46 protein-coding genes and 4 pseudogenes (1 of these 50 running past the window's edge) are annotated in these 57,131 nt (G+C 71.2%); 23 read left to right on the forward strand and 27 right to left on the reverse strand.

The features are described 5' to 3' along the window. Positions 1-121: 121 nt before the first annotated feature. The 3 genes from AB0N63_RS16075 to araD are packed head-to-tail and all read left to right on the forward strand — an operon-like array spanning position 122 to position 3,425. Positions 122-790, forward strand: coding sequence for a GntR family transcriptional regulator (locus AB0N63_RS16075; protein WP_365529439.1), 669 nt, complete (start codon positions 122-124; stop codon positions 788-790). Continuing rightward, positions 787-1,698 carry a dihydrodipicolinate synthase family protein gene (locus tag AB0N63_RS16080; protein WP_365529441.1) on the forward strand — a complete coding sequence of 304 codons (912 nt, stop codon included), beginning with the start codon at positions 787-789 and terminating at the stop codon, positions 1,696-1,698. Before AB0N63_RS16075 ends, AB0N63_RS16080 begins: the two co-directional genes overlap by 4 nt. Next, positions 1,695-3,425, forward strand: a complete 1,731-nt coding sequence (gene araD, locus AB0N63_RS16085) for an L-arabinonate dehydratase (RefSeq protein WP_365529443.1) — start codon at positions 1,695-1,697, stop codon at positions 3,423-3,425. The genes AB0N63_RS16080 and araD overlap by 4 nt, the downstream gene beginning before the upstream one ends. Before the next feature lie 212 nt (positions 3,426-3,637). On the opposite strand, the gene AB0N63_RS16090 is transcribed toward araD, so the two are convergent. Then, complete coding sequence (locus AB0N63_RS16090; protein ID WP_365529445.1) at positions 3,638-4,204, reverse strand: dihydrofolate reductase family protein; 567 nt, start codon at positions 4,202-4,204, stop codon at positions 3,638-3,640. A 709-nt stretch (positions 4,205-4,913) separates the two neighbouring features. On the opposite strand from AB0N63_RS16090, the gene AB0N63_RS16095 reads away from it, so the two are divergent. Further along, positions 4,914-5,681, forward strand: coding sequence for a YhjD/YihY/BrkB family envelope integrity protein (locus AB0N63_RS16095; protein ID WP_365529447.1), 768 nt, complete (start codon positions 4,914-4,916; stop codon positions 5,679-5,681). Positions 5,682-5,984: 303 nt separating this feature from the next. Beyond that, positions 5,985-6,563 carry a hypothetical protein gene (locus tag AB0N63_RS16100; RefSeq protein WP_365529449.1) on the forward strand — a complete coding sequence of 193 codons (579 nt, stop codon included), beginning with the start codon at positions 5,985-5,987 and terminating at the stop codon, positions 6,561-6,563. A 32-nt stretch (positions 6,564-6,595) separates the two neighbouring features. On the opposite strand, the gene AB0N63_RS16105 is transcribed toward AB0N63_RS16100, so the two are convergent. The 4 genes from AB0N63_RS16105 to AB0N63_RS16120 form a co-directional block, all read right to left on the reverse strand. Continuing rightward, the gene (locus tag AB0N63_RS16105; protein ID WP_365529451.1) at positions 6,596-7,543 is read right to left on the reverse strand and encodes a CorA family divalent cation transporter; all 948 of its coding nucleotides are present in this window, start codon (positions 7,541-7,543) and stop codon (positions 6,596-6,598) included. Between the two features lie 246 nt (positions 7,544-7,789). Then, on the reverse strand, positions 7,790-9,229 hold the full coding sequence (locus AB0N63_RS16110; protein WP_365529453.1) for an endo-1,4-beta-xylanase: 1,440 nt from the start codon (positions 9,227-9,229) through the stop codon (positions 7,790-7,792). 537 nt (positions 9,230-9,766) lie between these two features. Then, on the reverse strand, positions 9,767-10,204 hold the full coding sequence (locus tag AB0N63_RS16115) for a hypothetical protein (protein ID WP_365529455.1): 438 nt from the start codon (positions 10,202-10,204) through the stop codon (positions 9,767-9,769). A 53-nt stretch (positions 10,205-10,257) separates the two neighbouring features. After that, entirely contained in the window at positions 10,258-10,683 is a 426-nt protein-coding gene (locus tag AB0N63_RS16120) for a PaaI family thioesterase (RefSeq protein WP_365529457.1), read from the reverse strand. A gap of 298 nt (positions 10,684-10,981) precedes the next feature. Between AB0N63_RS16120 and AB0N63_RS16125 the strand changes: the two genes are divergently transcribed. Together AB0N63_RS16125 and AB0N63_RS16130 are read left to right on the forward strand one after the other, a co-directional pair. Further along, a complete protein-coding gene (locus AB0N63_RS16125; RefSeq protein WP_365529459.1) occupies positions 10,982-12,565 on the forward strand; it encodes an FMN-binding glutamate synthase family protein in 1,584 nt (527 codons plus the stop codon). Between the two features lie 23 nt (positions 12,566-12,588). Further along, the gene (locus AB0N63_RS16130; RefSeq protein WP_365529461.1) at positions 12,589-14,352 is read left to right on the forward strand and encodes a thiamine pyrophosphate-dependent enzyme; all 1,764 of its coding nucleotides are present in this window, start codon (positions 12,589-12,591) and stop codon (positions 14,350-14,352) included. A 611-nt stretch (positions 14,353-14,963) separates the two neighbouring features. Here AB0N63_RS16130 and AB0N63_RS16135 read toward each other — a convergent pair. Further along, positions 14,964-15,656 (reverse strand): response regulator transcription factor, encoded by a 693-nt coding sequence (locus tag AB0N63_RS16135; protein ID WP_365529463.1) that lies wholly within the window; start codon positions 15,654-15,656, stop codon positions 14,964-14,966. Further along, positions 15,653-16,861 carry a histidine kinase gene (locus AB0N63_RS16140; protein WP_365529464.1) on the reverse strand — a complete coding sequence of 403 codons (1,209 nt, stop codon included), beginning with the start codon at positions 16,859-16,861 and terminating at the stop codon, positions 15,653-15,655. Before AB0N63_RS16140 ends, AB0N63_RS16135 begins: the two co-directional genes overlap by 4 nt. Positions 16,862-16,992: 131 nt before the next feature. Between AB0N63_RS16140 and AB0N63_RS16145 the strand changes: the two genes are divergently transcribed. From AB0N63_RS16145 to AB0N63_RS16160, 4 genes are all read left to right on the forward strand, one after another. Next, entirely contained in the window at positions 16,993-17,322 is a 330-nt protein-coding gene (locus tag AB0N63_RS16145; RefSeq protein WP_365529466.1) for a hypothetical protein, read from the forward strand. Continuing rightward, positions 17,319-18,056 (forward strand): hypothetical protein, encoded by a 738-nt coding sequence (locus AB0N63_RS16150; protein WP_365529468.1) that lies wholly within the window; start codon positions 17,319-17,321, stop codon positions 18,054-18,056. Before AB0N63_RS16145 ends, AB0N63_RS16150 begins: the two co-directional genes overlap by 4 nt. A 448-nt stretch (positions 18,057-18,504) precedes the next feature. Then, entirely contained in the window at positions 18,505-19,203 is a 699-nt protein-coding gene (locus AB0N63_RS16155) for an aspartate/glutamate racemase family protein (protein WP_365529470.1), read from the forward strand. A gap of 359 nt (positions 19,204-19,562) precedes the next feature. Then, the gene (locus AB0N63_RS16160) at positions 19,563-20,099 is read left to right on the forward strand and encodes a hypothetical protein (protein WP_365529472.1); all 537 of its coding nucleotides are present in this window, start codon (positions 19,563-19,565) and stop codon (positions 20,097-20,099) included. Positions 20,100-20,394: 295 nt separating this feature from the next. Here the strand turns inward: AB0N63_RS16160 and AB0N63_RS16165 are convergent, their stop codons facing one another. Continuing rightward, positions 20,395-21,309 (reverse strand): YceI family protein, encoded by a 915-nt coding sequence (locus AB0N63_RS16165; RefSeq protein WP_365529474.1) that lies wholly within the window; start codon positions 21,307-21,309, stop codon positions 20,395-20,397. 314 nt (positions 21,310-21,623) lie between these two features. Further along, positions 21,624-22,259, reverse strand: a complete 636-nt coding sequence (locus AB0N63_RS16170) for a TetR/AcrR family transcriptional regulator (protein ID WP_365529476.1) — start codon at positions 22,257-22,259, stop codon at positions 21,624-21,626. 57 nt (positions 22,260-22,316) lie between these two features. Between AB0N63_RS16170 and AB0N63_RS16175 the strand changes: the two genes are divergently transcribed. The 4 genes from AB0N63_RS16175 (at position 22,317) to AB0N63_RS16190 (ending at position 26,906) form a co-directional block, all read left to right on the forward strand. Continuing rightward, complete coding sequence (locus AB0N63_RS16175) at positions 22,317-23,216, forward strand: alpha/beta hydrolase (RefSeq protein WP_365529478.1); 900 nt, start codon at positions 22,317-22,319, stop codon at positions 23,214-23,216. A 492-nt stretch (positions 23,217-23,708) separates the two neighbouring features. Then, positions 23,709-24,467 carry a MerR family transcriptional regulator gene (locus AB0N63_RS16180; protein ID WP_365529480.1) on the forward strand — a complete coding sequence of 253 codons (759 nt, stop codon included), beginning with the start codon at positions 23,709-23,711 and terminating at the stop codon, positions 24,465-24,467. 328 nt (positions 24,468-24,795) lie between these two features. Next, a complete protein-coding gene (locus AB0N63_RS16185; protein WP_365529482.1) occupies positions 24,796-25,734 on the forward strand; it encodes an SRPBCC family protein in 939 nt (312 codons plus the stop codon). Then, entirely contained in the window at positions 25,731-26,906 is a 1,176-nt protein-coding gene (locus AB0N63_RS16190; protein ID WP_365529484.1) for a zinc-dependent alcohol dehydrogenase, read from the forward strand. The genes AB0N63_RS16185 and AB0N63_RS16190 overlap by 4 nt, the downstream gene beginning before the upstream one ends. 464 nt (positions 26,907-27,370) lie before the next feature. On the opposite strand, the gene AB0N63_RS16195 is transcribed toward AB0N63_RS16190, so the two are convergent. From AB0N63_RS16195 to AB0N63_RS16210, 4 genes are all read right to left on the reverse strand, one after another. After that, positions 27,371-28,402, reverse strand: coding sequence for a cytochrome d ubiquinol oxidase subunit II (locus AB0N63_RS16195; RefSeq protein ID WP_365529486.1), 1,032 nt, complete (start codon positions 28,400-28,402; stop codon positions 27,371-27,373). 93 nt (positions 28,403-28,495) lie between these two features. Further along, positions 28,496-29,914 carry a cytochrome ubiquinol oxidase subunit I gene (locus AB0N63_RS16200; RefSeq protein ID WP_365529488.1) on the reverse strand — a complete coding sequence of 473 codons (1,419 nt, stop codon included), beginning with the start codon at positions 29,912-29,914 and terminating at the stop codon, positions 28,496-28,498. Positions 29,915-30,852: 938 nt separating this feature from the next. After that, complete coding sequence (locus AB0N63_RS16205) at positions 30,853-31,773, reverse strand: PhzF family phenazine biosynthesis isomerase (RefSeq protein ID WP_365529490.1); 921 nt, start codon at positions 31,771-31,773, stop codon at positions 30,853-30,855. Between the two features lie 68 nt (positions 31,774-31,841). Then, positions 31,842-33,326, reverse strand: a complete 1,485-nt coding sequence (locus tag AB0N63_RS16210; protein ID WP_365529492.1) for an MFS transporter — start codon at positions 33,324-33,326, stop codon at positions 31,842-31,844. 46 nt (positions 33,327-33,372) lie between these two features. Here AB0N63_RS16210 and AB0N63_RS16215 point away from each other — a divergent pair, with 46 nt between their 5' ends. Next, on the forward strand, positions 33,373-34,143 hold the full coding sequence (locus AB0N63_RS16215) for a winged helix-turn-helix domain-containing protein (RefSeq protein ID WP_365529494.1): 771 nt from the start codon (positions 33,373-33,375) through the stop codon (positions 34,141-34,143). A gap of 225 nt (positions 34,144-34,368) precedes the next feature. On the opposite strand, the pseudogene AB0N63_RS16220 reads toward AB0N63_RS16215, so the two are convergent. The 9 genes and pseudogenes from AB0N63_RS16220 to AB0N63_RS16260 form a co-directional block, all read right to left on the reverse strand. Next, positions 34,369-34,518, reverse strand: a pseudogene (locus AB0N63_RS16220) (site-specific integrase); the annotation flags it as partial. 416 nt (positions 34,519-34,934) lie between these two features. Further along, positions 34,935-37,079: a bifunctional serine/threonine-protein kinase/ABC transporter substrate-binding protein gene (locus tag AB0N63_RS16225; protein WP_365529496.1), complete on the reverse strand. Its 2,145-nt coding sequence runs from the start codon at positions 37,077-37,079 to the stop codon at positions 34,935-34,937. Position 37,080: 1 nt separating this feature from the next. Continuing rightward, positions 37,081-39,207, reverse strand: coding sequence for a bifunctional serine/threonine-protein kinase/ABC transporter substrate-binding protein (locus AB0N63_RS16230; protein ID WP_365529498.1), 2,127 nt, complete (start codon positions 39,205-39,207; stop codon positions 37,081-37,083). Further along, positions 39,204-39,896: a hypothetical protein gene (locus tag AB0N63_RS16235; RefSeq protein ID WP_365529500.1), complete on the reverse strand. Its 693-nt coding sequence runs from the start codon at positions 39,894-39,896 to the stop codon at positions 39,204-39,206. Before AB0N63_RS16235 ends, AB0N63_RS16230 begins: the two co-directional genes overlap by 4 nt. Positions 39,897-40,266: 370 nt before the next feature. Beyond that, positions 40,267-41,136, reverse strand: coding sequence for a TIGR04222 domain-containing membrane protein (locus tag AB0N63_RS16240; protein WP_365529770.1), 870 nt, complete (start codon positions 41,134-41,136; stop codon positions 40,267-40,269). A gap of 294 nt (positions 41,137-41,430) precedes the next feature. After that, positions 41,431-41,643: pseudogene (locus tag AB0N63_RS16245) on the reverse strand (hypothetical protein); the annotation flags it as partial. A gap of 91 nt (positions 41,644-41,734) precedes the next feature. Continuing rightward, positions 41,735-42,031 carry a hypothetical protein gene (locus tag AB0N63_RS16250; RefSeq protein ID WP_365529502.1) on the reverse strand — a complete coding sequence of 99 codons (297 nt, stop codon included), beginning with the start codon at positions 42,029-42,031 and terminating at the stop codon, positions 41,735-41,737. A gap of 407 nt (positions 42,032-42,438) precedes the next feature. Continuing rightward, positions 42,439-42,639, reverse strand: coding sequence for a hypothetical protein (locus AB0N63_RS16255; protein WP_365529504.1), 201 nt, complete (start codon positions 42,637-42,639; stop codon positions 42,439-42,441). 516 nt (positions 42,640-43,155) lie between these two features. Then, the gene (locus AB0N63_RS16260; protein WP_365529506.1) at positions 43,156-43,572 is read right to left on the reverse strand and encodes an RICIN domain-containing protein; all 417 of its coding nucleotides are present in this window, start codon (positions 43,570-43,572) and stop codon (positions 43,156-43,158) included. A 396-nt stretch (positions 43,573-43,968) separates the two neighbouring features. Between AB0N63_RS16260 and AB0N63_RS16265 the strand changes: the two are divergent. The 4 genes and pseudogenes from AB0N63_RS16265 to AB0N63_RS16280 form a co-directional block, all read left to right on the forward strand. Next, positions 43,969-44,085, forward strand: a pseudogene (locus tag AB0N63_RS16265) (IS630 family transposase); the annotation flags it as partial. A gap of 327 nt (positions 44,086-44,412) precedes the next feature. Further along, complete coding sequence (locus AB0N63_RS16270; protein WP_365529508.1) at positions 44,413-45,606, forward strand: alcohol dehydrogenase catalytic domain-containing protein; 1,194 nt, start codon at positions 44,413-44,415, stop codon at positions 45,604-45,606. A 458-nt stretch (positions 45,607-46,064) separates the two neighbouring features. Then, a complete protein-coding gene (locus AB0N63_RS16275; RefSeq protein WP_365529510.1) occupies positions 46,065-47,195 on the forward strand; it encodes a hypothetical protein in 1,131 nt (376 codons plus the stop codon). Positions 47,196-47,598: 403 nt separating this feature from the next. Continuing rightward, entirely contained in the window at positions 47,599-48,690 is a 1,092-nt protein-coding gene (locus tag AB0N63_RS16280; RefSeq protein WP_365529512.1) for an IS630 family transposase, read from the forward strand. Between the two features lie 202 nt (positions 48,691-48,892). Here AB0N63_RS16280 and AB0N63_RS16285 read toward each other — a convergent pair whose 3' ends face one another. Then, the gene (locus AB0N63_RS16285) at positions 48,893-49,483 is read right to left on the reverse strand and encodes a helix-turn-helix domain-containing protein (RefSeq protein ID WP_365529514.1); all 591 of its coding nucleotides are present in this window, start codon (positions 49,481-49,483) and stop codon (positions 48,893-48,895) included. 99 nt (positions 49,484-49,582) lie between these two features. Between AB0N63_RS16285 and AB0N63_RS16290 the strand changes: the two genes are divergently transcribed. Further along, complete coding sequence (locus AB0N63_RS16290) at positions 49,583-50,398, forward strand: SDR family NAD(P)-dependent oxidoreductase (RefSeq protein ID WP_365529516.1); 816 nt, start codon at positions 49,583-49,585, stop codon at positions 50,396-50,398. A gap of 1,058 nt (positions 50,399-51,456) precedes the next feature. On the opposite strand, the gene AB0N63_RS16295 is transcribed toward AB0N63_RS16290, so the two are convergent. Continuing rightward, on the reverse strand, positions 51,457-52,272 hold the full coding sequence (locus tag AB0N63_RS16295; RefSeq protein ID WP_365529518.1) for a helix-turn-helix transcriptional regulator: 816 nt from the start codon (positions 52,270-52,272) through the stop codon (positions 51,457-51,459). 70 nt (positions 52,273-52,342) lie between these two features. Here AB0N63_RS16295 and AB0N63_RS16300 point away from each other — a divergent pair, with 70 nt between their 5' ends. After that, a complete protein-coding gene (locus AB0N63_RS16300; protein ID WP_365529520.1) occupies positions 52,343-53,059 on the forward strand; it encodes an SDR family oxidoreductase in 717 nt (238 codons plus the stop codon). A gap of 138 nt (positions 53,060-53,197) precedes the next feature. Here AB0N63_RS16300 and AB0N63_RS16305 read toward each other — a convergent pair. Both AB0N63_RS16305 and AB0N63_RS16310 read right to left on the reverse strand, forming a co-directional pair. Further along, a pseudogene (locus AB0N63_RS16305) lies at positions 53,198-53,459 on the reverse strand (IS5/IS1182 family transposase); the annotation flags it as partial. A 325-nt stretch (positions 53,460-53,784) separates the two neighbouring features. Next, entirely contained in the window at positions 53,785-54,327 is a 543-nt protein-coding gene (locus AB0N63_RS16310; RefSeq protein WP_365529522.1) for an MOSC domain-containing protein, read from the reverse strand. A gap of 421 nt (positions 54,328-54,748) precedes the next feature. Between AB0N63_RS16310 and AB0N63_RS16315 the strand changes: the two genes are divergently transcribed. Continuing rightward, on the forward strand, positions 54,749-56,701 hold the full coding sequence (locus AB0N63_RS16315; protein ID WP_365529524.1) for an APC family permease: 1,953 nt from the start codon (positions 54,749-54,751) through the stop codon (positions 56,699-56,701). A 398-nt stretch (positions 56,702-57,099) separates the two neighbouring features. On the opposite strand, the gene AB0N63_RS16320 is transcribed toward AB0N63_RS16315, so the two are convergent. Then, positions 57,100-57,131 carry the 3' portion of a CsbD family protein gene (locus tag AB0N63_RS16320; RefSeq protein WP_365529526.1) on the reverse strand. The gene runs 142 nt beyond the window's last position, so only the last 32 of its 174 coding nucleotides appear in the window; the start codon falls outside the window, past its right edge — the gene reads right to left on this strand; its stop codon occupies positions 57,100-57,102.

The raw sequence follows: 57,131 nt of genomic DNA on the forward strand, positions 1-57,131 counted from the left end.
GTCATATATGAGACGCCCTGCGCGAGATCGGCGCATGAGACCCGACGCGCGACCGCGGCGCGCCCCGACGGCGTGCGCACCGCGATCCCGCGTGGTGGTCCACGAGATCCGAGAGGTGCGCATGACCTCTGTGCCCATCCCGATCCCCTCACGCACGCAGTTCGTGCTGGAGGAGATCAGACGCCGCATCCTGACGGGCGGCTTGACGCCCGGTCAGGCGCTGGTGGAGACGGAACTCGCCGCCCAGTTCGGGGTGTCCAAGACCCCGGTGCGCGAGGCGCTCAAGACCCTGTCCGGCACCGGCCTCGTCGTGACGAACCAGTACAAGGGCGTCACGGTGCGCCTGGTGGACGCGGACATGGCGCGCGAGGTCTACGACATGCGGCTGCTGCTGGAGCCCGAGGCGCTGAAGCGCTCGGTGCGGCGCGGCGCGCCCCTCGGCGCGGCCCAGGACGCCCTGCGCCGCGCCGACGAGGCAACGGACACCGCCGAACGCTCCCTCGCCAACCGTGAGTTCCACCGCGCCCTGTACCTGCCGTGCGGCAACCCGCTGCTGGGGCGGATGCTGGACGAGGTCCGCGACCAGGCGGCCCTGGTCTCCGCCGTCGCCTGGTCCGCCGACCCCTCCTGGGAGCGGGAGGCCGCCGAGCACCGGGAGATCCTGCGGCTCGCCCTGGCCGGCGACGCCGACGGCGCGGCCCGCGCCCTGCACGCCCACATCGCGTCGTTCGTGCACCGGGCCTTCCCCGAGGTCCTCGCCGACGTCCTCCAAGAGGAAGGCCGACAATGAGCAGGGTGACGTTCGAGTCGCAGCGGGCGGCGCTGGCCGATGTGGTGGCGATCCCGGTCACCCCGTTCACCGCGGACGACGCGGTCGACACCGCTTCCCTCCGCGTCCTGCTGCGCCGCCTGATCGACGGCGGGATCACCACCCTCACGCCGTGCGGCAACACCGGCGAGTTCTACGCCCTCACCCCCGAGGAACGGCGGCTGGTCACCGAGCTGACCGTCGAGGAGGCCGACGGGCGGGCGAGCGTCCTCGTCGGCGTCGGCCACGACGTGCCCACCGCCGTCGCCTCCGCCCGGCACGCCCGCGAGCGGGGCGCCCAGATGGTCATGGTCCACCAGCCCGTCCACCCCTACGTCTCGCCGGGCGGCTGGGTCGACTACCACCGGGCCATCGCCGAAGCCGTGCCCGACCTGGGTGTCGTGCCCTACCTGCGCGACGCGCGGCTGCCCGGCGCCCGGCTCGCCGAACTCGCCGACGCCTGCCCCAATGTCATCGGCGTCAAGTACGCCGTCCCGGACGCGGCCCGGTTCGCCGCCTTCGCCCGCGACGCGGGCCTCGGCCGCTTCGTGTGGGTGGCCGGACTCGCCGAGCCGTACGCCCCCTCCTACTTCTCGGCCGGAGCCACCGGCTTCACCTCCGGCCTGGTCAACGTCGCCCCCGCCGTCTCCCGGGACATGATCGAGGCGCTGCGGGCCGGCGACCACCCGGCCGCGATGAAGGTGTGGGAGCGGATCCGCCGCTTCGAGGAGCTGCGCGCGGCGGACGGCTCCGCCGACAACGTGACCGTCGTCAAGGAGGCCCTCGCCTCGCTCGGCCTGTGCCGCCGCGACGTACGCCCGCCGGGCCGGACGCTCCACGCCGGTGCGCGCGCCGAGGTCGCCGCCATCGTCGCGGGGTGGCCCGCATGACCGCCCGCAAGCGGCCCGAGGAACTGCGCAGCCACCAGTGGTACGGCACCGAGGGCCTGCGGTCCTTCAGCCACCGCGCCCGCACCCGCCAGCTCGGCTACCTGCCCGAGGAACACCTCGGCAAGCCGGTCGTCGCGATTCTCAACACCTGGTCCGACATCAACCCCTGCCACGTCCATCTGCGCGAGCGCGCCCAGGCGGTCAAGCGCGGGGTGTGGCAGGCGGGCGGCTTCCCGCTGGAGTTCCCGGTCGCCACCCTCAGCGAGACCTTCCAGAAGCCCACCCCGATGCTCTACCGCAACCTGCTCGCCATGGAGACCGAGGAGCTGCTGCGCTCCTACCCGGTCGACGGAGCGGTGCTGATGGGCGGCTGCGACAAGTCCACACCCGCGCTGCTCATGGGCGCCGCCTCCGTCGACCTGCCCACCGTGTTCGTGCCCGCCGGGCCGATGCTCCCGGGCCACTGGCGCGGCGAGGTACTGGGATCGGGCACCGACATGTGGAAGTACTGGGACGACCGGCGGGCCGGGCTCATCGGCGACTGCGAACTGGCCGAGCTGGAGAGCGGACTGGCCCGCTCGCCCGGCCACTGCATGACCATGGGCACCGCCTCCACCCTGACCGCCGCCGCGGAGGCCCTGGGGGTGACCGTGCCCGGCGCCTCCAGCATCCCGGCCGTGGACTCCGGACACGACCGGATGGCGGCCAGGGCGGGCATGACGGCCGTCGAACTGGTGCACACGGACCGCCGGCTGAGCCGGATCCTCACCCGTGAGGCGTTCGAGGACGCCGTCACCACCGTCCTCGGCCTGGGCGGCTCCACCAACGCCGTCATCCACCTGATCGCCATGGCCGGACGCGCCGGAGTGAAGCTCACCCTGGACGACTTCGACCGCATCGCCCGCACCGTCCCGGTCCTCGCCGACGTCCGCCCCGGCGGGCAGCGGTACCTGATGGAGGACTTCCACTTCGCCGGCGGCCTGCCCGGCTTCCTCTCCCGCATCCCCGACCTGCTCCACCTGGACCGCCCCACCGTCGCCCACGACACCCTGCGCGAACAGCTCACCGGGGCCCGCGTCCACGACGACGACGTGATCCGCCCCCGCGACAACCCGGTGGCGAACGAGGGCGGGGTGGCCGTGCTGCGCGGCAACCTCTGCCCGGACGGCGCCGTCATCAAGCACATCGCCGCCGCCCCGCACCTGCTGGAACACACCGGCCCCGCGGTCGTCTTCGACGACTACCGGACGATGCAGCGCACCATCGACGACCCGGCGCTGGACATCACTCCCGACAGCGTGCTGGTGCTGCGGGGCGCCGGCCCGAAGGGCGGCCCGGGCATGCCCGAGTACGGCATGCTGCCCATCCCGCGCCGCCTGCTCGAACAGGGCGTGCGCGACATGGTGCGCATCTCCGACGCCCGCATGAGCGGCACCAGTTACGGCGCCTGCGTGCTGCACGTGGCCCCCGAGTCGTACGTCGGCGGACCGCTCGCGCTGGTGCGCACCGGCGACCCGATCACCCTCGACGTCCCGGCCCGCACGCTGCGACTCGGCGTCGGCGACGAGGAGCTGGCGCGGCGCAGGGCCGAGTGGACGCCGCCGCCGGTGCGTCATGAGCGCGGCTACGGCGCGTTGTACGCCCAGCACATCACCCAGGCCGACACCGGCTGCGACTTCGAGTTCCTGGCCCGGCCCGGCCACGTGCCGGACCCGTACGCCGGCTGACCACCCGTCGCGCCGGATCGCTCGCGTCCCTCCCACCCACGTGGACCGACATGCCAGCAGGTGGGGAGCAAGGGCTTTCTGCACTCGCTCTCCCCGCCCCACTGCGAACGGACAACCGTCGTGGTCCGAGCCGCAGCCGTGGCGGAACCGCCCGCGCCGCCCAGGCGAAGCCGTCAGGCAGCTGCGGCGCGGCCGCCCGACCGGCATCGCCCTCAGCGCCTCGTCTCGTACCTGGTGAGGGCCACGCCGCCGGGAAACGTACGCGTCTCCACCAGGTCCAGGTTCACCCGACTGTCCAGCACGGTGAAGAACGGCGTGCCGCCGCCCACCAGGACCGGATGGGTCGCGATCACGTACTCGTCGACCAGCCCGGCGCGCATGGCCGCCCCGGCGAGCGTCGCGCCGCCGATGTTCATCGGGCCGCCGTCCTCGGCCTTCAGGCGGGTGATCTCGGCGATCGCGTCGCCGGTGACCAGGCGGGTGTTCCAGTCGACCTCGTCGATCGTCGACGAGAACACCACCTTCGGCGTGTCCCGCCAGTTCCGCGCGAACTCGATCTCCGCCGGGGTGGCGCCCGGCTGCTGGTCGCCGGTCGGCCAGTAGGAGCTCATCGTCTCCCACAGCTTGCGCCCGTACAGCGTCAGGCCACTGGCCTGCTCGTGGTCGAGCCACCACTGGAACAGCTCCCGGCTCGGTGGTCCGCTCCAGCCGATGTCGTCGCCCGCCGCGGCGATGTAGCCGTCCAGGGTCAGATTCATGCCGTAGATCAGTCTCCGCATGGCCCGGCCTTCCGTCCGTGGGTGTCCGGCGTAGGGAAGTGCTCATCGTCGCGGGCGTGCCGCTCGGCGTCCACCGTCGACGCGTCCTCGTCGCGGCGGTGCTCGGCGCGGACCTCGCGATGCTGCTCCGCCGTCTCGGCCTCGCGGTGTACCGCGAGGTGTACCTCGGCGCCCTGCCGGACACCGTCTCCCGACCGGCTGCCGGGGCGGTCTTCGAACGAGCTGGCCCGGTTCCCGCGCACGGCCGTCCGCGACGTCGTGGCGCTCGCCGTGGCGACCGCCCTGGCCGCATGGCCGCCGGGCTGACCGGCAGCGGCCGACGGGCGGCGTTCGCACGGGAGGCCTGGCGATCACCCCCGAAGGGGCCTCCGGGACGTTGTTGTGGTGAGCCAGCGGGGATCAGACACAGCAGTGGGGCGATCGAGAACAGCAGCCGCCAGCAGACGACCGTGACCGTCCACCTCGTGCAGGCGGGGAGCCCTCCGCGCAGGATCACGTCGACGGCCACCGGCACGCCGGGGCGAGCGGGGATCCGGACCCGGCCGGCCGTGGTCACGATCGGGCCAGTGTGACTCGCCCGCACCGGGCCGGACCCGTTGACTGGCCCTCGACGGCTTGTAGGGCAGGAGACACGACGACGAGGGGCAGGCACGGCGTGGAGGGGAGACTGAGGCGTCCGCGGCACACCGTCCGGCAGCGCTTCCCCGTCATGACGGACCTGGCTGACCGGGTGCTGGCCGCGAACGTCCTGGACGCCGGCACCCGACTGGCCGCCCAGGCGTTCCTGGTGTCGGTCCCCCTCCTGTTCGCCGTCGCCGCCTTCGCCCCGCAGAGCGTGCGGGAGGAGTTCCTGAGGTCGTTGAGCGCCATGTTCGGCCTCACCGGAACATCGCAGACGGAACTGCAGCAGGTTCTGAGCGACCCGGCCGGCAAGAGCCTGCACCAGACCACCGGTGTCCTCGGCCTGCTGCTGACCCTGCTCTCCGCGACCAGTTTCAGCCGCGCCATGGCCCGGGTCTGCGAGCGCGCGTGGCGACTGCCCAGAGCCGGCGCCCGGGTCGCGGCATGGCGCTGGGTGGTCTGGCTGCTGCTCCTGGTCGCTGTGACGCTCCTGCAGGCACCGGTCCGGGACGGATTCGGCGTCGGCCTCTGGCTGGGGACGCCTCTGCTCTTCCTCGTCGCGACGGGGCTGTGGCTGCTGACCCAGCACCTCCTGCTGGCCGGCCGGGTGCCCTGGCGGCGGCTCCTGCCCGGCGCACTGCTCACCGCGGCGGCCACGACCGCGCTGAACGTGACAGCCCGGCTCTACATACCCGGTGCGCTCGACCGCGCACTGGCCGAATACGGCTCGCTCGGCATGGTGCTGACCGTGCTTTCCTGGCTGATCGTGGTGTGTGTCGCGATCTCCCTCACGGTGACCGTCGGCGCGGTGCTGGTCACGAGCCCGCCCTTGCACCGGCTCTGGCGGAAAGGCTGACGCCGTCGGGCGTGCACCGCGCGGGGTGGCACGCGTGCCCGAGCGGCCTCTGCGCTCGCGGAGGCAGGCGACCCGGTCCGGAGCGGAACCCACCGCGGACGCGACGCCGTCGAGCAGCCCCGTGCCGGTGGAGGGCGTTCCACCCGTCTGCGCGGGCCGGCGTGCCGGCGGGCGGTTCGTCCCGCAAGCTGGCATCGGCGCACCGCGTCCCGCCGCACACGGTCACGGTGGGATCCACGCGATGACCGGACGGATGCGACGGTCCGCCATGCTGGTCCGTGCCGAGCGGTCGGAGTGGGAACGATGGGTGAGCACCACCGTCCGGGCCGGGAAGAGGGGCGCACTCGTTCCGGCATCAATCCTGCTCTGCGCGCCCTCGCGACCGCGTCGGCGGGAGGAACGCTCGTCATCTGGTGGCCCGCGTTCACCTTGGGCGCGTACGGCGCCATCTTCTTCGACGACGTCCTGGCGCTGTGGGCCGTGGCCACAGCGGTGCTCCTCTCCGGCGCGTTCCTGCGCAACAGAAGCGCGCTGCCCTGGGGTGGCTGGATCGCACTCGCGCTTCCCTCGCTCTGGATCGTCCTGGCGATCCTGGTGCCCCGACGCGACGGCTGGGCACTGCTGCACTACTTCGAGATGGTGCTCACCCTGGTGGGCGCTCCGGTGCTGACCTGGCTGCTGTCGAAGCTGCTGCTGACCGACTACGCCAAGCTTCCCCGGCTGCGACGGTTCACGGCGGTCGGCGTCACCGTCGCCGTGGGTGCGCTCGCCTTTCTGCTCGGCAAGTTCAACCACCTGTTCCTGACCTGCGCGGACTTCGACGTCAGCGGCAACAACGTCCCCTCCGGCTGTGCCCCAGGACCACCGTTCCACCTTCCCTGACGCGTCCGGCGGCCGTTGGCGTACGGCTGGTGTCAGTCCAGCACCCGGCGCCAGACGCGGGTGCGGTGCAGTACGTACAGGGAGCCCAGCAGGACGACGACCTGAAGCCCGATCGCGAGGAGCCAGAATTCGTCCTTGGTCTCCAACTCGTCACTCAGGAAGGTGAAGTTCATACCGAAGAAGCCGGTGAGGAACGACAGCGGCAGGAAGATCACCGACACGATCGCCAGCCGGTTGATCACTCCGTTCTGCTCGCCCGCGACGAGGGAGGAGTAGCTGGCGAAGGCCCGGCGGGTGGCGTCCTGGAAGGACTCGATGTCGGCGAGCACCAGCCGCCCGGCGGTCTGGAACTCCCGGGCGTACCGTTGTCGTTCCTCGGGGAAGGACGGGTTCATCATCCGCCGGGTGAGGACGGCGTCGGTCACCTGGAGGTAGGGCAGCAGGGCGTGGTGCAGCTGGGCTGAGCCCCTGCGCAGCTGCGCCAGCAGGTGGATCTGCCGCGGATTGCGGCCTTCGAACATGTCGTCCTCGAGGTCCTCCGTCCGCAGCAGGCCGTGCACGGCGGCGTGACGGAAGGTGCCCAAGGCTTCCTGGAGCAGGAGGAAGAGCACGTTCACGGCGTCGGACGGCCGTTCGTTCCGCAGCGCCGTGACGACCTTCTGCGCGAGACCCGCCTGACCGTGGTGCGCGGTGACCAGGAACCGTTCGGTCACCACCGCGTGCACGTGGGCGATCTCGTCGCCGTGTACCACCGGGACCACGAAACCGGCCCAGTCCCCGTGGAAGTCGGCCCGCGCGGGCTCGTCCTCGTCGCCGAACCAGTGCAGTTCCTCAGCGGCGAGTCCCAGCTGCCCGGCCAGCGGTGCGCCCTGCTCCGGTGCGTGCCGGGACAGCTCGACGTCGACGAACAGGAGGCGGTCCACGCCCATCCGCTCCCGGGCCCCCGCGACGTCCGTGTGGACGACGGTTGCCTCCGGCATCGACACCACCGTTACGATCATCACCCTCGCCGTCCGTCCCGCAGCCCATGGCTCAGAGCATCGCCGCACGGCGGTGCTCACGCATGCCTGGCCACTCGCGTGCACCGCCGGATGACCGCCGAACGGATGACGGGGAGCTCCGGCGGCCTGTCGGTCGCCGGAGCACGTGCGGGGACCAAGGCCCCGGAACCGGGAACGAGTGCCGTAGGCCGTCAGCACTCCGCCCCCATGACCGCGGTCGCTTTGTCAGGTACGCGTCCAGCGCTGGTTGCTGCCGTTGGAGCAGGAGTACAGCTGGAGCTGGGTGCCGTTGGCGGTGCCGTTCCCGACGGCGTCGAGGCAGAGGCCGGACTGGACGCCGACGATGGACCCGTCGGAGTTGAGGCGCCACTTCTGGTTGTCGCCGCCCCAGCAGCTGTAGATCTGGACCTTGGCACCGTTGCCGGTGCCGGCCGCGTCGAGGCACTTGTCGCCGTAGACCCTCAGCTCGCCGGCGTCGGTCTGCTCCCACTGCTGGTTGGTGCCGCCGTGGCAGTCCCACAGCTGGACCTGAGTGCCGTCCGAGGTGCTGGAGTTGGGAACGTCGAGGCAGCGGCCCGAACCGACGCCCTTGATCGTCCCCCCGTCCCCGGTGGGCGGCGGTGTGGTGGTGGAGCCGCCGTTGAGGGCGTTGAGGACGGCGGTGTAGGCCGACTTCTTGTTGCCGTTGTTGTCGAACAGCAGCGGCGACTGGTCCGAACGCCAGGAGTCGCTGTCACGCACACCCCAGACGGTGATGCCGAGGCAGCGCGCGACGGCCAGGCAGTCGTTCACCACGCTCGCATAGGTGGAGGCCGGGGCGCCCTGGATGTCGAGTTCGGTGATGGCCACGTCGACGCCGAGGGCGGCGAAGTTCTGCAGCGTGGTGCGGAAGTTGCTGTCGTAGGGGCTGCCACTGTTGAAGTGGGACTGGAAGCCGACGCAGTCGATCGGCACGCCGCGCGACTTGAAGTCCCGGACCATGTTGTACACGCCCTGGGTCTTGGCCCAGTTCCAGTTCTCGATGTTGTAGTCGTTGTAGCAGAGCTTGGCGGACGGGTCGGCGGCGCGCGCGGTGCGGAAGGCGACCTCGATCCAGTCGTTGCCGGTGCGCTGCAGGTTGGAGTCGCGGCGGCCTCCCGAACTGCCGTCGGCGAAGGCCTCGTTCACGACGTCCCACTGCGCGATTTTGCCCTTGTAGTGGGCCATCACGCCGTTGATGTGGTCGATCATCGCCTGACGCAGCGAACTGCCGCTCAGGCTCTGCATCCAGCCGGGCTGCTGGGAGTGCCAGGCCAGGGTGTGGCCCCGCACCTGCTTGCCGTTCTGCACGGCCCAGTTGTAGACGCGGTCCGCGGCGCTGAAGTTGAACTGGCCCCGCTGCGGTTCGGTGGCGTCGATCTTCATCTCGTTCTCGGCCGTCACCATGGTGAACTCACGGGACGCGATCGAGGTGTACGTCGAGTCGCCGAGCCTCCCCGAGGCGATGGCGGTGCCGAAGTAGCGGCCGCTCTGCTTCGCCGCGGCGCCGAGCGTGGCCTCGGCGGCGTGGGCGTTCGGCGGCGCGGCCAGCGCGGCCACGACACCGAGGACGCCGACGACCAGCGCCCACAGCAGCCCGCGGATCTTGCGGCGGACACCGGGTCCCGGAAGGGCGTACAAGCCCATGTCTGTTCCTCTCGAGTAGGGATCACGGAAGGACTGAAGCGCAAGGGTTCGCGTGGTTCGCTCCCACGCGGCAGACGGACGGACGGGACGGAACGGAGCCCGGGCAGCGCTGACGCATCGGGCACCGCGGTCATGGGGCGGGGCGAACTCCGAGGCAGGCACGAGGCCTTTCGCCGCCGCTCGTCCGGGGCACCACCGCGCGGTGTCGCGCTCTCCATCGCGTGAAGAGCCAGGAACGCGCTGGTGCCGGCCTGTCGGAGCGAACGGGAGTGCAGGAGCTCTGGAGTGCGGATTCAGTTGTGTGTGCGGTACCGACCAGCAGAGGTCGTTCTGATCGGGAGGAGCAGGCCGACGTCGGCCCCAGACACGCATGATTGAGGTGTTGATGACACATCGTCAACAGGTCGGTTCCAGAAAGTTTCTATTTTTTTTCGAAACTTTCGATCCTCTGCGTGGGCTCGATTGGCTGCGAGGAAAGCCGTCGACGTCGTTGCGGCTGGATAACCATGGAGACGGAGAACGCCTCGTCCCGGCCATTCACGTCCGTGGCCGTGACGATGTGCGTACCGGGCTGCGAAAGTTTTCGGAGCGTGCGGCGGTACGGGAGGGGGGTGTCGACGCCGTCATCCGGCTCCCTGCCGTGTCGGCCGGCAGCGCGGGCACTCCGCCCACGGCCGGAGGCGGCAGGTCGGGGTCGCCCGGGTCGGGCAGTGCGTCCAGGAACGCCGTCAGGCGTGCGACCGACGTGCACAACGACTGGGCGAAGCCGGGCGTGACGATCCGCCACGCGAAGAACAGGACCCGCTCGTGGACGGCCACCGGCGCCGCCGCGGTCGGCACCGAGGCGGGCGCCGTCTTCGCCGAGGCGCCGGCGTCGTTCAGCGTCTCCGTCGGCGAGACCTCGTCGACATCGGACACCTGGACGCACGCGGCCACGGTCAGGAAGAAACAGGGCGAGAGCCGGGGCCGCCTCATGATGTACCACGGCACCAAGGGCAGGCGCGCCGCTCGACGCGCCCCTCTGCGGCTCAGTCCTCCTGGTTGGCCGCCCGCACGATCGTCCCCTGCGCCACGGCGACCAGGTGCTCCTCGCCCTGCTCCGAGACGACGTGGACCGAGCACTGGCACACGGCCTGCCGCCGGGTCGTGGCGATCGCCTCGGCGCGGGCGACGACGAGATCGCCTACGGCCGGCCGAACGTAGTTGATCTTGTACTCGGCGGTGAGCGCGTCACCGCCGAGCGCGAGCCCTCCGGCGAAGGTGAGCGCGTTGTCGGCCAGGTAGCTGAGGACTCCGCCGTGCACGAAGCCGTGCTGCTGCTGGATCTCGGGCCGGTTGACGACGCGGATCTCGGCCGAGCCCGGTCCTACGGAGGTGAGTTCGGCGCCCAGGAACATGCTGAACGGCTGGGCCTGGAAAATGCTGTGCGCGAAACGTGTGAGGTCCGTGGTCAAGGTGCCGTCCTGTCGTTCGGGGAAGGGCGGAGCGGTCGCGTCCGGGTAAGTGAGCCGCTGTCGAGGGTCTGCCGCGACCTTGCGACGGTACGGGGCGTGGCATCGGCCTACGGTAGCGGTGGCGATCTGCCGGCGGCCGAGGGCCCCGTGAGCGCGTGGCGTCGCCCGTAGGTCCTCGCGTTCCCGCCGCTCCGTTCCGGCGCCCGGCGCCGGGCGCCCGTCGGCCGCGTGCGCCACCCTTACGGGTTTCTTGACGAACCACAGGACTGGAAGGCCGACCGAGGGCAATGCGCCAAGGGTGACCCGCATTGCACTCGTCGTCCTGACCCTGACACTCGGCCTCCTCGCAGCCGTCGCCGCGGTGCCGGCATCGCCATGGTGGTGCTTCGGCGCCGTGCCCCTCCTCGCGCTGGGCCTGCTGGGCGCCTGGGACCTCCTCCAGCGCCGGCACTCGGTGTTGCGCAACTATCCCGTGCTGGGCCACGCCCGCTTCCTCCTGGAGCGGATCCGCCCCGAGCTCCAGCAGTACTTCATCGAGCGGAACTTCGACGGCCGCCCCTTCGACAGGGACGTCCGCACCATCGTCTACGAGCGGGCCAAGGGCACGGACGCCGAACAGCCGTACGGCACCGAACGCGACGTCTACCTGGCCGGATACGAGTACCTGGTGCCCTCCATGGCCCCGCGCCAGGCGCCGGGCACGCCGCCTCGGGTCCGGATCGGCGGCCCCGACTGCCGCCACCCCTACGACATGGCGCTGCTGAACGTGTCGGCGATGAGCTTCGGCTCGCTGTCGGCCAACGCGATCCTCGCCCTCAACGGCGGCGCGGCGGCGGGCGGCTTCGCCCACGACACCGGCGAAGGCGGCCTGTCGGAGTACCACCTGCGGCCGGGCGGGGACCTGGTCTGGGAGATCGGAACCGGCTACTTCGGCTGCCGCACCCGGGACGGGGACTTCGACCCCGCCGAGTTCGCCGACAAGGCCGCGCACGGCAACGTCAAGTGCGTCTCCCTGAAGCTGTCGCAGGGCGCCAAGCCCGGCATCGGCGGCGTCCTGCCGGGAAGCAAGGTCAACGCGGAGATAGCGAAGGTGCGCGACGTGCCCCAGGGGCAGACGGTGATCTCACCGCCGTACCACAGGCTGTTCTCCACCCCGCGCGAACTCGTCCGCGCCGTCGCCCGGCTCCGGGAGCTGTCCGGGGGCAAGCCGACCGGGTTCAAGCTGTGCGTGGGCTCGCGGCAGCAGTTCCTCGCCGTGTGCAAGGCCATGCTGGAGGAGGGCACCGCGCCCGACTTCATCATCGTGGACGGCGGAGAGGGCGGCACCGGGGCCGCGCCCATGGAGTTCGCCGACCACGTGGGCGCCCCGCTGACCGAGGGCCTGCTCACCGTGCACAACGCCCTGGTCGGCGCGGGACTGCGCGACCGCGTCCGGATCGGGGCGAGCGGCAAGATCGCCACCGGCACCGACCTGGTCAAACGCCTCGTCCAAGGCGCCGACTACGGCAACGCCGCGCGGGCGATGATGTTCGCCGTCGGCTGCATCCAGGCCCAGCGGTGCCACACCAACACCTGCCCCAGCGGCGTGGCCACCCAGGACCCCCGGCGCGCCCGCGCGCTCGACGTGCGGGACAAGGCCCCGCGCGTGCGGCGCTTCCAGGAGGCGACCGTGGCCAGCGCCCTGGAGATCATGGCGTCCATGGGCGTCACCGACCCCGCCGACCTGCGCCCGCACATGCTCCGCCGGCGTATCGACCCCCGCACCGAACGCTCCTACGAGGAACTGTACGAGTGGCTGGAGCCCGGGCAGTTGCTCGCCGAGCCGCCCGAGGCCTGGGCGGCCGACTGGAAGACCGCCGACCCCGACCGTTTCACCGTCTGAACCGTCTGACCTGGAGGACCGAAGTGACCCGTACTGTCGCCCGTGTCATCGTGGACGCCCTGAGCGAACTCGGCGTGCGCCAGGTGTTCGGCGTCGTGGGAGACGCGCTGAACCCCTTGACGGACGCCTTGCGCACCACGGACGGCGTGGAGTGGGTGGGATGCCGGCACGAGGAGGCGGCGGCGTTCGCCGCGAGCGCCCAGTCGCAGCTCAGTGGCACCCTGGGCGTGTGCATGGGCACAGTCGGACCGGGCTCCGTGCATCTGCTCAACGGCCTGTACGACGCGGCCAAGAGCCACGCGCCGGTGCTGGCCATCGCCGGTCAGGTGCCGCTCGGTGAACTGGGCAGCGACTACTTCCAGGAGGTCGACAACGACGCCCTCTTCAGCGACGTGGCCGTCTTCCGCGCGACCGTCACCTCGCCCGACCAGCTGCCGCAGCTGCTGGAGCTGGCCGTGCGCAACGCGTTCGGCCGCAAGGGCGTGGCCGTCCTGACGGTGCCGGGCGACCTCGGCGACCGCGAGCTGGCCACGGACCGCCCGGCCCGCTTCTCGCTGAACCCGCCGGTGACCCGGCCGGAGGAGTCCGCCGTGCGTGAGGCGGCCGAACTCCTCGACCGCGCCGAGCGGGTCACGCTGCTCGTCGGGCGGGGCGCCCGCCACGCCCGCGAGGACGTCCTCGCCCTGGCCGACCGGCTGGCCGCGCCCATGGTCCTCACCCTCAAGGCCAAGGAGGGCTTCGAGGGCGACGCCAACCCCTTCCAGGTCGGCCAGACCGGACTGATCGGCAACCCGGCCGCCGCCTCGGCCCTCGAGGCCGCGGACACCCTGCTGCTCCTGGGCACCGACTTTCCGTACCGGGACTGGTATCCCGAAGGGAAGACCGTCGTGCAGGTCGACACGGAGGCGACGCACATCGGGCGGCGGGTACCGGTCGAGGCCGGCCTCGTCGGCGACACGGGCGCGACCGTCCGCGATCTGCTCCACCACCTCGCCGCCCCCGCGGCCGGGACGGACGGCGCGCGGGACCGCTCACACCTGGAGAAGGCGAGGAAGCGTTTCGAGGAGTGGCGCACCGGGCAGGCGCGGCTCGCCGACCCGTCGCACGACAAGGGGCTGCTCGGTCGGCTGCGGTCCACGTTCGACAACCGTTCCGATGACATCCGCCCCGAGGCGTTGGCGGCCGTGGTGGACCGGCTCGCCGCGGACGACGCGGTCTTCACCTCCGACACCGGCATGGCGACGGTGTGGCTGTCGCGGTTCGTCGAGATGCGCGGCGAGCGGCGGCTGATCGGCTCCTACAACCTCGGCTCGATGGCCAACGCGATGCCGCAGGCGCTGGGCGCGCAGTGCCTGGACCGGGAGCGGCAGGTCGTGGCCTTCTGCGGGGACGGCGGGCTGAGCATGCTGCTCGGCGACCTGATGACGCTGAAGACGCACCGGCTCCCCGTCAAGCTCGTCGTCTTCGACAACCGCCGCCTGGGCATGGTCAAACTGGAGCAGGAGCAGGCCGGGCTGCCGGAGTTCGGCACGGTGCTGGACAACCCGGACTTCGCCGCCGTCGCCGAGGCCATGGGCATCCCCGGCATCCGCGTCACCGAGCCGGCCGAACTGGAGAAGGCCGTGCGCCGCGCCTTCGACACGCCGGGGCCGGTGCTGCTCGACGTGCTCACCAACCCGGACGAGGTCGCGGTCCCGGCCAAGCCGACCGTCGAGCAGGGCTGGGGTTTCGCGGTGGCCAAGGTCAAGGAGATCGTCCGCAGCCACGGGGACGACGGCCCCGCCTGACGCGTGGGACGGGGGCGTGGGGCGGCCCCGCCGGCCGGTTCGGCGGCGGGCGGGGCCGGACGTCCGGTCGTGCGGCCCGGTTCAGGACGGGGAGCGCCGTGGGGCGGGGCGGCGCGGAAACCGTCCGGGTCGGGGACGACCCGGTGGATGCCGGCACTCCGGACGACCCGCGGTCCAGCACCGGTGGTCGATGCCCGCCGCGCTGCCGTTGCCCGGCGACCTGCTGCCCTGCCCCTGACGTGGACCTCGCCAAGCAGCCCGACCGGCCCGGGGCGTCGCCCCCCAGTACGTGGAGGGCCTGGGACGCCCCTGCTGCGGGGGCGACGTCGGCGGACCGCACTGCACGGCGGATCTGCCGGGACAACCACTGGTGGAGCGTGCTCGGCGGGAAGCGCGGCAAGGGCCAGAAGGCCGGTCCGCCCGTGCGAGCGCCCGGATACCGCCATGCCCGCCCGGCCCGGCCCCCTCAGCAGCCGCCGCTGCCGCTCGGGCAGATGCGGGGACGACATCCCGAACCCCACAGCAAGTCGGCCACGGACCTCGTCGGAGACGCTGTTATCACACCAACGAGCCGCATCGCGGGAAGCGGCACCTTGGTTCTCTGCGAGCCCTCAGTGGTTCTGCTGGGCCTGGAAGACCATGAGTGCCAGCTGGACCCGGTTGTCCAGGCCGGTCTTGGTGAGCGCGCGGGAGATGTGCGTCTTGACGGTGCCTTCGCTCATGAAGAGTGCCTTCGCGATGGTCGCGTTGGAAGCGCCTTCGGCGACCGCCTCGGCGACGGCGCGTTCCCGGTCGGTGAGCGCCTCCAATGTCTGCTGGGCTCTGGCGCCGGCGGAGTCGTTGGCTGTGCGGGTGTGGCGTGCCACGAGTTGGCGGGTGATCGTCGCCGAGAACGCGGATTCCCCCGATGCGGCAAGGTGGATCGCGTGGCAGAGCTCTTGCGGCGCGACATCTTTGAGCAGGTATCCGCTCGCACCGGCCTGCAGTGCGTCGAGGACGTGGGTGTCCAGGTGGAAGGTCGTCAGCATCAACACCGCGACCGACGGTACCGCCGCACGGACACGGCGGGTGGCCTCGACGCCGTTCATCTCCGGCATCTGCAGGTCCATCAGCACGACATCGGGACGGTGCCGCGTTGCCTCGATGACGGCCTCGGCTCCGCCGGACGCCTCGGCGACGATGGTGAGGGTGGGGTCCACCGACAGGACCATCGACAGCCCGGCGCGGACCATCGCGTCGTCGTCGACGACGAGCACCGACGTGGATGCGCCGGGGGTGCTGCCGGAACGTGGAGAGCTGGTCATCGCAGGGGCACTCGCGCGGTCAGTCGGAACTCGTGGGTGTTCTCACCGCGGTCGACGACCTCGTGTTCGACGACGCCTCCCACGGTGGCGATCCGTTCGACGAGACCCCTCAGCCCGGCGCCGGTTCCGGGCAACGCCGACTCGGTCTCTTCGATCGGGTTGGTGATGGTGATGAGGGCATCACTGCCCTCGCGGCGAACATTCACCGTCACCAGTGCGCCAGGGGCGTGCTTGCGCGCGTTGGTCAGCCCTTCTTGCACGACGCGGTAGATGTGCTCGGCGTTCGGGGGTTCCTGCACCGCGGCTGTGCTGCCGGTGTTGCCGCTGTTGTCGGGCAGATCAAGGTGCGCGACGATCAACTGACCCGCTTGTCTGGCTTCGTCGACCAATCCCGCGACGGTGTGCTCGTGCTCGGAGTTTCGCGGGGTCACGACGGTGCCGTCGCGCAGCATGCCGATCACAGTGCGCAGCTCGTCGAGTGCGCTGATCGCGGTCGTGCGAATCGTCGCGGCTGTCGTGCCGACATTCTTGGCGTTGTCCCCGGCGACCGCGAGCCCGCCGGCGTAGAGCGCGATCAGCGAGATGTAGTGCGCGACCGAGTCGTGCATGTCCCGGGCGATTCTGGCGCGCTCGGCCATCTGGATCTGTTCCGCACGCTGCTCTCGCTCGCGCTCGATACGGGCTGCTCTGTCCCGGTAGACCGCGACCAGATCCTGCTGCTTCTGCTGCAGCGCGCCCCAGGCCACGACGGCGAGTGCGATCGCGGTGTTGACCACCACGGTGAGACTCAGCGCGGAGTTGGCCGGATACAGCAGCCAGAAGACCAGGGCGCCCGCGATGTCGGCCAGCGCCACCACGAACGCCTGTTCGGTGCCCCGGCTGCGCGCCACGGCGAACAGAGCCACGTAGTTGGCTACACCGGCGGTGGCGCAGAACGCCCCGGCGACCGCCAGCACGAGACCGACCACGACCGGAGCACGGTAACGGACCAGCAGCACGACACTCGCGACGGCGCCCACGGAGATGTCGAGGACGCGCCACCCTCCTCCCGGGCGCTGCTCGAGGACCAGGAACAGCATGGCGAGCCCACCGGCGAACGAGGAGAGAACGAGCAACGCCGACCGACCGCGCTCGATCCACGGCCCGCGGCGCACCGGTATCCCGTCGTTGCGACCGCCTGCGACGGCGAGGGGAGGAGACGTCACCTATCCACCCTAGACTGCTCGCCTCGACGAAGCAGTCAACGAAAGTCGTAGAAACCGTCGGCCGTTCGTGGACTCGATCGGTCCCGATCGGCAGACGCCCGGCGCATCGGCCGGCCGACATCGTTGAGGGCATGAACACCACACGTCCTCGCCGATACCTGATGACGCTGCTCGGACTCGATCCGACCGGTCAGCGCTCCACGACCCGGATCCGCTTCGCCGTCACCACGGTGGCCGCCTTCGCGACCGCCGTCCAGATCATCGCCTGGCTGCTGATGGGCGTCTTCCGCACTCATCTCGACGGTCCGTGGTGGCTGTGGACGCCCGGCAGCGCCCTCCTCGTCAACGCTGCACTCCTGTCCGTGGACGGCGTCCGCGACCAGTGGAAGCGCGCCGGTTCGTCGCACAGCCTCCAGACCGGAAACCTCCGCACTGACGACGTCACCCGGGAGTCCCTGTGACCACGCCCTCGCCCACGCGGAACCAGTCCGCCTCGTCTCGTCACGAAGCCGACGTACCGGACCTGCCCACCACCACGTTCGCCGGCCGGGCGGGGATGGCGGTGGGTGCCCTCTCGGTGCCGATGGTGGCCTTGTACTTCGTCTACTCGGGACCACCCCCGGAGTGGAACGTCCTGACGCGCAGCCTGCTGACGCTGGTGATCATGGCGGTGCTGACGGCGTTCGGGGTTGCGCTGGCACGCCTGCTTCCCCGGGACGACACGGGCCGGCGCGCCATCGTCGGTCAGCTCGCCATCGTGTCGCTGCTCACCTACGTCGCGGTGATCCTCTTCGCCACCTCGCTCGAGGCCGGTACTCCCTTGGCCTTCCCGGACCGGGGGATGGACCCGACCACGGACGGCCCTCTGGCGGCCGCCATGGCCTTGGCTCACGGTCCGGTCGCACACCTGTGGATCGCGATGTTCCTCCTCGGGTTCGCCCGTGCCGCGCGGCAGTCCAGGACAGTCGCGTCACCGGCGGTGCCGCGGTGGGCCCTGCGCGGTGCCGTCGTCGTCGGAGTCATCAACCTGCTGGCCATCCCGTCGCTCTACTTCGGCATGGACGCCACCCACTTCTACGCCGTCAACGGGTGGGGTGCGGACGCCCTCGTCGGTCTGATCACTCTGGTCTGGATCGGCTTCATCGGTCTGGGCGTCCACCGGGCTCGCAAGAACCGGGCACGAATGCTGACTTGACGGGTCGGCCTCATCTCCGCGGCGGCCGGGCACCCCCCTTCCGGGGCCCGGCCGCCGCCAGTTGCGTGCCGTGCCCTACCAGCGCACGCCCGGGCGCGCTGGGCCATGTGCGGGAAGACCGCACCGAACGCCTTCGGCATCACCTTCGACGGCCACCTGTCAGCAGCCCGCCGGTAGCCCTGACCACCCCGGTTTCACCGCCCGTCTGACAGACCCGAGCAGCCGGCCGGACGAGCGCCGCGGGCCCTCGCCGCGACGCTCGTCGGGAGGGGACGCCGTCGGCGGGGTCCCGGCACGCGGGCGGCGCCCGTCCCGCTGCGCCGGGCTACGAGCTCGCTGTCGATGCGCCGGAGCGTGGCATTGACGACATCGACGGCGGCGGGGTCGTCTGGACCGGATCGCGGGTCCGGACGGCCGCGACCAGCGAGGTGCGTGCGAGAGTGGGGCGATGAAGACCATCGGGTTGATCGGCGGCATGAGCTGGGAGTCCACGGCCGAGTACTACCGGCTGCTCAACGAGCGGGTCCGGGAGCGCTTGGGCGGCCTCCACTCCGCCAAGTGCGTGCTTTATTCGGTCGACTTCGCCGAGATCGAGCGGCTGCAGGTGGCCGGGCTCTGGGACGAGGCCGGCGAAGTGCTCGCCGACGCCGCCCGTTCCCTGCAGGCGGCTGGTGCGGGCCTGCTGCTGATCTGCACCAACACGATGCACAAGGTCGCCGACCAGGTGGTGGCGGCGGTGGACATTCCGCTGCTGCATCTGGCCGACGCGACAGCATCCGCGGTGCGGACCGCAGGTCTGCGCCGAGTGGGGCTCTTGGGCACCGCGTTCACCATGGAGCAGGACTTCTACCGCGACCGCTTGGCCGGGCACGGCCTGGAGGTCCTGGTGCCGGACGCGGACGACCGGGCCGTCGTCCACAGAGTGATCTACGATGAACTCTGCCTCGGCATCGTCCGGGAGGAGTCCCGAGCGGCCTACGGCGAGGTGATCGGCCGGCTCGTGGCTTCTGGTGCGGAGGGCGTCATCCTCGGCTGCACCGAGATCGAGCTCCTCATCAGCCCGGAGCACAGTCCGGTTCCTGTCTTCGCCACCACCCGCCTGCACGCCGAGGCCGCCGTTGACGCGGCATGCGCGTCCGGACGGTAACCCAGGCCGCATTTCAGCCATGTCCGGTCGCCCCGGTGTGTCCGAAGGCTGCCCCGCCCGACCCGTCGGACGACGCCGAGCGGATGCCGATCACGACCGGACGCCTCCGCGGCCGCGTCTTCACCGCCAGGGCCGAAGCGTCGTCGCCGCGGTCTCCTCCGGGATCTCCGCACCGCTCGCCCACACTGTGCCGGGATCCTGGCACACCGCGCTGGCCTGAAGGGTCGTCTTCACCGTCGCGGCGTTCCTGGCCTGGCTGCCCCGTATGCGGGGGGGGGGACAGGCCACAGGCGTCCACCGGCGGGACGCACAGCCCGGTCCCCCGGCGGTCGCGGCTCGCCTGGCAGGTCACCTTCTTCATGGGCCTGCAGTCCCTGGCCTTCTACACCGCCGTCGCGTGGCTGCCCAGCATCCTGATCGACCGCGGCACGAGCAGCACCACGGCCGGCTGGATGCTGTTCTACTACCAGGTGGTGTCCCTGGCGTCCAGCAGCCTCCTGCCCCTGCTCACCCGGGGCCGGCACGACCAGCGGTGGACGGCGGCCGGGGCCTCGGTCCTCGTGGCGGGCGGGTACACCGTCCTGGTCGCCGCGCCCGGGCTGCCCGTCGTGGCGTGCACTCTGCTCGGCCTCGGCGGCGGCGCGAGCCTCGTCCTGGCGCTGACCTTCCAGAGCCAGCGGGCCGGCAGCCCCGGCGAAGCCGCGGCGCTGGCGGGCATGGCACAGTCCATCGGCTACCTCGTGGCGGCGGCCGGACCTCTCCTCCTCGGCATCCTGCACGACGTCACGCACAGCTGGACACTGCCGCTCGCCGCCCTGGCCGTCCTCGGCGTCGCCACAGCGGCCGCCGGGCACGGTGCGGGACAGGACCGCCACGTCGGCCGGCCCGTCAACTGACACCGACGCCCTGCCCCAAGCCCGGCTGGGTGAATTCCCAGACCCTCACACGGGGGGCGCCTGACGCGGATGCCGTTGTGCGGGCGGTCGATGGTCACTCGCCCGGTCAGGGCCCGCAGTGCCTGGTCGGGCGTGGCTTCCGTGACGGAGGCTCCGCTGCCGGCAGCCGGGTTCGGCTCGCTGAAGCCACGACGCGATGCGGAGGTGCGCTGCCGGACGGCCTCGGTCAGCACCCCAGGGAGGACCGCGACCTCTGCCGGACCGCATCCGCGTCAGGCGTCCCCGTGTGAAGGGTCTACTGCGGTGGCGTGGGTGTGTCGTGGGTGCGGTACATCGCCTGTACGTCCAGTTCCAGTTGGACGGTCGGACCGACGACGGCGATGCCGCGGGCCAGCATGGAGCGCCAGTTGAGGGTGAAGTCCTCCCGATGGAGTTCGGCCTTCGCGAGAGCCGCGCAGCGCAGTTCCTGGCCGTAGCCTCCGTTGACCGTCCCGAGGTAGGTGGTGTCCAGGCCGACGGAGCGACTGGTGCCGTGCATGGTGAGCGTGCCGTGGAGGGTCCACTTGGAGCCGCCGCGGTGGGCGAACCGGGTGCTGGTGAAGTCGATGTGCGGGTAGCGTTCGACGTCCAGGAAGTCGGCGGAACGCAGGTGGTTGTCGCGGGTGTTGTTGCCCGTGGTGACGCTGGAGGCGTCGATGCGCACCGACACGTGTGAGTCGGCCATGTTCGGTGCGATGCGGATGCCGCCCTGGAAGCGGGTGAACCGCCCGTGGACATGGGCCATCCCCACGTGTTTGGCGATGAACCGGATCGCGGTGTGCGGAGGATCGAACAGCCAGGTTCCGGCTGTCGGAAGTTCCACCTGGCGGGCGGACTGGAGCGCGACGCGCACCGGGGGCAGCGCCACGCCGGCGGCGATGTCGAGGTGCTCGCGGGCAGGTGACAGGCCCTCGGCCGCGATCATCACGCTGTAGGAGCCCGGTGGCAGTGTCGCTATGAAGTAGCCGTGGGGATCCGTGGTGCCACGCGTGGCGACCCGGTGGCTGTCCAGGGCGGTCACGGTGACCTCGGCTCCGCCCATGGGCTGACCTATCGGGTCGAGGACCTCGAAGCCGAACGCCCCGGCGCCGGGCGGCAGGGGGACCGAGATGCTGGATCCGGCGCCGGAGGCACCGTGGGAGCGCCGACGACGGAGCAGCCCGAGAGCCATGGAGTTCACCCTTCTTCACCCGCGTCACCGTCATGCGACCCGCTCAGAGGGCCACGTTCGCGGTCGCCAAGAAGCGTTGACGAAAGGAGGTCAGACGCGGAGCCAGCAGTTCGTCGACGATCATAAAGCCACCCACACGCAGGTGGCTCGACCCGATGTCCGAGCTGCTCAACCCTCCCGTCGGAGGCTGTGGGGCCACAAATCAGCACATCGGCCGACCATATCGCCACACCTCGGCTTCATCGCTTTGCAGCAGTGCTGTGGTGAAGGACACGGAAAGGGATCGCGATATTCACAACCGGTCTGCGGTTTCCTCACGGACCTGACACAGGCGGGCGGGCATCTCGTCGGTCGCGGTGTGCCGTTGACCGACTCGGTGGAGCCCCGGCATTCCTGGCGGCGGTTGCTGCGACGGTCGCCAGGTCGTCGCCCGAGAAGCCGGCGCGGCTCAGCACCGCCAGAGACTTGTTCGTTGCCAGCGTGCACAGCGCCAGCTCTGCTGCCTCCTGGTCACCCGCCCCCGCTGCCAGCAAGGCTTGCTCCAGACTCGTCCGCAAACCGTCGATCATGGCGCGGACCATCGCCCGGCCCTCCGTGTCGAGGGTTGGGAACTGCGTTGCCGACAGCGTGAGCAGGCAGCCGTCCGGGACCGTCGGGTCGGCGATGCGGTTCAGGGTGACCTGCAGATAGGCGGCCACAACGGTGCTCGGGCTCGGGTGGGGGCCACACAGCGCCTGCTCGTACAGCGGGTGGTAGGTCTGCGCGTACCGCTGGAGGCTCTTGCGGAAGAGCGCGCTCTTGTCGCCGAAGGTGCCGTAGAGCGAGCCGCGGCCCAGGCCCGTGCCCTCGGTCAGGCGATCGACCGAGGCCTCCGAATACCCCCAGCGCCAGAAGACGTGCATCGCGCGTCGTAGCGCCTCGTCCACATCGAATTGCTTACGGCCTGCCATGGTCCGTCAGCCTACACATCTTGTACCGATCGTTCAAAGATGGGTAGGGTCGTCGGCATGACGAACTTGAGTTCCCTGCGGCTGCCTGACGGGTTCCTCGACCTCTTCACCAGCCGGTTCGTGGAAGCGAACGGGGTGCGGCTGCACGCGGTCACCGGTGGGGACGGCCCGGCGCTGCTGCTGGTCGGCGGATGGCCCCAGACCTGGTACGCCTGGCGCGAGGTGATGCCCGCACTCGCCCGTGAGCACACCGTCGTCGCCGTCGACTCGCGCGGGTCCGGACTCTCCGACAAGCCCGACGACGGGTACGACGCCGGCACGCTGGCCGCCGATCTGGTCGCGTTGATGGCCGCGCTCGGGCACGACCGGTTCGACGTGGTCGGCCACGACATCGGTACGTGGACCGGATACGCCCTGGCCGCCGACCACCCCGAGCGGGTGGGCCGGCTCGCCGTCGTCGAAGCGGTGATCCCCGGCCTCACGCCGTCCCCGCCGTTCTTCGGCCCGGCCGAACTCAACCTGAAACTCTGGCAGTTCGGTTTCAACCGGCTCACCGACCTCAACGAGGAACTCGTCCGGGGACGGGAGCGGCTCTTCTTCGGCTGGCAGTTCGCCACCAAGGCCGCCACACGGACCGCCATCCCCGCGCACGCCGTGGACGTCTACGTCGACGCGATCACCGCGGACCCCCGCGCGCTGCGCGCGAGTTTCGCGTACTACCGGGCGCTGGACGAGACGATCGCGCAGAACGAGCAGCGCGGCACGACCCGGCTGACGCTGCCGGTGCTCGCTGTGGGCGGCGCGCTGTGGAGCGGCGCGAATGCCGCCCAGACGATGCGGCTGGCGGCCGACGACGTCACGGAGGTCGTCCTCGACGACTGCGGTCATTACCCGGCCGAGGAGCAGCCGGCGCGGTTCGTCGACATCCTGGAGGACTTCCTCGCGGTCGACCTGTAGCAGGCACGCCACTCGTCTCGACTTCGCCGACGACGGGCGGAGCTTCCCAAACTCCGTTACGTCGTCGAGCAGACCTTCGCCTTCCTCCACCAGTCTGCCTGGTCAGGCCCTATGCCGAAGGCCCTCGCGCGGAGTCGACCGGTGCGAGGCCCAGGGCGCGGCCTCCGCGGCGCCCTGGCGGCGTGGCGCCGGGCTGTCGCCTCAGGGGGTGCGTAGGGGGTCGCGCCCTCCCTCTCCGCGCATGGGCTCTGTTCAGGAGGGGACGACGGCGTTTCCAGGGGAGTCGGGGAGGCATCGGGGTTCCGGCCCGGGGTCCGGATGCACTTGGGTTGCGGCAGCGGACGGGGTCCGTTCCGGTCGGGGTGTGGCTCGTGTCTGTTCGCCTGCGGGGAGGACGGGTTGCGGGGTTGAAGTTGCCGTTGCGGCAGCCTCTACCGTCCTGGACAGGGCCGGAGAGGCCGGCCCGGCGACACATGTGTGAAGGAGACGGTGATGGACTGGCCGATCGCGGAGGTCGCACGGATGTCCGGCGTGACTGCCCGAACCCTGCGGCACTACGACGAGATCGGCCTGCTCCCGCCCGCCCGCATCGGGGCCAACGGCCACCGCTACTACGAGGAGTTCCAGCTGCTGCGGCTGCAGCAGATCCTCGTCCTCCGGGCCCTGGGTCTGGGGCTGCCCGAGATCGGCCGGATCCTGGCCGAACAGGTCGACGAGGTGGAAGCCCTGCGCGGCCACCGCCGGCGGCTGCTCGCCGAACGCGACCGCCTCGACGCCCTGGCCGGCACCGTCTCACGCACGATCGCCGAACTGGAACAGTCCAGGAAGGACGGCACAGCCATGACCATCAACCGACCGGAGAACCTGTTCGAGGGCGTGACGCCCGCCCAGTACCAGGAGTCCCTGCGTGACTTCCCCGAGCACGCCCAGGCGGTGGCCCGCCGGGTCGCAGGGATGAGCCCGCACGACGTCGAGGCCGGGCAGCGCGAGCGCACGGCACAGATGGTCCGGCTGGCCGAGCTCATGGCCGCCGGGCACCGTGTCGACGCCGAGCCGGTGCAGTCCGAGATCGACGCCCAGTACCGGACCCTGACCGCGCTGCGCACCGTGACCGTCGACGAGTACCGGGCCATGGGCCGCTCGTGCGTGGACAACGACGCCTGGCGCGCCGCGTACGAAGCGATCGCCCCGGGTCTGGCCGCGTACCAGCGCGACGCCATCGAGGTCTACGCCACCACCCGGCTGAGCTGAGCTGAGCACGGGGCAACCGCCGTCGCGGGACAGACCCGCGACGGCGGTTGCTCGCGTGCGATGCCTGCGGCGAGGGTGTGGAGGCCCGGGATTTCGTCCTGCTGGACGGCGTCGACCCGGTCCGGAAGCCGCTCTCCCGCAGGGGTCGGCGGCAGCGAGGACAGCGCCTCACGTGACGGACGCGAGCGGACGACCGTGCCGCCGGTCCGGCGACTGACCGGAGTCGAGGATTGGATGCGGCCCAGGCGGAAACTCCGGCCTTGTCTGCTCCACCGCACCCGGCACTTTCTCATTCGAGCCGTCGGCCATCCCACCGTGGGGAGTCCCCATGAAGACAGACACCCGCTCTACCGCCCGCCTGCAACGCGATCCGCTCGTGCGCGGCCTCGGCTGGGCCAGCGCGCTCCTGGGCGTGCCCCAGGTCGTCGCCCCGGCGGGTTTCGCCCGTGCTCTGGGTGTGGACGGCGCCCTTCGGCACCGCTCCGCCACGACCGCCGTCGGTGTGCGCGAGCTGGCGGCGGCGACCGGACTACTCGGGCGGCCGCACCCCGCCTGGCTCTGGGGCCGCGTCGGCGGCGACCTCATGGATCTGACCATGCTGGCCCGGGCCCTGAAGAACCACAACGGTCGCGGCCTCGGCCGCACCGCCGCCGCGACCGCCGCGGTCACCGCCATCACGACCACGGACGTGTACGCGGCCGTGACCCGCACCCGTCGGAGCACCCCCATGGAACTTACCGCGGCCACCACCGTCACCCGGTCCCCGGACGAGGTGTACGCCCTCTGGCGGGACCTGGAGCGCCTGCCGGACTTCATGGCGCACCTGGAGGAGGTGCGCGTCACCGGCCCGCGCACCAGTCACTGGCGGGCCGGTGCGCCGCTCGGCAGGGCGGTCGAATGGGACGCCGAGATCACGCAGGAGGTCCCTGGCCGGCTGGTCGCCTGGCGGTCGGTGGACGGTGCCGACATCGACAACTCGGGCGAGGTCCGTTTCGTGCCCGCTCCCGGCGGCCGGGGCACGGAGGTCAGGGTGACCCTGCGCTACGACCTGCCCGGCGGGGCGCTGGGCAAGGCCGTGGCGCGCGCCTTCGGCGAGGAACCGCACCAGCAGCTGGACGACGACCTGCGCCGCTTCAAGCAGATCGCGGAGACCGGCGAGGTCGTCCGCTCCGAGGGCGCACCCGGCGGCAAGCGGGCCCGCGGCGAGTTCCCGCAGCACCCGGCCCGCCCCCTGACCGCCGACGAACTGAAGGAGGCCCTGGCATGAAGGCCAACTGCTGGACGGGACGCAACTCGGTCGAGGTGCAGGACGTCCCCGATCCCTCGATCCTGAACAGCCGGGACGCCATCGTGAAGATCACCTCGACGGCCATCTGCGGCTCCGACCTCCATCTGCTCGACGGCTACGTCCCCACCATGGAAAAGGGCGACGTCATGGGCCACGAGTTCATGGGGGAGGTCGTCGAGGTCGGCCCCGGCGTCAGCGGCGACAGACTGCGCGTCGGCGACCGGGTCGTCGTGCCTTTCCCCATCGCCTGCGGAGCCTGCGCGTCCTGCCGCGCGGAGCTGTACTCGTGCTGCGAGAACACCAACCCCAACGCGGGCATCTCGGAGAAGTTCTTCGGCCACCCCACCGCCGGCATCTACGGCTACTCCCACCTCACCGGTGGCTTCGCCGGCGGCCAGGCGGAGTACGCCCGCGTCGTGCTCGCCGACGCCAACGCCCTCAAGATCGAGTCGGATCTCACCGACGAGCAGGTGCTGTTCCTGTCCGACATCCTGCCGACCGGCTTCATGGGCGCCGACATGTGCGACATCCAGGAAGGTGACGTCGTCGCCGTCTGGGGCGCAGGTCCGGTCGGCCAGTTCGCCATGGACAGCGCCCGTGTCCTGGGCGCGGAGAAGGTCATCGCGATCGACAAGGAGACCTACCGGCTCGACATGGCCGCCGCCCAGGGCTACACCACCATCAACTTCGAGGACACCGACGTACGGTCGGCACTGCTCGAACTCACCGCCGGCCGGGGCCCCGACAAGTGCATCGACGCGGTCGGCCTGGAGGCCACCCACGGCGCCTCCCACGTCCAGCTCTACGACCGCGCCAAGCAGGCGGTCCGCTCCGAGACCGACCGGCCACACGCCCTGCGCCAGGCCATCCTGTCCTGCCGCAGCGGCGGCGTGGTGTCGGTCATCGGCGTCTACGGCGGGATGATCGACAAGTTCCCGGCGGGCGCCTGGATGAACAGGTCCCTGACCCTGCGCACGGGGCAGTGCCACGTGCACAAGTACATGAAACCGCTGCTGGGTCTGATCGAACAGGGCAAGCTCGACCCCACCCGGGTCATCACCCATCGGCTGGCCCTGACCGAGGCACCGACCGGCTACGACCTGTTCAAGAACAAGAAGGACCACTGTGAGAAGGTCGTCCTCACACCGTGACGCACTGCTTGAGGCGGTGGACGCACCGTTCCACGGCAGGGCGGAGGGCAGTCGCCTTCCGGCGTCCGCAGTCCCGGTCGGGACGCGTGGTCCGTCCGGCACGCACCGTGCCCGGTCGGCGGCACCGACCGGGCACGGTGGTGCGCCAGGTGTGCGTGGGCCGGGCGGGTGAGAGGCTGCTCGGCTGAAGCCCGACGGCCACCTGGTACGCCCTTCCCCTCGCCACCGTGCTGGATGGAAGCCCTGCGGCTCGGGGCCGAGGGGAAGGCGGCCGGCTGGCGGACTCCGCGCCGGCTCAGCGCCATCGGCGAGAGGCTGGACGGTTCCCGGCTCGACGCGCTGCCGGAACGAGCCAGGCAGCGGCAGAAGAGACTTAAGGTGGCGCGTCCGCCAGGCCGAGGAGGCGTGACCACCTCAGTCGGCTGAGCTTCTGCGTCAGGGACGACACAGCCCGCTCGGCGAAGTCATCGTGGGGAGGTGCGGCCGTGCGTGTTCGGGGCGTCAGCGGTGTGTGCCCGCTGGAAGGTCCCGTACAGCAGCCACAGGGACGGGATCAGCAGCACCGCGCCGCAGGCGAGGGCGATGAGGCAGGCGGAGAGGACGGCGGGCTGGGAGGCGGCCTGGTCCACGGTGAGGCTGCCGACCAGCATGGCCGGGTACTGCGCCACGCCCCATGCCCACAGGATCGCGGCGACGGCCAGCGCAGCCGCTCCCCGAGCCGCGACGTATCGCCGCCGCGTCAGCAGGCCGAGGCCCACCAGACCGCTGACCGCGCTGAGAACGACGAGCGGCAGCGCCCGGTGGGTGAGTCCGTGGAACAGCTGGGGGGCGTCGGCGTGCAGCACGGCGACGCCGACCAGGGCGATCCCTCCGCTCGCCAGTCCGCTGACCACGGCCCGCCGGGCGAAGGCCCGCGACAGTTCCGCGTCGCCCTCGCGGTCGGCGTCCGCGCACAGGTAGACGGCGGCGAGATGCGCGCAGGTCAGGACGGCCAGGACACCGCCGAGCGCTGATGTGGGGTTGAGCCAGCTGGTGATCACGTTGCCCTCGGCGAGGCCGGCCGGCACCCGTCCCGAGGCGACCGCGCCGGCGACGGCGCCGAGAAAGAAGGGGGTGAGCAGCGAGGAGATGGCGAAGCACGCACCGAAGAGCCGGCGTTGCCACAGCTCGGTGCTGGCCTTGCGGAAGGCGAAGGCGGCGCCGCGGGCGATGATGCCGAGGGCGGCGAGGGTCAGTGGCAGGTAGAGAGTGGACATCACGGCGGCGAAGACCGGTGAGAAACCGGACCAGAGCAGCACGATCACGAAGATGAGCCAGACGTGGTTCGCCTCCCAGATCGGGCCGATGCTGTGCTCGATGAGCCGTCGCTGGGCATCGCCCCGGCGTGCGCCGCCGGCGAGCAGGTCCCACACGCCGGCGCCGAAGTCGGCGCCTCCGAACAGGGCGTAACAGGCCAGCCCGATCCACATGACGGCGAGGGCGGTGTCGGCGAGCACGGTGCCTCCCAGGACGGCTGCGGTTCGCTGGCGGTGGAGTCGGGCTGGGGGCCGAAGGAAGACCGGTCCTTCGGAGGTCCCCCTGCTGTGGCGTCAGACCACGGGATACCCCCGCACGTCCGCTTCCTGCGGTGCGGCCGGAACGGCCGTTGCCCGGGCCAGGCGGCGCAGTACGTATACCGTGGCGACGGTCATGGCGGCGTACACCGCCAGCACCAGCCACAGGCCGGCCATCAGGCCGGGCGCGGGGTTCACGGCGTCCCGTACGCTCATCACACCCCAGACGATCCACGGCTGCCGGCCCAGCTCGGTGACGCTCCAGCCGCTCTCCAGTGCCACCACGGACGCCGGTCCGGCGAGAGCGACGAGCACCAGGAGCAGGCGGCTACCGCGCCGGTCGAGGAGTTCACCGCCCGAGCGCCGGGTGCGCCACCACGCCAGGAGCAGCCACACGCCGAGGGCCAGCAGGAAGAAGCCGACGCCGACCATGAGGTCGAAGGCCCAGTGGACACCGGTGACGGCGGGCCACTGGCTGCGGGGCACCGTGTTGAGTCCCTTGACGACCGTGTCCGTGCGGTAGCCGACCAGTAGGGAGAGACCGTCGGGGACCTCCAGGCCGTACTTGAGTCCGTCCCGCCCCGCGATGCCGCCGATGGTCAGCGGCACATGGGAGCCGGTGCGGTACACGCCCTCGATGGCCGCCAGTTTCACCGGCTGGTAGTCGGCCAGGAAACGGGCGGCCCAGTCGCCCACCACGATCTGGAAGGGGGCGACGACCGCGCCGACGGTGAGGGGAATGGCGAAGCCCGCCTTGTGGTAGGCGTCGCGTCGCCCACGCAGCAGGGCGACGGCGTACACGGAGGCGGTCAGGAAGGAGGACACCATGAACGCGGCGAGGATCATGTGCACCGTCTGGGGCGGGCTCGCCGGGTTCAGCATCGCCGCCCAGGGGTCCACGTGGACGACCTTGCCGTCGCGCAGGGTGAAGCCGCGGGGCTGGTTCATCCAGGCGTTGGCGCAGACGACGAAGAACGCCGAGGCGGTGCCCGCGACCACGATGGGAATGCCCATGAGCAGGTGCTTGCGGGGCGGCAGGCGGTCCCAGGCGTAGAGGTAGATGCCGAGGAAGATGGCCTCGATGAAGAAGGCGATGCCCTCCAGCGCGAAGGGCAGTCCGATCACCTGGCCGAAGCGTCCCATCAGCCCGGGCCACAGCAGCCCCATCTCGAAGCTGAGGATCGTGCCGGACACCGCGCCCACGGCGAACAGCACGCCCATGGCCCGCGCCCAGCGCCGCGCCAGCAGCTGCAACGCCGGATCGTTCCTGCGCATACCCAGCCACTCTGTGAGAAGGGTCAGCGCCGGCAGGCCGACGCCGAGGCAGGCCACCACGATGTGCCAGGCCAGTGAGAAGCCCATCTGGGCCCGTGCCGCCGACAGGTCTCCCTCTGTCGCGGCACGCGCCAGGACCGTGACGGGATACGAGCCGGCGGCAACAGCGATGTCGTTCACACACACTCTCCCGCGCACCCGAAGACTGTCACCGCAGGTTTCCCTGCATCACCGGCACCAGCCCGCGGTCCCTTCGGGCTGACCGACCCGTGTCAGGCAAACCGCGTGAGCTGCTCGCTGCCCGGAACGTGGGTTCCGAGCTGGACCATGGCGTGGGCCGCGGCCCCGGAGGTTCCTACGCTTGCACCAAGGCCGGAGGCCCGCCAGTGGAGGCACACCACATCCCGTTGCCGGGACTGCTGTCGAGCCCGTGCCGAGCCGGCGACTCGGGCAGGCCGGGGAGGACGGCGAGACGGGAGCGCCGACGGGCGCTGACTGCTCTTCCCGGCGGTGTCAGCCGGATCGGTCGGCCGCCCCTCCGCTGGGAGAACGGCGTTCCCTCGATGACGAAACACCGTTCTCTTGGCTGTGCCGGCCGCCGGCTGCCATGGACCGATGCCCTCGGGAAGGCCGGATCACGGCCCCAGCCGTGCGCAACACCTCCCCGGCCGTGCGGAAGACGTCCGCGGAGTCCGCGTCGGCGAGCGCGGCGGGCAGGTGGGGGATCGGCAGCGTGCGTCGCGCATGCCGGCCGCGGAGCGTCGTGCGACTGGGCCGTGGCGCCGGCCGTGCACCGAGTCGTGACGCCGGATGTACAACCCATCGGCCCTGCCGGTGGTCGGACGGGCGAGTCGAAGACCCGGGCGGTGGGGTCCGGCCGTCCGATGCCCGAGTCGGTGCCCGGCTCCCGGGCGCGCTCACCCAGGGCGGAACGGTCCGCGTAGCCCTCCATCACCGTGGCGACGAGGACGGCGAGCGGTAAGCCCGGCCGCCGGATCGCCTCCGTGACGGGGCCCAGGGGCGCGGCGTCGCGCAACTGCGGGCAGGGCGCGACCCGAGTGGGCTGCCCGGCGACGGCGGGGCGCCGTCGCCGTAGGGGAGGGGGCGGTACGTTCCCCTCACTCCGCTCCCCGGAGCTGCCGGTCCTGCCGAATGCGGCTCGCCGCTCCGGTGACACGTATCCGTGCGTCGCCGGCGTGCAGGTCGACCTCCAGCAGTGACGGGCGGCCCATGTCGTGACCTTGGTGGAGGACGAGCCTCGCGTTCGCCGGGACGAGGCCCAGGTCGCGGGCGTAGGCACCGAAGGCCGCGGCCGCGGCGCCCGTCGCGGGGTCCTCCACCACGCCGCCGACCGGGAACGGGTCCCGGACGTGGAAGACGGTCGGCGTTTCCCGCCACACCAGCTGCACCGTCGTCAGGTCGAGACGTCGCATCAGTTTCATGAGCCGGTCGAAGTCGTAGTCCAGGTCGGCCAGTCGCTCGCGGGTCGCTGCCGCGAGCACCAGGTGGCGCACCCCGGCGAAGGCGATTCTCGCAGGCAACGCGGCATCGAGTTCGCCGGGCTGCCAGCCGAGCGCCGCCAGGGCCTCCGTCACATCGGCCGGGGCGGCGTCGTGCACGTAGGGCTCGACGCTGGTGAGAGTGGCCTTGAGTGTGCCGTTGTCCTCAAGGACGGTGACGGGCACGTGGCCCGCGGCGGTGTGGAAGCCGAACTCACCTTCGCCGAGGCGTTCTCCGAGCGCCACCGCGGTGGCGACGGTGGCGTGGCCGCAGAAGCCGACTTCGGCCTTGGGGCTGAAGAACCGCAGCGTGAACGACCGGCCGTCGTCGGGGTCGGGTCCGGCGGTGACGAAGGCGGACTCCGAGTAGCCGAGTTCGGCGGCGATCGCCACCATCTCGGCGTCGTCGAGGCCGGAGGCGTCGAGGATGACCCCGGCCCCGTTGCCGCCGGTGGGGCCGGCGGGGAAGGCGGTGTAGTGCAGCACCTCGGCGGTGGGGCTGGCCGGTCCGGTCGGCCTGGATTCCGTCGGGTCGGTCATGGTCGCGTGTCCTGTTCTGAGAGGAGTTCTTCGGGGTTCCTGAGGGGCTTCTCGAAGCCTGCCGGACGTCAGACCGGTGGCGCTTCGTCCGGGGTGGGGCGCTCGGCACGGCGGCGGGCGGTGAGTGCGAGCACGCCGCCGGTCGCGAATGCGGTCGCGGCGAGGCCGGTGGACAGCCGCAGTCCCGCGGTGAAGTCCGATGCTGTGGCGGTGAAGGTGCCGAACAGGGCCACTCCGACGGCGCTGCCGATCTGCCGGGCGACGTTGAGGACGGCGGAGGCTATACCCGCGCCCCCGGCGGGTGCGGCGTCGATGATCGCGGCGGTGGCGGCGAGAGCCGTCAGCGTCTGGCCGAGGCCGGTGGCGATCAAGGCGAACAGCAGCACGGGATACGGGGTGTGGGGACCGGCCGGCAGCCAGCCGAGGAAGCCGAGCGCGCCCAGTGCGAGGCCGGCGGTCATCGGCACGTACGGACCGGTGCGGGCGGTGAGCCGGCCGAGCAGCGGGGCGGCCATCAGTCCCATGCACACCGACGGCAGCAGGGCGAGGCCCGTGGCCAGCGCGCTGAAGCCACGCTCCTGCTGGAAGTACAGGGTGGTCAGGAACAGCATGCCGTAATAGCCGAGGCTGATCAGCAGGCCGATGGCTGCGGTGCGGGTGAAGACCTGGGAGCGAAACAGGGACGGCGGGAGCAGCGGGGCACGCCGGCCCCCTGCGGGGATGCGTGCTTCGAGGGTGCGTTCCACGGCGGCGAAGGCTGCCAGGGCGGTGAGGCCGACGCCGAACGCGCAGAGCACCAGAGGCGAGGTCCAGCCGTGTGAGCCCGCCTCGTTGAGGCCGCCGGCCAGTGCGATGAGCCCGCAGACACCGAGGAGTTGGCCGAGCGGGTCCCCTTTGGGCGCCGTGTGCCGCGGCCGGGGGGAAGGCGGGTGGTGCCGCAGGGTGAGGGTGATCGCGAGGGCGGCGACGGGAAGGTTCAGCCAGAACACCGCGCGCCAGCCGCTGCCGGAGACCAGCAGTCCGCCGACGACGGGTCCGGCGCCGAAGGCCACCGAGGCGACCGCGCCCCAGATGGCGACGGCGCGGGCGCGCACCGCGCGATCGCAATAGGTGGCCTGGAGAAGACCGAGGGACGCGGGCACCAGGAGGGCCGCACCCGCGCCCTGGGCCAGCCGGCCGACGATCAGCGGCAGGGGTGATCCGGCGAGAGCGCAGGCCAGCGAGGCGGCGGTGAAGACGCCGAGTCCGGCCAGGAACGTCCCGCGGTGGCTCATGCGATCGGCGAGCGCGCCACCGAGCAGCAGCAGACCGGCGAAGAGGGTGCTGTACCCATCGACGATCCACTGCAGGGCGGTGGCGCCGGTGCCGAGTGAGGCGCGGATGTCGGGGATGGCCACGTTGACGACGGTGACGTCGAGCATGACGAGGAAGTAGCCGAGGCTGAGCGCGATCAACGGAGCCATGGCGAGCGTGGGCGGACGGGTGCCGGCGGGCCGTGCGGCCGCCGGCCTCGTGGCCGGCCCGCCGCGGGCGGCGAGGTGCGTTGCTCTCATGGAGAGATCATGCGAGCCGGATACTTCGTCGCACACCAAAGTGTCGATGTATGCTGCGCTGACGATGGACGAGCCGCCCAAGCAGCAGACCGACATCGCCCGCGCCGCGGCGCTGATCGCGGACCCCTCGCGGGCCCGCATGCTCAAGAGCCTGGCCGACGGCCGTGCCCTGCCCGCCGGTGCCCTTGCCGACGAAGCCGGTGTCAGCGCCGCCACCGCCAGCGCGCACCTGGCCAAGCTGGTCGAGGGTGAATTCGTCACGGTCGAACGGCAGGGCCGGCACCGCAACTACCGCCTGGCCGGTCCGGACGTCTGCGCCGCCCTCGAAGCCCTGGCCCTGATCGCGCCGGCGCTGCCCGTCACCTCACTGAAGCAGAGCAACCGTGCGGGCGCCCTGCACCGCGCCCGTACCTGCTACGACCACCTGGCCGGACAACTCGGCACCGCCCTGATGGGCGCGCTCCTCGACCGCGGCGTGCTGACCGGGTACGACGGTATCCACCGCCCCGACGAAGCCCTGCGCGACCGGCCCGCCTCCTACGGCAGCGACATCAGCTACGAACTCACGGCCAGTGGCCGGGCACAGTTGCGCGAACTGGGTGTCGACACCGACCGGCTGCCGCCGCGCCGCCCCGCGGTGCGCTACTGCGTCGACTGGAGCGAACACCGACACCACCTCGCCGGCGGACTCGGCGCGAAGCTGACGTCCCGGCTGTTCGAGTTGGGCTGGGTGCGCCGGGGAGCGTCGCCGCGCGTGGTCCACGTGACGGACGCGGGGACGGAGGGCCTGAAGGCTTCGCTCGGTCTGACACTCTGAGCCGGGCCCGGGCCAGGGCCTCGTATCCGGGGTTCACCACCAGGGCCAGGCCGATGTCGTACGTCTCCGGGACCAGCAGCGCCACACCGCCCTGCCGGCGGCCTCGCACCCGGCGGCGGTGGGCCCCACCCCCACGCACCAGCTCCTGAGAGCAAGCTCAGGTCGACGTCGTGTTCTGTGACCCCCTGCACCGGCAACCCTGTCGCGAATGCCCGGCCCCGGTACCGAGCGGGCCGGGGCCCCGGACTCGGGCACCGCCGGCCGCTTCGTCAAGGCCGGGACCGCCGGCCCGTCGTAGCCGTGCTCCGCGCACCAGCCAAGCCAGGACGGCACCGCCGTCCGGCGGGCGCTGCGAGTGGAGACCGCCGCGGCGCCCCCCCCACGTGCGAACGGCCGCACCGCCGAAGCGGGCACCGCCACCCCTCGCCGTCGGCGGACATCGACCGCGCCGGGCCCGTCGGTGAGCCACTCCGGTCAGCAAGAGCACGGCGAGCGCCGTGCTGCCGGTGAGTGCCACCGCGCGGGCCGGAGAGCGGGCGCCGGGGACCTGGGAGGGTTCCCGACGCGGTGGTCCTGCTGGTACGTCGAGGAGGTGGAGGCACAGAAGCCGGTGGCGAGTTCACCGACTGTCAGCTCCGCCGGGCGCGACCGAGCAGGCCCTCGGTCTGCCGGCCCTCGCAGGTGGGCTGCTCGGAGACGAAGTGGTCTGCCATGTCGAACGGCAGGACCGGACCCGCCCGGCCGACGAGGACATGGACGGGACCTGACAGGTGGTGGCCGCCGCCCCTGGACTAGACCCTCACCTCCTGGTACTGACCGAGGAAGCGCGGCGTTCCGTGGTCCACGCGCCACAGGAACAGCCCGGGTTCCTCCTTCACCTGCCCGGTACCGGGGAGGAAGGCGATCGTCCGGGTGATGCCCCGGTAGGACCCGGCCCGCAGCCGCCGGGTGAGGTTGCTCCGGTCCACAGGGTCCGTTCCGGCGATGGCGAGAACGTGCGCCACGAGACCGAGGGCGTCGTACGCCTCGGCCGCTCCCCGACCGACGTTCCGCACGCCGTACCGCTTCTTGAAGGACCGTACGAAACCGGCGGCCGCCGGCAGACGGGCCGGGTCCACGAACGTCGCCGAGAAGACCCACCCCTCGGCCGCCGGGCCGGCCGCCCGCAGGAAGTCGGGTGTGAGGACGGCCTGGGTCGCGGCGGGGGTGCCGGTGAACCCCGCCGCCCGCAGTGCCCGTGCGCAGGAGGCGGCGCGCCGCGGGGAGTCGCCGCAGTAGACGACGGCCTGGGCTCGTGCCGCGAGGGCGGCGGCGACGGCGGGGCCGAAGTCGTCGGCGCCGGCGGCGACCTGGTGCCGGGTGACCGTGCCGTGGGACGGAGTGGCCGTCACCAGGGTGTGGGCGATCAGCCAGCTGTAGTCCCGGGCCGCCTGGTCCTCGACGAGAAACGTGCGGCGGGCCGGGCGCAGGCTCGTGAGATAGCGGACCAGGGGCGCGCCGATCGCGGTGTCGGAAGGGCGCAGCTGGAACACGGACGACGTGGGGTTCTCCGGGTCCACGGCGGCGTACAGCGTGTCCGAGCCCGCCCAGGCCGTCACCATCGGCAGCAACGCCTTCTTGTACTGGCCCTCGGCCGCGAGGGCCGTGGCGTCGGACGTCGGCCCGATGACCGCGCACACGCGGCCGTCCGCGACGACGCGCCGGGCCACCTCCCTGGCCCGGCCGGCGTCTCCCGCGTCGTCCAGGACCGTGAGGACCAGGTCGAAGCGACGGTCCGCGCGCGCGTTGTGCTCCTCCACCGCCAGCCGGACGCCACGCTCGACCGAGGTACCGAGCGCCTTGCCGGAACCGGAGAGGTCGGCCTGCACGGCGACGGTACGGCGCGGCCGGGAGGCGGCGGACGGCCCGTTGCCGCGGCCGGTCAGCCAGGCGGTCGTGGAGCCGCCGGCGGCCAGCACGACGGCGGCCGCGCCGCCCAGGACCAGCAGGCGCCGGCGGCTCGGCGCGGGCGGCTCGTCCACCAGCGTCCCGGGCACCGTGGGCCGCTCGGGCTCGGGCAGGTGCAACGCCTCGGCCGAGCGTTCGGCGATCACCGCGGGCAGCCCGGGCGGCAGCCAGTCGTCGGTGCCGAAGTCACCGAGTTCGGTGCGCAGTTCCGCCACGGTCGGCCGGGCGGCCGGGTCCTTGGCGAGACAGCGGGCGACCAGCATCCGCAGGCCCTCCTCCGTGATGCCGTCGAGGCGGGGGTCCTCGTGGACGGTGCGGAAGATCACTGCGGGGACCGTTCCGCCGCCGAAGGGCGGCCTGCCGGACGCCGCGAAGGCGAGGACGCACCCCAGGGAGAAGACGTCGCTGGGCGGACCCACCTCCTCGTCGCGGGCACGGGCCTGTTCCGGTGAGAGGTAGCCGGGCGTGCCGATCACAGCGTCGGTCGCGGTCAGGGCGGTGGCTCCGCCGGCGCGGGCGATGCCGAAGTCGATGAGGCGGGGCCCGTCCAGGGCGAGCAGCACATTGCCCGGCTTGATGTCGCGGTGCACCAGTCCGGCCGCGTGGACGGCGGCGAGCGCCTCGGCGAGCCGCGCCCCCAGCGCCCGCACGGTGTCCGCGGGCAGCGGCCCGTGCTCTGCGACGGTCTCGGCGAGCGAGGGCCCGGGAACGAAGGCGGTCGCGATCCAGGGTGCGGCCGCCTCCGGGTCGGCGGCCGTGACGGGCGCGGTCCAGCGGCCGTCGACCCGCGCGGCGGCCTGCGCCTCGCGGCGGAAACGGGCCCGGAATGCCGGATCGGCGGCGTGTTCGGCGCGGATCACCTTCAGGGCGGCCAGGGCACCGCCCTCGGAACGGGCGAGATAGACGACGCCCATGCCACCCGCGCCGATCCGCGCGAGCAGGCGGTACCCGCCGACCGACTCGGGATCCTGCGCGGTGAGCGGTCGCACGTCACCTCCCCTTCGGCCGCGGTGCCCTGTCAGGGGCGGCCCCCAGGTAGTGGAAGGCACCGTCGCGTACCTGGTGGACGAAGCTGGCGGGGGTGCTGAGCTGCAGAGGCTGCGGGGCGAAGGCGAAGTCCCGGGTGATGCCCCGGTACCTGGCGGCCTTCAGCGGAGCGAGCAGCTCCCTGCGCGCCGGGCGCCTGCCCCCGTGGGCGGTGAGCTGCCGTATCAGCAGGTTCGCCGCGTCGTAGCCCTCGGCCGCCCAGAACCCGGGCGGGCGTCCGTACCGCTTGTGGAACGCCTGGGCGAAGGAGCGGACCTGGGCCGCGCCGGGCCCGATCGCTGTGGCCACGACCGTCCAGCCCGCCGCGCTCTCCTCGGCGGCGAACCGGGGGTCGAGCGCGGGTTCGGCCGCGTACTTCGGCCCGTCGAAGCCGGCCAGTCCCCTGGCCGCCCGGATCGCCCCCTCCAACGGCCCCGCGTAGACGAACGCCTTGATGCCTGCGCCTCGCATCTCGTCCAGGACCGGCCCGAAATCGGCCGTTCCGGCGGGAACGACGCGGGGGTGCGTGGCGTCGCCGTACTTCCGGACGATGAGGTTGACCATCTGGACGCTCTGCCAGGACACATCACCGCCGGTACGGTCCAGCAGGATGCCGACGGGGGTGGCCGCACTGGTCGCTTCCAGGTGGAAGGCCAGCTTCATGGCGACGGATCCGTGCAGGGGGCGGCCGCGGACGAAGGAACGTATGTTCTGGTACAGGTTCTGCCCGGCGGACATGCTGATCACGGGCAGCAGGGCCGTGTCGTAGACGGGCAGTGCGGCCTGGGTCGTCCCGTCGGTGCTCGAGCCGAGCACGGCCAGCACGTCCGGGTCGTCCACGAGCCGACGGGCCGCGGCAGCGGCACGGCCGGCCAGGCCCGCGTCGTCCGAGGTCTTCAGCCTGAGCGTGAACGGCGCGTCACGGCGGGCGTTGAACTCCTCCACCGCGAGCCGTGCTCCCTGTTCCTGGGCCCGCCCGGCCTCCCGGCCGGCACCGCTGAGATCGGCCTGCACGCCGAGCGCCCAGCCGGGCGGGACGGCCTGCCCCTTGCCGCTGCCGCCGCGGCGCCGGGCGGCCCAGACGGCCGCGCCCCCGCCCGCGGCGAGCACGGCGGCACCACCGGAGGCGACGGCGAGGAACCTGCGGCGCGACGGGGCGGCCGCGGGCGGCGCCTCGGCGAGCGTGGCCTCGATCTCGGGCAGGGCCAGCATCTCGGCCGACCGTTCGGCGACCATGCGCACGACGTCGGCGGGCAGCCACTCGGCGGTGCCCGAAGACGCGTCCTCCACCAGGGCGGCGTCGAGTTCGGCCGCGGTGGGCCGGTCGGCGGGGTCCTTGGCCGTACAGCGCAGCAGGACGGCCGCCACCTCCTCGTCCACGCCGTCGAGATCGGGACTGTCGTGGACGGCGCGGTACAGCAGGGCGTCGACGGCGCCCCCGCCGAAGGGCGGCCGGCCGGTCGCCGCGTAGGCCAGCACGCACCCCAGCGAGAAGACGTCGCTCGCGGGCCCGAGGCGCTCGCCGCGGGCCGTGGCCTGCTCCGGGGACAGGAAGCCGGGGGTGCCGACGACGAGGTCCGCGGCTGTGATCGCGGTGCCGTCCAGCGAGCGGGCGATCCCGAAGTCGATGAGGCGGGGGCCGTCGGCGGCGAGCAGGACGTTGCCCGGTTTGACGTCCCGGTGCACCAGACCGGCGTCGTGCACGGCGGCGAGCGCGCGGGCCAGCATCTTGCCGAGCAGACGTACCGTCCGCGCGGGCAGCGGGCCGTGCCGTCCGACCGCGTCGGCGAGGGACGGACCGGGCTCGAAAACGGTGGCCAGCCATGGCTGTTCGGCGTCGGGGTCGGCTCCGGTGACCTTGACCACCCACGGACTGTCCACGCGTCGCGCGGCGTCGGCCTCGCGGCGGAAGCGGGCGCGGAAGGCCTCGTCGTGCGCGTACCCGGCTTGGATCACCTTGACGGCGGCGAGCGCGCCCGCCTCCGTACGGCCGAGGTAGACGACGCCCATGCCGCCCTCGCCCAGCCGGGCGAGCAGGCGGTGGCCGCCGACGAACGACGGGTCGGAGGGGCGGAGGGAACGGTCGGTCACTTCCGGACCCCCAGTGCGGTGCGCACCTCGGTCTCCATCCCGGCCACCGCCCGTGCCTGGACGGTCAGCAGGTCGCCCTGGCCGAAGCCCTTGCCGCCCTCGACGACGACGGCGATCGTCACCGGACCGAGCCGGACCTGGTTCCAGATGTAGTACGTCGACCCCTTGCCGAGCGCCGGATCGTCGTACGTGCCCATCTCGATGAGGTAGTCGTCGGCGGAGGTGTTGCCGTTCGTGCCGTAGCCGGAGCCCATCGAATTCAGGCCGCTGATCCGCTCGGTGGCACGCAGTTGCTGGTCGGGGCAGCGCAGCGCCTCCTCCAGTGTCTCGGCCATCTCCTGGTCGGCCTGCGCGGCGGTGCGGTGCAGGGTGACGGTGGCGGCGGTGCGGACCTCGCCCTTCGAGCCCGCCGCGGGCAGCCGGCTGTGGCGGGTGAAGGTGGCCAGGACGTCGCCCGGCAGGGACTTCTGCCGCCAGACGCAGTCGGTGCCGAGGACGGGCCAGGCGGCGGGGTCGCTCTCGTACGGGGAGCGCCTGACGTAGCCCGGGCCATAGCTGTCCGGACCCGCGGTGACGGCGCGGACCAGGGCAAGGGCGGCGGCCGGGGTGGTGGGAACGCGCGTGGGGTCGACCGTGAAGCGCACGGTGGCGTCACCCGTCCCGCCGCGCTGCCCGGCCGGTGAGGACACGGCGGGGGAGGAGGCGCTCGGACCGGTCGGGTGCGCGCCGTCGCTCGAGCCGGAACACCCCGCGAGCAGTACCCCGCACACGGGCAGCACCGCGTATCCCCGTCGTGTGCGACTGCGCGTCGCCGCGTATCTCATGAAGCCCCCACTCACCATGCGTCCGTGCCAGTGTGCGACCACGGCGAGTCTAGGGGACCTCGCTCAACTCACCGTTCTCGATGGGCGGTTGTGATGCCAGGCGACGTTGGCCGAGGTGCGCCGGTGAGTCGTCCGGCGGCTCCGTGAGCGCGGGTGGGGGACAGGCACAGTGCCATGGGAAGCGGCCCCGACACCCGTCCGGGCCGCCGGCCGACGCCCGGACCCAGCCGGGCCGTCAACCGCCGCACCCTCCGCCGCCACCACCGCACCCGCCGCCGCAGCTGCTGCCGCCCCAGCCGCCCCCGGAGGACGACGAGGACGACGAGGACGACGAGGACGAGAACCCGCTGAAAAGGGACGAGCGGAGGGTCGGATCGGGGAGGTAGACCCAGCCTGTCATGGCGACGGCCAGTACCGAGGCCGGCACCTTCGGACCGTCGTCGGCCGGCCCCCAGGGAACCGGGTGGCTGGACCTTCCGGAGTTGCGTACCGCGTACCAGCCCGCGGGGGTGATCCGGGGCGGTGTGAAGACGAAGACCGCCGCCACCGCGAGGGAGACCAGCAGGAAGGTCACCAGCCAGCCCACCGGGCGGCCCAGGTGAACGCCGTTCACCACCCGGGCGACGCCGACCCCGATCAACGCCAGCATCGGCAGCCCGGCCAGCCGCCCGGCCAGACGCCGTCGGCGGCTGGGCAGCAGACCGAGCCCGCGCGCGGCGTCCCCGACCCGGCGGATCTCCGGCAGCCGGCGGGCGGCCTCGTGCACCAGCGTGGTGGTGGTGGCCTCCCGGGCCCGCGCGGCCTCCAGGACGGCCCGCTGCACCGGTTCGTCGGGGACGCCGCCGCAGAAGGTGAGGGTGCCGTCCTGGGCCGTGCGCAGATGGCCGCGCTGGACGAGGGCGAAGAGGGCGGTACTCACCACCTGGCGCGCCCCGCCGACGATCCAGGCGATGGTGTAGACGTCCGGTACGAAACTGGTCTCCGTGGCGGGGTGGAAGCGGCGGGCTGCTTGCCGTACGGCCAGGCCGAGCAGCACGGCGACCGCGAAGCCTGCGGCGTACAGGCCGAGGAACTCGGGGCCCGTGAAACCCCAGGGGGCGTTCATCGCTGCCTCCTTGAACGGTGTCGAAGCGCTGTCGGGCGATGCGGTGCCGGGCCATGGCGTCGAACACGACGTCGACGGGCGTCCGGGTGGTTCCCGCGCCGCGGCGGGTGAGCCGGGTGCCGGGGGTGCGCGGCGCTCCGGGTTGCCCGCGCCAGCGGACTGCGGTCGCCGAAGGGCGGCTTTCCGGGCAGCGAAGTCTGTTGCGATTCGCCGGAACGGTGTCGATTCTCCGGTCAGTTCGCGGGACGTTCTGTCAGCCATGGCCCAGTGGATCGTCGTCCGGGATCTGTGCGGCAGGGCCTCGTGGGCCCGCGCCAGGCGGCGGTGCTGCATCAGCCAGCCGGAGGTCCGCTCCCTCACCCACCGTTTCGGCAGCGGCTCGAATCCCCTGGACTGCGGCCGCTGCTCCACGTCGGCATCGATGCCCTGGCTGGTCTCGGCGACGTCTGCCGAGGTCTTCACGCTCTGCGCGTCCACCACGGCCGCGGTCGGCTCCGCACGACGGCCCGGGAATCGGCGGGCCTTGTCGCGTAAGAGGTCGGGGACCTGCTGGGTGGTGCCGTCGGTCTCCCGCTTCGCGTCGTAGTCGTGGCCGGAGTTACTCCGACCGCACCGGCCAGCGCGCACCCGGCGCCTTGACCACCCGGTCGCCTACGCCGAGCGACTGGTACGTCCGGCTGTTCACCTTGATGGTGAGCTCCCGTCCCTCTTCGGTGCGGATCCGCATCATGCAGTGGCCCGTGGGGCCGTAGGTACCGGTCGAACTGCTCACCCACCGGCCGGTGACCTCCCCGGCATAGGCGTCGTTGACCTCGCCCACCCGCTGCGAGGCGATCATCGCCAGAACCATGGCGAGCGGGCCGATGGAGAGGAGCAGAAGAATGGTGTTCGACATGTGCGACCCCCGCATCGACGACGGCACAGGCCATCCACGGCAGCGTACCGGTCTGGCGGGCGCCGGCCCAGAAGGCATACGCAGAGAGTCTGTTCGGGCCCGGTCCGGGGTCAGGGCTGACGCACAGTCCGGGTGGCGCCGCGGCGAACTCCGGGACGCTGACCACCGGATGCGCCGGGCCACCGACCTGGACTCCGGCATGACTCCCCGCCGCGCCACCCGGCCACACCCACCCCGCGCCAAGGCGCAGCACCTGCGGGAGCGAGGCCGGCGCCAGCGCCGGAGCGGCCTCGACGACGGCGTCCGGGTCCCGCTTCCCGCCCGGGGCCGCCCCATGCCGCAGAGCGCGGCGGAGGGGCGGACCGACTCCCTCACGCATCGGTCCGCCCGGCCGCCCGGACCCCCTGTCAGTAGTGGTGGCCAAACTCGTGGTCCTCGTCGTGCGAACGGCGCCGACCCCGCATCGAGTCGTCGTCGTGGCCCGAGTGGTCGTCGTGTCCGTGTCCGTGGTGATCGTCGTGATCACCGTGGTCGTCGTGCCTGGTGGGGTAAAGGTCCTTGAAGATCGCCATGGGGCGCCTCCACTTGGTGAACGTCCGCTGGAACATGTCTCCTGAGCGGTACGGCCCAGAGCCCTGATTGGATGGCCTCTGGAGGCCCCCGTTGGAAAGTTCCACGAGGCGGCCGACTTCGCCGCCCGCCTCCCGGCCGGGCGAGCGACCGGCGCAGTCGGCCTGCGCGGCTTCATGCGTGCGGGGGCACCGCGACAGAGCACCCTCTGGTCTGCTCACGAACCCCCCGCACGCAACCCGCTCTCGCCGTGCCGCCGGTGCTGCTCGTCGCGGAGTACGCCCGCTGTCGCGGCGTGCCGTCCGGACGCGCCGGGTCCCGGGCTGTGGTGGGTGGACTCCTGCCGTGACTGCATGATCACGCCTGGACGAGATGACCCCTGGTACTGGCCGTCTTCAGTGCGGCGGGCAGGGAATTGCTCAGCACGCTGCCGTCATGCTCCGGCCGGCGGCGCCGGGACGCGTTCTGCCTCCTGCCTCCCGACGCCGGCCCTCGATGCGTGCAACGGCTGGTGCCGGGACACGTCGGGCCGAGCGCGCCGGCCCGGTCGCGGCCTACTGCCACCGTGCGTTCTGGTTCAGATGCGGCCACAAGGAGACCTGGCTGCCGCGCCCGTTCGCACCGCGGTGGATCTTCAGGCCCTGCTTCTCCCACGGTCCCATGATCGTGTACTGGAAGGTGCCGCCGTCGGTCGAGACGGGCTGGAGGTAGAACACCTGGTTCTTCCCGTTGTTGCAGTTCCAGACGATGAGACCCTGCCCTTTCTTGTAGCGGGCGGCAGGCACGTCCAGGCACAGGCTCCGGTTGTCCCAGGGGCGGAGGTTCCAGCCGTAGCCCTTGGGGCCGGGCGTCAGGCACCACTTCTCGTTGCCCTTGCCGCCCGACCAGGGCCACGTGATGACCTCGGCACCCTTGTGGCTGCCGCCACCGACGTTCAGGTAGACGAGGCCGGACCCGACGCTGCCGGGCACGTGGAAGGTATAAGCGTGGTTCCTGTTGCAGCTGACCGCGGCGGCACTCACAGAAGCCGGGGAATACGCCGGAGCCGCGGATGCGGCGGGCGGCACCACAGCGGCCCCCAGTGCGAGAGCGCCGACGAGCATTTTGTTCCTCAATTCTCCCCCTCGAATCGACTTGGGAGACAAAATACTCAGGCCCTGACTACGCTCAATCCACCCGGAGTTGGAATGTTTGTGTCAACCTGTGCGGTATCCCGGGTACCGCACAAGTTGATGAGGCGAAGTGGAGACGGACCGCTGAGCCCGACTGATTCGACCGGTAGCCGACACCCGGCGCGGCGGAGCCGAACAGATGTCTGCGGCTGTGTGCTGCCCGCGCCGCTCTCAGGCCGTTGATCGTGTGTTCCCACCCGGAAAACCCCGGTGATCAAGGCCTGGCTGCCGGCTCACCCGCGCTTCCACCTGCACTTCACGCCCACCGGCTCCTCCCGGCTCGACCTGGTCGAGGGGTGGTTCGCCGAGCTGACCGGCAATCAGACACGGCAGGCGTCCACAGAAGCGGCAGCATGGGAGAGGGGCATTCGATCTTGGATCCCCGCGTGGAACACCGGTCCCGAGCCCCACGGGTGGACGAAGACCGCAGACGAGAACCTGGAACGCCTCGCGAGTTATCTGAACAGAATTCCCGACTCAGAAGACCTGTGCGATGGTGCGCGGGCGCAGAGGGTCCGATTCCGGCGTGCATACGTCGGGTGGCAGCCCTACGTTGGAAAAGCCGAGGTCACAAAGCCACTGAAATGACCGCTGGCACTCCCACGGCCGACTCGCCCTGGATCAGGAGAGGGGATCGTCATGGCAAGCAGCAACCGCGCCGTCGTCTTCCAGAACCCGAAAGACATGCGCGTCGAGTCTCTCGACTTCCCGAAGCTTCAGATGCCGAACGGGAAGAAGGCCCCACATGGGGTTATCCTAAGGATCGTCGCCACCAACATCTGCGGCAGCGACCTGCACATCTACCGAGGGTCCTTCCCGGTGCCCCAGGGCATGGTGATGGGACACGAGATGACCGGGGAGGTCATCGAGGTCGGCCCCGACGTGGAGTTCCTCGGTGAGGGCGACCTCGTCTCCGTCCCGTTCAACGTCGCCTGCGGCCGATGCCGCAACTGCAGGGCGCGCCGGACCGACGTCTGCGAGACCACGAACCCCAAGGTGGCCTGCGGAGCGTACGGCTTCAATCTGGGCGACTGGACCGGCGGCCAGGCCGAGTACCTGTTCGTCCCGTACGCCGACTTCCAGCTCCTGCGCTTCCCGGACAGGGACCAGGCCATGGCGAAGATCCGTGACCTGGCGCTGCTCTCGGACATCCTGCCCACCGCGTTCCACGGTCTCATGGAGGCCGGTGCCAAGCCGGGCTCGACCGTGTACATCGCCGGCGCCGGCCCGGTCGGCCGCTGCGGCGCAGCAGCGGCGCGTCTCCTCGGGGCGTCCTGCATCATCGTCGGCGACCACAACAAGGACCGCCTGGAGCTGGTGAAGAAGAACGGCTGCGAGACGATCGACCTGAGCCAGGACGCAGCGCTCACCGACCAGATCGAGGCCATCCTGGGCGAACCCATGGTCGACTGCGCAGTCGACTACGTCGGCACCGAGGCACACGGCCTCGGCGGCGAGGGCGAGGACATGGACCCGGCCTACGCCATCAACCAGGTGATCGACGCCACCCGCGCGGGCGGAGCCACCGGAGTCATCGGCGTCTACGGCCCCGACCCGCTCGCGAAGTCGAAGGCCGAGCAGGAGGGAACGTACCCGATCGACTTCGGCAAGGCCTGGATCAAGTCGCCGCGGATCGCCGCCGGGCAGGCGCCGATCATGCACTACAACCGCGAGCTGATGATGGCGATCCTGTGGGACCGCATGCCCTACTTGAGCGCCATGCTCAACACGAAGGTGATCAGCCTCGACGACGCCCCCGAGGCCTACGCGACCTTCGACAGGGGAGTGCCCGAGAAGTTCATCATCAACCCCCACGGCCTCATTCCTGCCTGAGCCGGGCTCGGACGGAAACCCTCGGACGGGAAGCAGCAGACGGACGGCGAGCGGGACCGCCAGGGTCTTTCGTTCGGATCAGGCCGGATCAGGGAGCGGCACCAGGCACCGCGAGCCCGGCGTGATGCGAACGAGAGGCCCCGGGGCCGCACGGAGCGGGGTCAGCCGACCTGACCAGACCACGAGGCATTCCACACGCCTCTGTTCCCTGGTGGCGCAGGACGCACATGCCTCGGCCAGCCGATACGGGTAAGCCGGACCTCATCCGTGGGCCGAGGTCCGGCTGGGCGCTTCGCGGCGGGCTCCCCGTTCTTCCACGTCAAGCTTGCGTGATTGGTATACGAAGCAGGACATGGATCCCCGCCGTCGCAGGCGCAGCGGTTATGGGTGGCGACGTTGTTTCCCAGACAGTCCCGTCATTGGTGGGTGCCGGGGCAGTCGACGAGAAGGGTCCGGTCATGCGGGAGCCGTCGCAGAACGTTACGGTCGTGACTCTCCTCGCGGATCCGGACGCGCCGACGGAGATCGCGCGGCGCATCGCCCGGACACTTCCTGCTCGGCTCGCCGACAAGTCGGGCCAGGGGCGGCGGTTCGACGTGGAGGTGGTCAGTGAGCCCTTCACCGCAGGGACCGAGGACCTGTCCACGTTGACGCGCCGGATCATGGAGCGTAGGCGTGCGGAGAACTGGGACATCGTCGTGGCCCTCACCGACCTTCCGCTGCACTCGCACGGGCACAAGCTCGTGGTGGATCTGAGTCATGAACACTGCGTGGCGCTGTTGTCCCTTCCTCCGCTGGGAGGCCTGCGTCTCCAGACGAGAGCCATGCGGGCGGTGGAAGAAACCGTGCTCAGCTTGGCGAGTCCGAGAACCGCTGGGGCTGGGGAACCTCCGCGGCGTCAGCGACTGGGGCGCTTCGTCAGTCGTTTCGCGCCTGTCCACCAGGGTCCGATCGGTGCGGACGAGACGGCTGATCTGCGGTACGTCGTCAGTGGGCCGCGCGGTTACCTGAGGGTGCTCGGCGGTATGGTCCGCGCCAACCGGCCGTGGCGGCTGGTGCCGGGTCTGTCGAAGGCCCTGGCGGCCGCACTCGCCACGGGAGCCATCGCCACCGTGAACTCCACCATCTGGAGCGTGTCCGAGGCCCTGAGCACGTTGCGCCTCGTGATCGCCATGGTCGGGTCCGTCGTGCTCATGATCGGCTGGCTGATCGTGGACGCACGCCTGTGGCATCGGCCGACAGACGCCTCGCCGGAGGAGAGGAAGAGGACGAGCCTCTACAACGCCTCGACGGTCATGACCGTGGGGATCGGGGTGATCGTCTGCTATGGAGGCTTGATCGTCATCAACCTGGTGTCGGCGCTGTTCATTCTCAACGACCGGGTGTTCGCCTCCATGACGCGATCCCCGCTGCACGCCGCGGACTACTACACGTTGTCCTGGTTCGTCTCTTCGATCGCCACCGTGGGCGGGGCGCTGGGATCCGGCTTCGAGAGCAAGGAGGCGATCCGGGCAGCCGCCTTCTCCAAGCGTGAACAGGAACGTCGGGACACGCTCCGCGACGACCACGGTGACCAGCCCTCGAAGTGAACCGATACCGGTGTGGACGGTTCCCGGGTGCGGGTGCCCGATCGCCGCATCGGTCCTGGCCTGCACGCTGGGCAACACGGTCTGCCAGACGCCACCCCGCTGCCGGCGACGGAAGAGCCCATGGGCCCCGTCTGCCACGGTCCGTACTCCACCGGCAGATCGCGCCACGGAGCACCCGTCCGCACCCGCCAGCGGATCTCATCGCTCAGTCGGCGCCCACATGCCGACGGCCCGGCGGCTGTGCGACAGGCGGCAACGGCTCAGCACCGCCCATGGTCATCCGGGAGATCCCCGCGCCCCACACCACGATCACCACGCCGGGAGGCCCGGCAAGAAGCCCAGTTCCGAAACACGGCCCAGTCTTCTGAGTCGGGAATCCTGTTCGGATGACTAGGCTTACGGGGTGGCGCGTACCGGGCGGCCGAAGGCCGAGCTGATCCTGTCGGACGAGGAACGAGTTGCGCTGGAGGGCTGGGTGCGGCGCCGTTCCACGCCGCAGGCGTGGGCTTTGCGGTGCCGGATCGTCCTGGCCTGCGCGACCGGCGCGTCCAACAAGGACGTTGCGGCGCAACTGGGCTCGACACCGCATGCGGTAGGCCGGTGGCGGAAGCGGTTCGTCGAGCACCGGATCGTCGGCCTGGGCGACATGCCGCGCTCGGGTGGTCCCCGGACGGTCACCGACGAGCAGGTCGCCGCGGTGGTGAAGCGGACGCTGGAGTCGACGCCGAAGAACGCGGCGCGCTGGTCGACGCGGGCAATGGCCCAGGAGATGGGTCTGTCGCAGTCGACCGTGTCGCGGATCTGGCGGGCCTTCGGCCTGCAACCGCACCGCTCGGAGTCCTTCGGGCTGTCGACGGACCTGTGCTTCGTCGACAAGGTCCACGACGTCGTCGGCCTCTACCTGGACCCTCCTGAGCGGGCGCTGGTGTTCTGCGTGGACGAGAAGTCGCAGATCCAGGCCCCGGACCGGTCCCAGCCGGTGCTGCCGATGACGCCCGGCGTCCCGCAGCGCATCACCCCCGACTGCGTGCGGGCCGGCACCGCGGCGCTGTTCGCCGCCCTGGAGGTGGCCACGGGGAAGGTGATCGGCTCACTGCATCGCCGCCACCGGTCCGAGGAGTTCGGGAAATTCCTGACCAGACTCGACCAGGAGGTCCCGACGGGCCTGGACGTCCATCTGGTGCTGGACGACTACGCCACCCACAAGACCCCGGCGATCAAGGCCTGGCTGCCGGCCCACCCGCGCTTCCACCTGCACTCCACGCCCACCGGCTCCTCCTGGCTCGACCTGGTCGAGCGGTGGTTCGCCGAACCGACCGACAAGCAGACACGGCGAGGCGGCCACAGAAGCGTCCAGGCACTGGAGAAGGACGTCCGCACCTGGATCGCCGCGTGGAACACCGATCCCAGGCCCTACATCTGGACGAAGACCGCAGACGAGATCTCCGAGCCTCTCGCGAGTTGTCCGGACGGAAGGCCCGACTCGGAAGGCTAGGTGTATTGACCACCAGCGTTGTTGACAGTCGAACCGGCTACCTCGGCTACAGCTACTGGGCCTTGAAGTGATCATGGTCCGATCGGCGAGGCAGTGCAGTTCAAGCTGGAAGACGCTGGCGTCCGCTGGTGGATCGGATCGGTCTCGCGCCGCTGCGGGCCCCGGATCGCACGGGGTCAGTGAAGGTGCGGGCAGCCTGTCGTCATTCGCCATCGTTTGCCGATGGCATCAGGGCGCGGAAGTTGCGTTCCAGGTGCTGGGCCAGCGGGGTATCCGAGGTGTCGTTTCGCCAGTCCTCGAGTGAGAGTCGAAGGGTGCCGATGGCCATCATCGCGGCGATGCGGAGCTGGGTCCGCTGTGCGGGGTCGGGCCAGAGCGTCGACATGGCGTCGGCCAGGTCCCGTTCCATTTGAATCTCGGCAATGTCCTTGCGGCCGCTGAGTGCGGCGGAAGATCGCAGCAGGGCGTCCATGGCTTTGGACTCGGCGGTTTCGTAGCGCGAAGCGAGGCTGAGCAGGCAGCGCATCGCTGCTTCGAGGGGGGCCTGTTCCGGGGATTGTTCGAGCATGGCCGGGTGCAGAGCGGAGGAGAGGGCTCCTGCTCCGTGCCAGGCGAGCAGGACATCGTCCTTGGACTTGAAGTAGTAGAAGAAGGTCCGGCGGGAGATCCCGGCTGCTGCCGCGATGTCGTCGAGCGTGGTGGCGTCGTAGCCGTGTTCGCGGAAGAGCCGCAGTCCGGCTTCCGCGATCCGGGCGCGGGTGGCTTCCTTCTTGCTCTCGCGTGCTCCTGTCACCTTGCCCTCACCTCCTTCTGGTCCGGCCTTGCGCCGGAAACTCGCACTCAGTGTAACCTTGTACGAGTTCGCACTGAGTGTAATTTTCGGAGGCTGGTCATGACGGAAAAGATCTGGTTCGTCACGGGCGCGTCGAGCGGGTTCGGCCGCATCTGGACGGAGGCAGCCCTCGGCCGCGGGGACAAGGTCGTCGCGACCGCCCGCAACCCTGAGGCACTCGCGGACCTGGTGCACCGCTTCGGGGACGCCGTGCTGGTGCGCGCGCTGGACGTGACCGACCGCGAGGCGGTGTTCCGCGTCGTCGCCGAGGGACACGGCCACTTCGGCCGGCTGGACGTGGTGGTGAGCAACGCGGGCTACAGCTACACGGGCGCGGTCGAGGAGCTGGACTTCGACGAGGTGAAGGCGAACTTCGACACGAACGTCTTCGGCACCCTGTCGGTCATCCAGGCAGCGCTGCCGCTGCTGAGGGCACAGGGCAGCGGGCACATTCTCACGGTTTCCAGTATCGGCGGGATCGCCAGTTTCCCGACCGGCGGGTCCTACGTCGCGACCAAGTTCGCCGTCGAAGCGATGAGCGAAGCCCTGGCCGGTGAGGCTGCCGCGCACGGGATCAAGGTGACGATCATCGAGCCGGGCAGCTACACCACCGGATTCCGCGGAGCAACGAAGGCCGCTCCGGCCATGCACGAGTACGACGCCGTCCGAAAGGCGATCTACGCCTCGTTCGACCCGTCGACGACCGGCGACGCTGCGGCCACCGCGGCAGCCGTCCTCACCGTCGTGGACGCCGCCGAGCCACCGCAGCGCCTGCTGCTCGGCGACTGGGTCCTCGACCGGGTCAAGGGCATCTACGCGGACCGGATCGACACATGGGAGCAGTGGGCCGCGGTGTCCGACGCCGCGCAGCGGTAGCGGACCGAAACCTCCGAGCGTCGGACAGGGCGGTGGTGGAGGCGGCGGAACAGGTCGGTGACCGCCTGGAGCCGCGCCACGGCCAAAGGGGCAGGACGCCCTGAACCTGAGGCGACCGAACTGCTCACGGCCACCAACTAAGTGCAGGTAACCGTCACAGAGGACCGTTTCGATCTCATCTTCGACATCATCTCGCCCGGCCACGAGCGTGCTGAACACGTCCGGCCTTGACGAGTAGGCGACCATCGCAAGGCCAGGGCCCTTGGGCGCAGAGCGTCCTGGCCCCGGCCTCGCTCTCGCGCGTGCCGGGCGTCGCGGGGCAGGCGGGACTTTCGGAACACGCCTAACGGTGGCCGGTGCCAGTCCGGCGAGGTGGGAGTGCGGTGCTTTCGCTGACCGGCAACCCGCACGACGGGAAGACGGCCAGGATCTTGGTGTCCGGGCTGGAGATGCTGCGCACGGTCTCCGGCGGCAGCACCTACGGCTGCGGAGGCGGCGACGGGGCAACGGCGGCTGGGGAGCCGACGTCAACGGCTCAGAAGGCTCAGAAGGCTCAGAAGGCTCAGAAGGCTCAGAAGGCACAGAAGGCACAGAAGGCACAGAAGGCGCAGACGGCAGCAACGGCGCCGACGGCGCCGCCGGAGCAGACGGCAACCACGGAGCCGTCGTCATCAGCTGGTGACCCACCGCCCGTGGCTGCCGCACACTGCCGTTCGGGGATTGGTCACCGTGACCGGTCCCCGAACGGCAGCGCGCAGCACCCCTCTCGGTTCGATCGCCTCTGACCTGCCGAGTCAAGGTTCGGACACAGGCGCACAGCTTGAGTTTCGACCTCAGACGACGACTTGCTCGCGCCGTCTCCGCTGCACCCGCCGCCCTCGCCCTCGGGCGCACGTTCCTCCAGGCCCTTGCCTCGGGCGAGTGGGACGGCATCCGGGCCCTGCTGCACGACGACGCCGCTGAGACAGGCGGCGTGGAAAGCAGGTGGGCACAGGACCCGGTGATCACGCGGTGGCGACGCTCTGTGACCGCTGACAGAGGACTGTGCCAGTCCTCTGTCAGGTCGCCTGCGTGGCCAGCCTGTGCAGGGTCCGCGCGGCAGGTGATCCGGGGTCGGCCGTGATCAGGACGACTTCCTGGTCGTCCTCGGGCACGAGCAGGACGTCACAGTTCAACCGCAGCGCGCCGATCTCCGGGTGATCGAGGATCTTGGTGCGGTGTCCGGGGGCGTGGACCGGACGCGCTTGCCATATCTGTCGGAACTCCTCGCTGCCGGCGTGCAGTTCGGCCAGCAGAGCGGTCAGCTGCGGGTCATGCGGGTAGCGGTCGGCGGCCCGCCGCAGCCGCGCCACCACGATGTGCCCGAACTCCTCCACGCTGGAGCTCTCGTACATCCGCCCCTGGCCGAGGAAGCGGCGCCGGGCCAGGTTCGTCCTGCCGCCCCCGAGATCGCCGCCGAGCAGTGCCTGGGCCAGGGGGTTCCAGGCGACGACGCCGTACGCCGCGTCAGTGACGATGGCACCGGTCTCCGGCAACCGCTCCAGCATCCCGGCCACATGCGGACGTACCTGCCGCACGGCGCTGATGCCGGGCGGTGCGCTCGACCCCGCCAGGCGGAACAGGTGGCTGCGCTCGGCCGGGGTGAGGCGTAGCGCCTGGGACAGCGCGTCCAGGATCCGGGGGGATGGCCGCGGGCCCCGGGCCTGCTCCAGCCGCGTGTAGTAGTCGACCGACATGTGGGCGAGTTCCGCCACCTCTTCGCGGCGCAGGCCTGGTGTCCGGCGATCGGTGCCCGTCGCCGTCAGGCCGATCTCGTGTGGGCGCAGGCCCGCCCGGCGGTCCCGCAGGAAGCGGGCCAGCTCTTGCCGTGCCATGCCCTTCCTCTCACTGCCTGGTACAGGTTGTCCCTGGCGGGGCGCCCGCAGCCAGGGAACGGTGGTCGCCATGAACGATCGCACAGCTCTTGTCACCGGTGCCAACAAGGGCATCGGCAAGCACATCGCGCGGCTCCTCGCCGCCGAGGGCCTCACCGTGTACGTGGGCTCACGCGACCGCGGGCTCGGACAGCGAGCCGTCGAGGAGATCGGCGCGGGCGCCCGCCTGCTGGTCCTCGACGTGACAGATCCTGACGGCATCGCACGGGCCGCGACCCAGGTGGACCGTCTGGACGTGCTGGTCAACAACGCCGGGATCTCACCGTCACTCGCCCCGCCGGCCGACACGAGCGTCGAGGAGTTCCGGCGCACATACGAGACCAACGTCTTCGGAGTGGTGGCGGTGACCAATGCCTTCCTGCCCGCCCTGCGCCGGTCCCCGCATCCGCGTATCGTCAACATCTCCAGCGGCACCGCATCGCTGACCTGGAGCACGAACCCCAACCCTCAGTTCACCCCGGGAAGCGGTGGCGCCGCCGCCTACCGGTCGTCCAAGGCCGCCCTCAACGCCCTCACCGTCCTCTACGCCCAGACGCTGGCCGAGGACGGCTTCAAGGTCAACGCGCTCGCCCCCGGCATGCGGGCCACCGACCTCAACCAGCTGGCCGCCGCTGCCGGCGACGACCCGGCCGAGGCTGCCCAGGGCGCCGCCCGCCTGGCCCTGCTGCCGGACGACGGTCCCACCGGCGGCTTCTTCTCCTGGGACGGAACGCCCGTGCCCTGGTGAACGGCGCCGGGATCCCAGGCGACGGCATTGACTCGCACGCGCCGAGAAGCGTATTGCCAGAGCGGCGCTCCCCCCGGGCCGAAGCTTGGCAGCAGTACGAAGGCCGCGCGGACAGGAACGCGGTCGTGAGCGGTGGTTCGGGCGGTCGTCCCGCCGGTGGGTCGTCCAGGCCCGGCGGATCAGGTTACGGACGGCGATGACGGTGTCGGCGAGGGCGCGGGTGGTGAGTTCGGTGCGGGTCTTGTCCGAGTCGTAGCCGGCACCCAGGTGCACGGTGATGTCGTCGGGGATCGGTCCCAGGCCCGCCAGCCGGTCCAGGGGCGGAGCCGACAGCGGGGGAGTCGTGGCGGTTCGTTCCGGCGAGAACCCTGCCGAGCGGGGGCCCATACCCATCCGTCATGTGGAGGAGCCAACCTCGTAGATCACGACCAGCGCCGCATGCGTCGGCCCGGTCCGCAGACGGACCAGTGTCGCCGACATCCGGCCACGAAGACCAGTTCGTCCTTCGGACCGGCTCCAGTCCCGCGTTGACGAGCACCACCACGCCGCTCGTCGCGTCCGGACCCGCAGCGGGCTTCCCGGCGCGGCGCGACCTCTTCGATCAACTGGCCGGGACAGCGGCGCGAGATGCCGCAGAAGGCATGATGAGCACGGCCGCGCGGGCCAGCTCGATGTTCAGAACCCGCGCGGTCATCGACACGTCACGGCCTGCTCGCGAAGAAGGGTCAGACCCGGTCGAGGGGCCGATGCGGTTCGTCCGGAAGCTCCACCGTGACCGTGTCGCCGGGGCGCACCATGCCGCCCACCTGGACGACGCTCATGATTCCGGCCTTGCGCACGACGTTCCCGGCCTCGTCACGGCCGACGACCTTCTTCAGCAACCCGTCCTGGAAGTTGTCGATCTGCAGGCAGGGATTACGCAGGCCGGTGACCTCCACGACCGCCTCGTCGCCGATGTGCAGCAGTGTCCCGACGGGCAGGCTGAGCAGGTCGATGCCGCTCGTGGTGATGTTCTCGCCGAGTTCGCCGGGTGCCACCTTGAATCCCTCTTCACCGACCTCGGTGAAGAGCTCCTCGTGAATGAGGTGGACCTGGCGGAGGTTCGGCTGGGTGGGGTCCTGCGCGACACGCGAGCGGTGCTTGACCGTGACGCCGGCGTGCACGTCCCCCTCCACCCCGAGCCCGGCGAGCAACATGATGCTGGCCCTGTTGGGCTTGGTGAACGAGTACTCGCTGTTGCTGCTCACTGCCGTCACCGTTCCACTCATCCCGCGGACCCCCTTCTCGGTGGAGATGATTCGCCACGAGCCTAGCCTGCGGACCTGAGCGCGCAGCACCCGGCGACGCGGCGGGAGGCAGCCTCCGGGCGGCCGGCCGCTGCTCCGGTGCGACGCGCCCGCCGAGCGTGCTCCCGTCCCGATCGCCCGCCGGGGAGGGGTTCAGGCCGTCGTGGGGCGACGCGTGCGTGACCGTAGGTGGTCCGGTCATGGTGCCCGGTCATGGAGGACGGCGACCTCTTCGCGCTCCAGGAGCTCGACTTCGCGCCGGTGCGGGCCGCGGGAAGCGGCTGGCCGTGCTCACTCCTGAGGAAGCGACGGGTCGTCCGGCGACTCAGGGCCGGACAGCACACGTGGCACCTCGTGGGTGTGTCTCCCAGGTCCTCGGGCAGCCGCCCGTTTCGATGGGTGCATGACCCCGGATCGGCTCATGTACCGCGCCAAACGGCGGCTCCTCGGGCAGCCGCTCACCACCGAACGTGTCAGCGAGGAGAAGCTGAGCAATCGGACGGCCCTCGGCGTGCTCGCCTCCGACTGCATCAGCTCCTCGGCCTACGGCTCCGAGGAGATGCTCCGGGTCCTCGTTCCGGTCGTCGGAGCAGCCGCCTTCACGCTGGTCATGCCGGTGACCGGCGCGATCCTGCTGGTACTGCTGCTCCTGACGCTCTGCTACAGCGACGTCGTCACGCTCTACGCCCGGGCCGGCGGCTCCTACGTCGTCGCCCGAGAAAACTTCGGGCCGGACGTCGCGCAGGTGTCCGCGGTGGCCCTGCTGGTCGACTACGTCGTCACCGTCGCCGTCCAGACGTCGGCCGGCACCAACGCGCTGATCTCGCTCGCCCATCTGGCGGGCAACGGCTGGACCGGGCTGGACCACCTCCAGCTGCCGGTTTCCGTGGCGGTGATCGTGCTGCTCGCCTACGGGAACCTGCGCGGAGTCCGCGAGGCCGGGCGGATGTTCGCGATCCCCGCCTATCTCTTCATCGCTGCCATGGGCCTGGTCTTCCTCGTCGCGGCGGCGCGGGCACTGGCGGGCGGGCTTCCGCACGCCGACCTGACCGCTCCCGGCGTCGTTCCCCTGGGGACTCCAGGCGACGGCTGGCTGTACGGCGCCTCCCTCTTCATCGTGCTGCGGTCCTTCGCCAACGGCGGCTCGTCCCTCACCGGACTCGAAGCGATCTCGAACGGGATCTCCGTCTTCCGCCAACCGCAGGGCCGCAACGCCCGGCACACCCTCATCGCCATGAGCTGCGTGCTCGCCGTCCTGGTCCTGGGCGTCTCCACCCTCGCACACGTCACTCACGCCGTCCCGTACGCCGACGGAACCCCCACCGTCATCGCTCAGGAGGCGAGGCTCGCTTTCGGTGACGGAACAGGGGGGACGATCGGCCTGGTCTTCGTCCAGCTGGCAACCGCCCTGGTCCTCTACACCGGTGCCAACACCCCCTTCACCGGCTTTCCGTTTCTGGCCAGCTTCGTCGCACGGGACCGGTTCCTGCCGCGCCAGCTCACCCGGCGCGGGCACCGGCTGGCCTTCTCCAACGGCATCGTCTCGCTCGCAGCCTTGTCGCTGGTCCTGCTGCTCGTCACGGGAGCCAACGTGGACAGGCTGGTGGCCCTTTACGCGATCGGTGTGTTCACCGCCTTCACCATGGCCGGGGCCGGTCTCGCCGCCTACCACCTGCGCAGGCGAGAGCCACTGCGCCGCATGAAGATCACGCTCAACGCACTCGCGGCGGGTGTCTCCGCCGCCGTCGTGCTGATCTTCGCCGTCACGAAGTTCACCGAAGGCGCCTGGTTGGTCGTCGTGGTCTTCCCGCTCGGGGTCTGGGTGCTGATCCGGATCAACCGCGAGTACCGGCGCGAGGCCGCCGCCCTGGAACGGCTGCCCTCGGGTGCGGGCCGGCCCCGTACCCGACGGCACGAGGTCCTCGTCCTGGTCGAGACTCTGGACCTCGCCACGCTGAAGGCACTGCGGTACGCCCACGAACTGCGGCCCCACAGCGTCCGGGCGGTGCACTTCGCCATCGACGAGGCACACGCACAACGGCTGTCCCGCTTGTGGGCGTCCACGTCAGCCACTTCGGTCGCACTGGAACTCGTGGCCTGCCCCGACCGCCGACTGCGGCACGCATTGCGGGAACTGGCCGCCCGGACCACACAGGGTGGGGACACGTCCCTGACAGTGCTCGTGCCCCGGCGGATGTACGCGAACGCCCTCGGCAGACTTCTGCACCGCGGCACCGGCGAGAAGATGTCGCGGGCACTGGAGCAACTGCCGCACGTCGCGGTCACGATCCTGCCGTTCGACGCTTCGCACGCCATTCAGGTCCTGGAGTCGGGTCATCTGCCCGACATCGACTGAGCGTCCGCCAGCCGGGAGACGTTCACCCTCGGCGCCGCAGGCTTCCTCGCGTGGTCGTGTTCGGCATCGTCCAGGCTGCCGCCTCGTCACGAGGCGGTCCGACCTGTGGTGGGCGTCGGGACCCGGCGTCACCGGACCGGTACGGCCCCCGTGGGCATCGGTGATGTCGACGAGGACGGCTGTCCACTTGCTTCGTCGGGGGCGACACCCCGGATCAGGGTGAGGGTGTATCCGGCATCCCCTTCCGCACGAACCGTGACGGCCGTCGGCGCCCGAACAGACATTCCGCGGAGACCGGGAATCCCTGTCCGGTGACGACAGGGAGGAGTGGGTGTCCACCCGGCATCGGACGGACACCCACTCTTCTCGTGCGGGCCCCCTGAATTGAGGGCTGGAGGTCAGTGCTTGAAGACGTCCTTGGCCTTCTCCT

Source organism: Streptomyces sp. NPDC093260 (assembly GCF_040683715.1).
In the GTDB taxonomy this organism is placed as follows: Bacteria; Actinomycetota; Actinomycetes; order Streptomycetales; family Streptomycetaceae; genus Streptomyces; species Streptomyces sennicomposti.

Excerpts from the sequence above, each read along its gene's own strand:
- AB0N63_RS16100 (WP_365529449.1), top strand. The coding sequence starts at position 5,985 with ATGGGTGAGCACCACCGTCCGGGCCGGGAAGAGGGGCGCACTCGTTCC.
- AB0N63_RS16110 (WP_365529453.1), bottom strand. The coding sequence starts at position 9,229 with ATGGGCTTGTACGCCCTTCCGGGACCCGGTGTCCGCCGCAAGATCCGC.
- AB0N63_RS16160 (WP_365529472.1), top strand. The coding sequence starts at position 19,563 with ATGGGCCTGCAGTCCCTGGCCTTCTACACCGCCGTCGCGTGGCTGCCC.
- AB0N63_RS16135 (WP_365529463.1), bottom strand. The coding sequence starts at position 15,656 with ATGACCAGCTCTCCACGTTCCGGCAGCACCCCCGGCGCATCCACGTCG.
- AB0N63_RS16205 (WP_365529490.1), bottom strand. The coding sequence starts at position 31,773 with ATGACCGACCCGACGGAATCCAGGCCGACCGGACCGGCCAGCCCCACC.
- AB0N63_RS16170 (WP_365529476.1), bottom strand. The coding sequence starts at position 22,259 with ATGGCAGGCCGTAAGCAATTCGATGTGGACGAGGCGCTACGACGCGCG.
- AB0N63_RS16155 (WP_365529470.1), top strand. The coding sequence starts at position 18,505 with ATGAAGACCATCGGGTTGATCGGCGGCATGAGCTGGGAGTCCACGGCC.
- AB0N63_RS16145 (WP_365529466.1), top strand. The coding sequence starts at position 16,993 with ATGAACACCACACGTCCTCGCCGATACCTGATGACGCTGCTCGGACTC.
- AB0N63_RS16090 (WP_365529445.1), bottom strand. The coding sequence starts at position 4,204 with ATGCGGAGACTGATCTACGGCATGAATCTGACCCTGGACGGCTACATC.
- araD (WP_365529443.1), top strand. The coding sequence starts at position 1,695 with ATGACCGCCCGCAAGCGGCCCGAGGAACTGCGCAGCCACCAGTGGTAC.
- AB0N63_RS16255 (WP_365529504.1), bottom strand. The coding sequence starts at position 42,639 with ATGTTCCAGCGGACGTTCACCAAGTGGAGGCGCCCCATGGCGATCTTC.
- AB0N63_RS16215 (WP_365529494.1), top strand. The coding sequence starts at position 33,373 with ATGTATGCTGCGCTGACGATGGACGAGCCGCCCAAGCAGCAGACCGAC.
- AB0N63_RS16295 (WP_365529518.1), bottom strand. The coding sequence starts at position 52,272 with ATGGCACGGCAAGAGCTGGCCCGCTTCCTGCGGGACCGCCGGGCGGGC.
- AB0N63_RS16310 (WP_365529522.1), bottom strand. The coding sequence starts at position 54,327 with ATGAGTGGAACGGTGACGGCAGTGAGCAGCAACAGCGAGTACTCGTTC.
- AB0N63_RS16115 (WP_365529455.1), bottom strand. The coding sequence starts at position 10,204 with ATGAGGCGGCCCCGGCTCTCGCCCTGTTTCTTCCTGACCGTGGCCGCG.
- AB0N63_RS16315 (WP_365529524.1), top strand. The coding sequence starts at position 54,749 with ATGACCCCGGATCGGCTCATGTACCGCGCCAAACGGCGGCTCCTCGGG.
- AB0N63_RS16275 (WP_365529510.1), top strand. The coding sequence starts at position 46,065 with ATGCGGGAGCCGTCGCAGAACGTTACGGTCGTGACTCTCCTCGCGGAT.
- AB0N63_RS16185 (WP_365529482.1), top strand. The coding sequence starts at position 24,796 with ATGAAGACAGACACCCGCTCTACCGCCCGCCTGCAACGCGATCCGCTC.
- AB0N63_RS16190 (WP_365529484.1), top strand. The coding sequence starts at position 25,731 with ATGAAGGCCAACTGCTGGACGGGACGCAACTCGGTCGAGGTGCAGGAC.
- AB0N63_RS16300 (WP_365529520.1), top strand. The coding sequence starts at position 52,343 with ATGAACGATCGCACAGCTCTTGTCACCGGTGCCAACAAGGGCATCGGC.
- AB0N63_RS16175 (WP_365529478.1), top strand. The coding sequence starts at position 22,317 with ATGACGAACTTGAGTTCCCTGCGGCTGCCTGACGGGTTCCTCGACCTC.
- AB0N63_RS16105 (WP_365529451.1), bottom strand. The coding sequence starts at position 7,543 with ATGCCGGAGGCAACCGTCGTCCACACGGACGTCGCGGGGGCCCGGGAG.
- AB0N63_RS16080 (WP_365529441.1), top strand. The coding sequence starts at position 787 with ATGAGCAGGGTGACGTTCGAGTCGCAGCGGGCGGCGCTGGCCGATGTG.
- AB0N63_RS16095 (WP_365529447.1), top strand. The coding sequence starts at position 4,914 with ATGACGGACCTGGCTGACCGGGTGCTGGCCGCGAACGTCCTGGACGCC.
- AB0N63_RS16290 (WP_365529516.1), top strand. The coding sequence starts at position 49,583 with ATGACGGAAAAGATCTGGTTCGTCACGGGCGCGTCGAGCGGGTTCGGC.
- AB0N63_RS16250 (WP_365529502.1), bottom strand. The coding sequence starts at position 42,031 with ATGTCGAACACCATTCTTCTGCTCCTCTCCATCGGCCCGCTCGCCATG.
- AB0N63_RS16165 (WP_365529474.1), bottom strand. The coding sequence starts at position 21,309 with ATGGCTCTCGGGCTGCTCCGTCGTCGGCGCTCCCACGGTGCCTCCGGC.
- AB0N63_RS16180 (WP_365529480.1), top strand. The coding sequence starts at position 23,709 with ATGGACTGGCCGATCGCGGAGGTCGCACGGATGTCCGGCGTGACTGCC.
- AB0N63_RS16210 (WP_365529492.1), bottom strand. The coding sequence starts at position 33,326 with ATGAGAGCAACGCACCTCGCCGCCCGCGGCGGGCCGGCCACGAGGCCG.
- AB0N63_RS16075 (WP_365529439.1), top strand. The coding sequence starts at position 122 with ATGACCTCTGTGCCCATCCCGATCCCCTCACGCACGCAGTTCGTGCTG.
- AB0N63_RS16240 (WP_365529770.1), bottom strand. The coding sequence starts at position 41,136 with ATGAACGCCCCCTGGGGTTTCACGGGCCCCGAGTTCCTCGGCCTGTAC.
- AB0N63_RS16270 (WP_365529508.1), top strand. The coding sequence starts at position 44,413 with ATGGCAAGCAGCAACCGCGCCGTCGTCTTCCAGAACCCGAAAGACATG.